The organism is Streptosporangium subroseum (genome assembly GCF_900188345.1).
GTDB classification, from domain to species: Bacteria; Actinomycetota; Actinomycetes; order Streptosporangiales; family Streptosporangiaceae; genus Streptosporangium; species Streptosporangium subroseum.
Genome location: NZ_FZOD01000024.1, coordinates 1 through 57671 on the forward strand (window position 1 = coordinate 1; position 57671 = coordinate 57671).

Below are 57671 nucleotides of genomic sequence, written 5' to 3' on the forward strand. Positions count from 1 at the left end.
CGCCCGGGTCGGGCCCTGATGGGTGGCGACCGCCGTGGAGGCCGGTCTGCGGACCTCGCCGCCCCCCTGCCGCCGGATGGTTGCCGGACTCATATCGGGTTGCCTTCCGGCAGCCACACCTTTTCGAATCTCCCATTTTAAATGAGTAAAGTTCGCGTCTCGCGAATGTGCGGTACGACTTCGAACAGCGGAAAGCGTCACGCCTTGGCGGCCGGACCGATGTCCGAGGATTTCCGTCTGGTTTATTGGCTGGAGCGGACCCTTCGGCGGTTAACCGCCAAACCCGCCTCCGTCCTTCACCGGCGCCTTGACTACGATCATGGCGACAGGACTCACGAGCCGAGTCCCGTTGTTATCGCGACCGCCTTTATCATTTTTCGCAGCGATTCTTGCAGCACTGGCCGATATCGGCCATCAAAACGATTCGGCGCCGGCGAGCGGCGAGGACGGACCGGCTTCCGACGGGCCGGACCAGTCGGGGCCCGTCATCACCCAGTCGCCGGGCCGTTCGATCGGGGTGATGCCGCACCGTTCGGCGACCTCGTCGAGGGGCACCTCCCCGGCCACGCTGCCGACCAGCAGCGTCTCCAGTCCGCGCAGCAGCGCGTATGCCGTGGACCGTGGCAGGCGTGCGGTGTCGGTCAGCAGATAGAGCTGGCAGGTGTTCGTGGCGGGACCGGTGGCGAAGAAGGCCGTCGCGTCCACCTTCGGCCACGCGCCGACGAAGAAGGTCCTGGTCTGTTCGGTGAGGGCGGCTATCGCGGCGGGGTCGCCCGCCGGTTCCACCCCGGGCAGGTCCGGCCAGTGACCGATGGTCCGCGTGTCGTTGAAGTAGGCCGACAGGTCGATGGCGCCACCGCGCTCGCGGCCGACCTCCTCGCGGAGTGCCATCATCCCCAACGGGTCGTACTGCGCGTGCCGGTAGGTGGTCAGCGCCTGCCCGTGTCCGGCACGGACGGCGTCGGCGAACGTCCCTTCGGGCAGATCGAGGACAAAGAGCCCGTCCTGCACGACGGCGCCCACCATGGCCTCGATCTGGGAGCCGTGCCGGTTGGCCACGATGAGCTGCATGGCCACCTCACGGTGTCCCGTCAGCGTGGCCAGCAGCACGGCGCTCGCGGTGGTCAGCACGCTGGCCGTACTGACCGACCAGCGTTCCGCCAGGACCTCGGCCGCGGCGGCGACCGCGGCCGACTCCATACCGACCCGGACGAACCGCTGCTCCTCCGGTGTCTCGCCGGGGAAGTCGAACAGGGACCTGGGCACCCTTCCCAACACCGCGCGCCAGTGGCGGAACGCCCGCTCCCCGCGTGCGGCGCCCGCGCCCTCCCGCTCGAAGGCGGCCTGGTCCAGCGGCTGCCAGGCCGGAACCGGCAGCTCGTCTCCGGCGAGCAGGCTCCTCCAGTCGGTCGCCAGGATGTTCAGCGACCACCCGTCCACCGCCAGGTGGGTCAGGGCGAAGGCCACCGCCCGCGGCCGTCCGTCGCGGGTCACGACGGCACATCGGAACGGCAGCTCGGTCGCGTAGTCGAACCCTTTGGCGGCCAGCTCGGCGGAGAGCTCCCTCGCCACGACGAGCGGTCTGGCCTCTCCCGCCTCGAACACCTCGACCGTGAACCGGCCCTCACGCGCCACGCGCTGGACCGGGCCGCCGGGAATCTCCTCGTAGGTCGTCCTGAGCGTCTCGTGCCGCTCGACGAGCCGGCGCAGGGCCAGCAGGACGGCGCCGAGGTCTCGCCTGCCGTAGACGGGCAGCGTCCAGGGAAGGTTGAAGTAGGGGTCGCCGTCGTCCAGCCACCGGGTCAGCCGCCAGAACGCCTGCTGGCCCCAGGTGAGCGAGGACTCGCCACCCCGCGTGCCGGTGAACTCCACCGGCTCCGCCCGCTGCCACGTGAGATCGCCCGTCATCGTGATCGGGCGATCTCGACGGCGACGACGCGGGAGGCGAGCATCGCGTCCACGTAGCCGACCAGCAGCGGGAAGCTGTCGAGATACGCCGCGCTGCCGCCCAGATCGAGGAGTACGTCGAACCTCTCCTCGACGGCGTCGATCAGCCGGAGCACCGCGAGCGAGGTGACGCCGAGCGCGGACAGGGAGCCGTCCGAACCGAGGATCTCCTCGGGGGCGAGCCGCCCCTCACACGCGGTGGAGATCATTCCCGCGATCCTGGTCGCCAGCGGCCCGGTCATGCCGGTGCCTGTCGCACGCCGAGCGGGCGCAGGTCCGTCCGCACCCGGTCGATGCGGGTGGGGCGGTCCTCCTTCGGCCCCTCGAAGCCCGCGGGCGGCTCCCCGCCCGCGGAGCAGAGCGAGTACCGCTCCTCGTTGTTGAGCACCACCGGGAAACTCATGTCCGGACCTCATCTTTCGTACGGTTCCTCGGGCGAACGCGGCTCCGCGGAGACTCGAACCCGGCCGGGTCGCCGGGGACGTCGACCGGGTACCACCCGGCTTCGGCCGGAGATCTTCGGCCTTGGAGTTCGAGGAGGACGTCACTGCACCTCCCTACCGGCGGGAGGGGAACCACATGCGTTCCGGGCGGTGGAGAACGGGATCACCCTCGCGGGCGCTTCCATGAAGGTCGGCCGAACCCGCCCGTCCGGAGGTCGGTCGACCCGGTGACGTGAGGGTCAGGACGTGTCCGCGGATCCTCCTCGTGGTGAGAAGCCGTGGACACGCCTTGGCGCGGCGCGGAATCTCTCCGGCCCAAGGTCGGGGAATACACCTGCAGGGCATGGGCGCCCGCCCGAGCACACCTCATGCTCTTGTGGAGTGCGGTGATATGGGAACGCTCCCACGCATGAGGCTAGAGATCACGCGCCAAATTCGTCAAGGTTTCGCGGCCGTTTTCGAGTACGGCAAACCGAAACAAACCCGCCGTTAGGGTCCCCGCGCAGATGGGACCCCTTATCCACGATTTCCCTGAACCCCGCCGTCCATCCGCCGGTCGACAGCCGCCCCCTCGACTTCACCTCCTTATTGGGAGCGCTCCCATATTGCCCTGATCCTTGAAGCCCCCCGGCGGCCCGAGCGTGTTCCCCGGTCGCCTCCTGCACCGCTCTCGAAGCGCCGGAGATCCCCGGCCGAGAGTCCTCAAGCGCCTGTCACTCGATTCCCCGGGCGGAAGGCAGGGGTGGGAGCATGGCCGGGTCATGACAAACCCAACGGAAGGCCATGATCGGTGAGGCGGCTACTCACGGTCCTGCTGCTCGCGTGTGCCGTGCTGTTCGGCGCGGTCGCGCCGGCGCAGGCCCACAACATACTGATCGGCAGCGACCCCAAGGACGGCGCGCAGCTCGCCACCGGCCCGGACAAGATCACACTCACCTTCGACCAGCCCGTACGGCAGGGCTTCGCGCAAATCAGCGTGACCGGCCCGGACGGAACCCGCTGGGAGAACGGCAAGACGACCGTCGACAACCACAAGGTCAGCGTCGGCGTCAACCCGCTGGGCCCGGCGGGCGAGTACATCGTGGGCTACCGGATCCTGTCCTCCGACGGCCACCCGGTCGCGAGCAAGACGGCCTTCACCCTGACCACCCCCGGCACGGGCACCGCGTCCCAGCCGGCCCCGGGCCTTTCGTCCGCCGGGCCGCAGGCGCAGGCCCAGGCACCCGGTCTGGGCGCCCAGGCCGCCGAGGCCGCGCAGAACGGCGGGGCGGGGATGGCCGTGCTCTGGATCGTCGGATCCATCCTTCTTCTGGGCTGCGCCACCGTCGTGGCGCTGCGCCGTACAAAAGAGCGGGAGAGCGCGTGATGACCGTGACCGTCGAGCGCGCCCCCCAGGCGGACACGGTCAGGAGGCTGCTGGCCGGCGGGTTCGTCTCGGCAGCCGTGCTGGCCGTGCTGGTCGCGTCGGCGTTCACCGCCCAGGAGGCGGTGCCGGGAATCGCGATACCCGGCCCGCTGGTGGAGTACGGCCTGCCGGTGCTGCGCGTGCTGCTGGACCTGGCCGCGGTGGCCGTGGTCGGGCTGAGCCTGCTGCCCAAACTGCTGGGGTTCGACGACCCCGAGCGGACCGAGCCGGTGATGCGCCGGGCACGGCCGATGGCGGTGGCGTTCGCGTGGGCGTGGGCGGTGCTGGCACTGGTCGTCATCGTCTTCCAGACCGCCGAGCTGAACCCCGGGTTGATCCCGACCCCCGGCATGATCGTCGAGTATGTCAACAGCGTCGGCGCGGGCCAGGGCATGCTCTTCAGCGCCGCCTGCGCGCTGTCCTACGCCGGAATCGGGCTGCTGGCCGTGCGGTTCGGCGAGAAGGTCCCGGCCGAGCTCCGGATCGTGATCGCCTTCTTCGGCCTGCTCCCGATCCCGGTCACCGGACACGCGGTGTCCTCGGTCTGGCACGACCCCATCATGATCTCGATGGAGCTGCACGTGATGGGCGCGGCGGCCTGGACCGGCGGCCTGGTCGTGATCACCCTGCTGGTCGCCCGCGATCGGGAGCTGCTGGCGCGGGTCCTGCCGGGATTCTCCAAGATGGCGACACTGGCCTTGATCGTGGTCGGCCTCTCCGGTGTGGTGAACGGCCTGGCCACGATGCTCCTCACCCCGGGCGTCGAGCTGCCCGGAGCGCTGCTGACCGGCGAGTACGGACCTCTCCTGGTCGCCAAGGCCGCATGCGTGGCGTTGCTCGTCCCGCTTGCCGCCCACATCCGGTTCCGCCTGCTGTCGCGGATCGCGGAACGGCAGGCGACGACGGTCATCGCGTGGGCGACGGCGGAGATCACCGTGATGGGTGTCGCCTACGGCGTGGCGGTGGCGCTGACCACGGCCTCCCTCTCCTGAGCCCGGAGCGTGTGACGACTGAAAGACCACTCGGCGGCCGCCCACAGGACCGCGAGCCCGGCCCAGCCGATCACCATGGTCATGGGCGTCACCAGCGGCGGCGCGATGAACGTCGCGTGCTGGAAGCGGAGCGCCTGGTCCAGGAGGACGGTGGCCGCGAGCGAGCCGACCAGCACCCGGAGCGCCGGAATTCTGATCAGGAACGACAGGTCGACGGCGAGGGCCCCGACGATCAGGAAGACCGGCACCGCCGAGTGCGGGAAGCCGGCGAGGGCCAGGAGGGGCCAGATCAGGGTGCGGAAGGCGACGTAGACGGCGACCACCGCGGTGGCGGAGAACATCCGGCCGATCATCGCGCGGGCGTAGACGGCCACCAGCACGGCGGCGATCACGGCGTAGAGCGGGTAGAGCTGATCGGGCACGGGCAGCGCGAAGTGGAGCGCCACGGCCCTGTCGTCCACCGGCAGGCCGATCTGGTCGGCGGCGAACTTGATCAGGATCGGCTCGGCCTCCGGCTGGCCACGGTCCCAGGCGGCGATGCTGTACACGCCGTACTCCTGGTGCTGGGCCGGGAACCAGACGTTCTCAAACAGGAACACAAAGAGCCCGCCGAGCACCATCGTCCGCATCCGTCCGGGACGTGCCCGGACGAACCAGCCGCGGATCACCCCGCAGATCATGAAAAATGTGCCGATGTAGAGCATCAGGTGAGAGGGGCTCCACGAGGTGATGTCGAGCCCGTTGATCCGGTGGTTGATCAAGTCCAGCGGCACCGCGACCAGGAAGACGCCCGTTCCCCAGGCGATGAGGCGCTGCGCCATCTTGTCCACGCCGTAACCGGTGTAGACGTGGATGATCGTGAGCGCGAGGGCGATGGCGGTGCCGACGCTGTTGAGCAGGTGCGGCGGGGCCAGGTCGTCGCGGAGCCACTTGAAGTGCCAGGAGACGTCCCAGGACGCTCCGAGCACCTTGAAGGAAAAGGCCACCAACCACCCGAGGTAAAGCAGACGGAACAGATCCTCGGGTGTCTCCCTGCCGGCCTTCCCTCGGGTCCAGTAGGGCATGGCCCATTCCAGGGCTGGGGTGGCTCTTCTTCTGAGGCTCTCAACTGGCTTCACGCGTCGAAATGATGCCCGCCCTTACCTTGCTCCGCAATCGGGGATATCCCTTAGACATACGTGGGTCTTGTCCCCTCCTGCCTGAATGATCGTCCCGGCCTGCTCACCGAGCCCCTCCTCGCCCCTCACCGGACCCCTCCTCACCCCTCACCGGACCTCTCCTCACCCCCTGCCGGACCTCTCTTCGCCCCCTGCCGCAGCCGGTCGTCACCGCCGGCGGCCGTGACAGCTGAGAGCCGTCTCAGCGGCTTCTCAGCCGAGATCAGTAGGCTCTCGGCATGAAGCTTGCGGGAAGGCCGACCACCTGGATAGCGGTGGCCGCCGTGCTTGTCATCGGTGTCGCGACCTGGCTGCTCTGGCCGTCCGCGCCACAGGTGCGGGCTCAGGATCAGATGATCCAGGTGCTCGACGGGCCTGGCGACGACCAGCGGGTGACGCTGGACGCGAGTTTCTTCCCGCCGGCCGGTGGCGGCAGGGCGCCGGTGGTGCTGCTCGCGCACGGCTTCGGCGGCAGCAAGCAGAGCGTCAGGGAGCCGGCCCTGCGGCTGGCGCAGGAGGGCTACGCCGTGCTGACCTGGTCGGCGCGGGGATTCGGCCGCTCCACCGGGCAGATCGCCCTGAACTCCCCCGACTACGAGGTCAAGGACGTCCGCCAGCTCGTCGACTGGGTCGCCAGGCGGCCCGAGGTCCAGCTCGACGCGAGCGGCGACCCGAGGGTGGGCATCGCGGGCGGCTCGTACGGCGGGGCCATCGCTCTGATGGCCGCCGCGCACGACAGCAGGATCGACGCGATCGTGCCGCAGATCACCTGGTACGACCTGGCCGACGCGCTGTTCCCCAACGCCACCGGACAGGGACCCCAGAGCGGGGTGTTCAAGCGCATGTGGGCGGGACTGTTCTTCAGCCGGGGCGGCCCGACCTCGGCCGGCCCGGCGATCGGCGCGGTGACCGGCACCGCCGCAGACCCGGGCTCCGGCCCGGCCTCTCCCGGCGACCGCGCCGCGCGGCCCGCGGTGCCGCTCACCGCGGAGGAGGTCCGCTGCGGCCGGTTCCTGCCGGAGATCTGTGACATGTACCAGCAGGTGGCGGAGACCGGCCAGGCGACCGCGAGCGCGGTGGAGACCCTGCGCAGGTCGAGTCCGATCTCCGTACCCGGAAAGATCAAGATTCCGACGCTGCTGCTCCAGGGGCAGCGGGACTCGCTGTTCCCCCTGGGCCAGGCGGACGCCAACGCCAAGGCCATCGCCGCCACCGGCGCCCCGGTCGACGTCGCCTGGTTCGACGGCGGTCACGACGGCGGCAACGGCGAGGTCGACTGGATCCACGAGGAGACCCTCGGCTGGTTCGACCACTACCTGAAGAAGAGCGCCGGAACCGGACAGGCGAACAGCGCGTTCACCGTCACCCGCGACGGCGGCCGGGACCCCGGCACCCGCCGCCCGGTCCAGCTGCACGCCACCGCCGCACGCTACGCAGGCCTGTCGGGCACCGGCCAGACCCCGGTGCCGATCAGCGGCCCCGAGCAGCAGGTGGCCAGCCCGCCGGGCGGGTCTCCCTCCTCGATCTCCGCGGTCCCCGGTTTCGGCGGCCTCGCGGGCGGCTCCGCCACCCTCAACCTCTCCGTGGACATGGCCGGGCAGAGCGCGGGCTTCGACTCCGCGCCGCTCACCGCCCCGCTCCAGGTCACCGGCAGCTCCACCGTGAAGGTGCGGGTGAGCGTGGAGCCCGGAGGATCCTCGCCCGCCGACACGACCGGCGCCGCCGGGGGCGGGAGCGAGACCACCACCGCCGCCGGGAGCGAGGACGCCGGAGGCGGGAGTGAGACCACCGCCGGCGGGAGCGGGGACGCCGGAGGCGGGAGTGACACCATCGCCGGCGGGAGCGGGGACGGCAAGGCCGGGCAGCGCGACGTGACGCTGTTCGCCAAGCTCTACGACGTGGCGGGCGACGCTCAGGCACCGATCCTGCCGGAGGGGCTCGTCGCCCCGGTCAAGATCACCGTCCCCGAGGGCGGCTCGGCCGAGGCGACGGTGACCCTGCCCGCCATCGACCACGGCTTCGACGTCGGGCACCGGCTGCGGGTCGCGTTCACCACCACCGACCTCGGCTACAGCACCCCCGCCGCCCCGGCCGTCTACAAGATCGGCCTGGCCTCCCCCGCGGTGACCGTTCCCACCTACGCCGCCCTGCGCACGCCCTCCACCGCACCCGCGTGGTGGACCTGGGTGCTGCCGCTGGTCTCCCTCGTCGCCGCGGCCGTCCTGCTGCTCGCCGGGCGCCGCCGCATGAGAGACGACCACGACCCCGCCCTGGACTCCGTACCCCTGCGGATCAACGGCCTGACCAAGGCCTACGGCAACGGCGAGCTGGCGGTGAACGACCTGTCGTTCACCGTAGAGCACGGCCAGGTGCTCGGTCTGCTCGGCCCCAACGGGGCGGGCAAGACCACCACCCTGCGGATGCTGATGGGTCTGATCCACCCCGACGCGGGAGAGGTCCGGATCTTCGGCCACCGGGTCGTCCCCGGCGCTCCGGTCCTGTCCAGGCTGGGCTCGTTCGTCGAGGGCCCCGGCTTCCTGCCGCACCTGAGCGGCCGGGACAACCTGGAGCTCTACTGGAAGGCGACCGGCCGTCCCACCGAGGACGCCCACTTCGCCGAGGCCCTGGAGATCGCCGGGCTCGGCAAGGCGCTGGAACGGGCCGTGCGGACCTACTCCCAGGGCATGCGCCAGCGCCTGGCCATCGCCCAGGCCATGCTCGGCCTGCCCGACCTGCTGGTCCTCGACGAACCCACCAACGGGCTCGACCCACCCCAGATCCGTGAGATGCGCGAGGTCCTGATCCGCTACGCCGCGCAGGGCCGTACCGTCATCGTCTCCAGCCACCTGCTGGCCGAGGTGGAGCAGACCTGCAGCCACGTGGTGGTCATGCACCGCGGGAGACTCATCACGGCCGGCACCGTGAGCGAGCTGCTCCGCAGCCGCACCCCGGTCAACGGCGCGGGCCCCCGCCTTGAGGACGTGTTCCTGGACCTGATCGGAGAGAACGCATGAGCGACGCCAACGGCTCGAGTACGGCCGTCGCCGGGGGCGGGCTCGCGGAGAGCGGCTCGGCACCCGGATACGCGCCGGGGCGCACGCTGCCGCTCGCCGTGGAGATCGTCCGCCAGTTCAAGCGGCGCCGCACGCTGGCGATGTTCGGCCTGCTGCTCGCGCTGCCGTGGATCCTGGTGATCGCCTTCAAGGTCGGCGCCGGATCGAGCCAGCCGACCAACACGCTGCGCATCTCCGACCTGGCCACCGAGGGCGCCCTGAACTTCGCCGCGTTCGCCCTGTCGGTGTCGGCGGGTTTCCTGCTGGTCGTCGCCGTGGCGCTGTTCTGCGGCGACACCGTGGCGAGCGAGGCCAACTGGTCCTCGCTGCGCTACCTGCTGGCCGCCCCGATCCCCCGCGACCGGCTGCTGCGGCAGAAGCTGGTCGTCGCGATGGGCTACTCGGCGGCGGCGGTGATCTGCCTGCCGTTGATGGCCCTGCTGGCCGGGACCCTGGCCTTCGGCTGGAACGACGTCCGGGTGCCCGGCACCGGCGAGACCATCGCCGCACTGGAGGTGCTGCCCAGGTTCGGCGTCGTGATCGGCTACGCGCTGGTCAGTCAGTTCGTGGTCGCGGCGCTGGCCTTCCTGCTCTCGGTGAGCACCGACTCCCCGCTCGGGGCGGTCGGCGGAGCGGTCGGCCTGGTGATCGTGAGCAACATCCTCCAGGCGGTCGAGGCGCTCGGCTCGCTCCGGGAGTTTCTTCCGACCTTCTGGAACACGGCCTGGCTGGACGCCCTGGCTCCGCAGCCCGAATACGGCGGCATGATCAAGGGCGTGGCCGTCTCGGTCACCTATTCGGCGATCCTGGTCGCGTTCGCCTTCCGCCGGTTCCGGCGCAAGGACATCGTCTCCTAGCCGAGCCCGGCCGAACCTGGCCGATATCGGCCACGTCTGGCCGGCATCGATCGGATCCGACCTGTCCCAGCCGATGCAGGTCGGGTCGGACCGGTCCCGGCCGGGGTCTGACCGGCGCCGATCGGGTCCGGCTCAGCCCCAGCCGATCCAGGTCGGATCCAACCGGGCCGGGCTCCAGCTGATCTCGACCGTTCCGGCCAGGGCTCCCGATGGGAGGCCCGGTGGGTGTCACCAGTGGGGCGGGCGATCCTCGATCAGCCGGGCGTCGTCGTCCGTCTCGCGCCACTCGCTCCACCCGAGGTCGGTGTCGTCACCGGTCTGATCGGGCAGGATCGGCAGACCGTCATCGGAGAGGTCGACAGGGCGCAGATCATCAGGTTCATGCGATGTCACCCGTCCATGCTAGCTACCCCGGCGAGGGAATCATCTCCGCCCCGGGGGAAAGCTCATCTCCTTTGAGGAGAACGCTCTTCGCCCTATGACCACGGCACAAAGAACAACGCAAAGGACAGCCGGAGGTACAGACGGTACGATGCAAAGGCAGATGTGATCTACCCCCTCTGTCAGCTACCCCCCGTGAGGCGGCCATGGCAACGCCATCAGGATGGCGGCGAGACGGCAATCTCCCCAACGAGCTAAACAGTTTCGTGGGACGCACCAAGTTACTGATCACGCTCCAGCAACGGCTTCGAAATCCTGAGACGCGGCTGGTCACCCTGACCGGTGTCGGAGGTGTCGGCAAGTCCCGTACGGCGCTGCGCATCGCGCACCTTGAGCAGAACCAGTTCAAGGACGGCGTATGGTTCGCCGACCTGGCCCGGCTGCAGGACGCGGGGATGGTCCGGCACACGATCGCCTCGGCGCTCGGGATCGCCGACCAGTCCTCACGCTCGGAGAGCGACACGCTCACCGACTGGGTAGGCGAGCGGCACATTCTGCTCATCATCGACACGTGCGAGCACCTGCTGGAGGCCTGCACCAGCCTGATCGACGTGCTGCTGGATCGCGCCCCCAACCTGCGCATCCTCGCAACCAGCCGACAGTCCATGCAACTGCCGTACGAGCAGGTCGTGAACGTGCCGCCGCTCGCGGTGCCCGGCGACGATCCCACCGAGAGCCTGTTCTCCAACGAGTCGATCCAGCTGTTCACCGCGCGGGCCAGGGCGGTCGTACCCGACTTCGTGCTCGACGAGCAGACCATCGGCTCGGTGGCCGAGCTGTGCCAGCGGCTCGACGGCATCCCGCTGGCCATCGAGCTCGCCGCGGTGCGGCTGCGGGCGCTGTCAGTGGTGCAGATCCTGACGTTGCTGGCCGACCGGTTCAGTCTGCTATCCGGCGCGAGCCGTACGGCGTTGCCGCGACACCAGACGCTGCGCGCCGCGATCGGCTGGAGCCATGAGCTGTGTGAGCCCGCCGAGCGGCTCCTCTGGGCGCGGCTGTCGGTCTTCGCCGGCGACTTCGAACTCGATGCCGCCCGTTACGTCTGCTCCGGGGACAACCTTCCCGCCGAAAACATTCTGGATCTCATCTCCAGCCTCGTGGAAAAGTCCATCCTGCTGAGTGACGGCACGCCCTCCGGCCACCGCTACCGGCTGATCGACACCCTGCGTAAATACGGCGAGGAGTGGCTGGAGAAGCTGGAAGACACCGATCGGATACAGAAGCGGCATCGGGATTACTACCTGCAGTTGGCCGAGCGCGGCGAGCAGGCCTGGTCGGGGCCGCGGCAGGTGTACTGGTTCATGCGCACGCGTCTGGAGCAGAACAACCTCCGCTCAGCCATCAACTACTGCTTATCCACACCGGGCGAGGCGAAGATCGCCCTCGACCTGCTGTCATCGCTCTGGTTCATGTGGGTGGCCTGCGGATTCTCCCGCGAGGGCAAGCTGTATCTGGAGCGGGCGCTGGCGGCGAACCCCAAGCCGAGCAAGGAGCGCTGCAAGGCGCTGTGGGTGATTTCGTATATATGCAGCCATCAGGACGACACGCACGGCGCGATACAACACGCCGAAAAGTGCAGTAGCGAGGCCCTGCAGGTAGGCGACTCCGCCGCCGTGATCCTGGCCACCAAGATGCTCGGCACCGCGGCCTCACTCCAGGGCGATCTGCGGAAGGCCACTGCGTTGCTGGGCGTCGCCATCGAGTTCCACCGCGGTGGGGGCGAGCTCAATCCGGGCCTGCTGCCGGCGATCGTCGAGTTGTCGTTCGTGCTCACCGCGCAGAACGAGACGGCCGAGGCCGAGCAACTCCTCCAGGACTGCCTCAACGTCTGCCTGCAACGAGGTGAGTTGTGGCTGCGCTCATACGTGTACTGGGCCATGTCGGAGGCGCAGCTGAAGTCCGGCCACATCACCGAGGCTGCCACCAACGCCCGTGAAGGACTGCGCATCAAGCTGCACTTCCATGATGTGATCGGCACCCTGATGTGCCTGGAGGCGATGGCGCGCATCGCCGTCGCCGAGGAGCAGGCCGTACACGCTGCCCGGTTGCACGGTGCCTCCGAGGGCAACTGGCGGTTGTTCGGGCTGCCTCTGTTCGGCTCTCCGTTCTTCGAGGAGGGCCACAAACAGGGCGTCAAGGAGTGCAAGCGGATGATCGGCGACAGTGCCTACCAGATCCACTTCCAGGAGGGCTTCCAGCTCTCATTGGAGGAGGCGACAACGCTCGCACTTGACGACGGCACGACGCCCGGGCCGTTCCGCAAGTAGCCCTAATATGACATCATTCGGGGGGATAATTACGCTTTGCCGGAATTGCCCCATTTGCCAGTCTTGCTACTATTTAACAATCATTTAATCCCATAATTCTCGTCCAAGGTGCTTGCCCTATCAGTAAATTTGGGGAAATGTGGAGCACATTATCTAGGATTAGGTTATGGGAAGGTCGCACACATGGAAGATGTCACTCTGCCGGTGTTGCGCATCCCATTCCCGTCCCGCATCAACCCCTTCGAGGCGGCGGCCGCAGCACACACCACCGAGTGGGCCCGGAAGTACGGCCTCATTACGGAGGAGGCCGAGGAGTCCCGCTTCGTGGGTGAGTCCTATGCCCGCCTGGTGGCTCGGCTCTATCCTGAGGCGTCCCTGCCCGACTTGGAGCTGGCCGCCGACCTGAACAGCTGGTTCCACGTTTACGACGATCAGTTCGAGCTGGCCGAGGTGGGCCGCGATCCCGTCCTGGCCCGCAGGCTCGCCGAGCGAACCGAGTCCCTGCTCCGGGGCGACCCACCCGGACCTACTGCGGGCCCCGTCCTGCGCGGCCTGGTGGTTCTCCGCGAGCGGATGCAGACCCGAGCCGGGGACGCGTGGTGGGAGAGGTTCTCCCGAAACCTGCGGCAGTGCTTCAACGCCGCGATGTGGGAAGTGGAAAACCGGGCAACCGGGAAGATCCCCGACCCGGTGTCCTACGTGGACCACAAGCTGGATATCGCCTATGTTCCGCCGTCGTTCGACCTCATCGAGCTGATCGAGCACTTCGAGATACCGGCCGCCATCCGCTTCTCTTCGGAGTACACCACGCTCCAGCACGAGGCAGGCCATGTGGTCGTGTGCACCAATGACGTCGTTGGGCTACGCCGCGAGCTCGCGCAGGGTGAGTTCCACAACCTCGTCGTCGTGCTCAAGAACGCGCAGGGTTGCACGCTCCAGGAGGCCGTCGACCAGGTCGAGCGGACGATCTCAGAACGGGTCGACAAGTACCTCGCCGCCAAGGAGGCGCTGGAGGTCAGGTTCGACATCCTGGGTGTGGACGAGGAAGTGCGGTGGGCGACTCGGCGTTGCGTCGCTGGGCTGGAGCACTGGATGCGCGGCTACCTGGACTGGGCGCTGGAGTCCCGGCGCTTCTCCGACCTCGTGCTCCCCGGCCAGGTCTCCAGCTTCCACCGGGAACTGATCGACTGAGGCGCGAGGCATTGACTCACGAACCGGCCGGCCCGCCAAACCAGCGGAGGAACTCCTCGTACCCGAACATCCGCGCCGTATCCGTCGCCGACGGAGCCCCCGCGTCCGGATCCGCGCCCGCGTCGAGGAGCGCCCGGATCACCTCCGGCTCCTTCTTGAAAACCGCGCCCGCGAGCGGCGTCTGTCCGCGATCATTGGCTCTGCCCGCGTCGGCTCCCAGTTCGGCGAGCACCCGGACGGTCTCCGCGTGCCCGTGGTAGGCGGCGAGCATCAACAGGGTGTCGCCCTTGTCGTTGCTCAGGTTGGCCGGAACCCCGGCCTCGACATATGCGCGGAGCTGATCGGTCTCCCCGGTCCTCGCCAGGTCGAACAGACGGGTCGCGAACTCCTCGAGCTCCGGGTCAGGCTGCATGGGATCCATTCTGCCCCGATAGGGTGCCCTGTGATCGGCACAGGTAGGCGGAATTCAACGGACGCCCCACGGGTTGATCTGAGAGACGACCGACGAAAGGCTGGAAAACGGTGTTCGACCCGACGGATCTCTACCGGCTCAGCGGAGACATCCCTGAGCTGACCGATCCGGTGCTGCTCTACCAATTCGATGGGTTCGTGGACGCGGGCGGTGCCGGACGGCTCGCCATCGGTCACCTGCTCGACGAGCTGGAGCACCGGGTCGTCGCGACGTTTGACGTGGATCGCCTGCTCGACTACCGGTCCCGGCGACCGATCATGACTTTCGACACCGACCGGTGGGTGGATGTGGACAGCCCCGGGCTCATCCTGCATCTCGCCCACGACACCACGGGCACACCGTTCCTGGTGCTCACCGGCCCCGAGCCGGACCGCGAGTGGGAGCTGTTCACCGCCGCCCTCGACACACTGGCCACCCGGCTGAACGTCAGCAAGCTGGTGACCGTTCACGGCATCCCGATGGCCGTCCCGCACACCCGCGCGCTGGGCATCACCGGTCACGCCAGCCGTCCCGAGCTCATCACCGGCCAGACCAGCTCCTTCGGCAAGGTGCAGGTGCCGGGCAGCGTGGCGGCGCTGATCGAGTTCAGGCTCGGCGCCAAGGGACACGACGTCATGGGCTACGCCGTGCACGTCCCGCACTACCTCGCCCAGGCCGAATACCCGTCGGCCGCGGTGACCGCCCTGGAGGCGGTCACGAAGGGCACCGGGCTGGTGTTCCCGCTGGAGAGCCTGCGGGAGGCCTCCGACAAGACCAACGTCGAGATCGCCGAGCAGATCCAGGCCTCCGAAGAGCTGTCCACCGCCATCACCGGCCTGGAGCAGCAGTACGACGCGTTCGCCACCGGCTCCGCGCGCGAGAGCCTGATGGCCGAGAGCTCGGAGATGCCCACCGGCGACGAGCTCGCCGCCCAGTTCGAGGCCTTTCTCGCCGAGCGTGACGAGCAGCGGGGTGACTGACCTCCGCGTCGGTCTCATCGGGTACGGCGTGGCGGGGGCGTTCTTCCACGCCCCGCTGATCGCCGCGACTCCGGGGCTGCGGCTGTCCGCCGTGGTGACCGGAAATCCCGAGCGGGCAGCCGAGGTGAGCGAGAAGTACGACGCGCGTGCGGTCGGCGACGCCTCCGACCTGTGGGACTCCAGCGACCTGGTCGTGGTCGCCTCCCCCAACCGCACCCACGTCCCGCTGGCGACGGCCGCCCTGAACGCGGGTCTGCCCGTCGTGGTCGACAAGCCGCTGGCGGCGACCGCGGAGGAGGCACGCGGCCTGATACGGCTGGCGCGCGATCGCGGCCTGATGCTGACCGTGTTCCAGAACCGGCGCTGGGACGGCGACTTCCTGACGATCAGGCGGCTGCTCTCCGCGGGAGAGCTCGGCACCGTGAACCGGCTGGAGTCCCGGTTCGACCGCTGGCGCCCCACGCCCAAGGGCGGCTGGCGTGAGGTCGGCGGCGCCGACGAGATCGGCGGCCTCCTCTACGACCTCGGCAGCCACCTGGTGGACCAGGCACTGCGACTGCTCGGCCCGGCCACCGAGGTCTACGCCGAGCTCGACATCCGCCGCCCCGGGGTCACCGCCGACGACGACGTGTTCATCGCGCTCACACACGCGAGCGGAGCCCGCTCCCACCTGTGGGCCGGCGCGGTCACCCCCCGGCTCGCCCCCCGCTTCCGGGTCCTGGGCTCGCGGGCGGGTTACGTGAAGTACGGCCTGGACGTTCAGGAAGAGCGCCTGCGCGCCGGTCTCGGCCCGGACTCCCCCGGCTTCGGCGACGAACCGCAGGATCGGTGGGGCACCGTCGGCATCGACGACGACAACCACCCCGTCCCCACGGAGCCGGGCGCCTATGCCGACTTCTACGGGGCCGTGGCGGCGAGCCTGCGCGAGGGCACTCCGCCTCCGGTCGACCCGGAAGAGGTGGTCGAGAGCCTCACCGTTCTGGAGGCCGCCCGCCGTTCGGCCACCGAGCGCCTGATCGTCTCCCTCTGAGACCTGCCGAGGATCTGAGACCTGCCAGGTCCCCGTCGGCGCCCCTCACTGAAACCTGCTGAGGTCCCCGACCGGAATCCCTCACCGAGACACGGCGCCTCCGGCCGGGTGCCCGCTGAGCTCCCGCTGGAACAACTCCGGCCCGGTTCTCCCCGAGGTCTCCAAGACTTCGGGGATCCGGGGGCCGCCGGTCCACCGGCGGCTCCCGGGTCGGTCAGTCGCGCAGACGGGAGCGGACGGCCTGGGAGTCGGCCTCGGTCCAGCCGTGTGCGGTGAGCCACGCCATGGGACCGCCGAAGCGGTCGTCGAGGACGCGCAGGAACTGCTCGATGTATTCGGGGCGCGGCCGGTGCTCGTCGGCCGGGCGGGTGTCGAGGTCGTCGCGGTAGGTGAGGCTGGAGCGCAGCCGGGCCAGGATGCCCTCCAGGCGGTCGCCCGTGGCGACGTAGTCGGCGACGATCGCCTCGCGGGTGACCCCGGCGATCTCCAGCGCGAGGGCGCTGACCACGCCGGTGCGGTCCTTGCCCGCCGCACAGTGGATGATCGCGGCGCCGTCGTCATTGGCCAGGGTGCGCAGGGCGGCCAGGACCGAGTCGGGGCGCTCACGGAGATAGCCGTAGTAGAAGCCGGTCACCCTCAGCTCGGCGAGATCCTCGTCGGCCCGCTCCTGCCAGGGCAGCACCTTGTCGGCCTCGATCGTGTCGGCCTCGACGTCGGTGTGCCTGCCGCCTTCGGCGAACAGGGTGAGATGGTGGATGCTCACCTCCGGCACGGTGGTGAGCGGACCGGGTCCCTCGAGGCTTACCTCGGGGGTGGATCGCAGGTCGATGACGTGGCGGAGTTTGAGCTCCCCGACGAGCAGTTCGACGTCACGCTCGGTCAGCCCCTGCAGATTGTCCGACCGATATATCCGGCCGAAACGCGTAGTCCCGCCGTCCACCGTCGCGAGCCCGCCGAGGTCGCGCACGTTGACGGCACCTTCAAGATCAATCCATCGCGTCAAGTCGTTCATCGCTCACCAGCTTATACGCGGAAATATGAGCAAGCAGTTAACGTTGGACGCCCGTTGCCAGAAATAGCGGTGCCCTCTCGGCAAGTCCGTAAATGTGCCACATTCATGGCAATGAGATGAGACTGACCGCCGCCCCGGCCGATTTAAGCCTCCCGCGCGGGAACTCCGGGGTGCGACCATCCCGGCCCGATCGATGCGCCACATTCATGCGATGAGAAAGGCCCGCGGGTCCTGACCATTCAGCCTCCCGCACGACGCAGGAGCTCCAGGGTGCGCCCCACCCCGGACTGATTGCCGAGGCTGCGGTAGATGTCCAGGGCCTGCCGGAGTACGGAGACCGCCGCCTGCCGGTCGCCCGCCTCCAGGTGCGTCTCCCCCAGGTAACGCAGCGACCTGGCCATCCACCAGCGGTCGCCCAGCTCCTCGAAGTCGCGCACGGCCTGCCGGAGTGACTCCTGCGCCTCCTGCGTACGGCCCAGCCGCCCGTGGGCGCGTCCGGCGGACAGCTCGGCCCTGGCCACGCCCCACGAGTCGCCGAGCGCGGTCAGCATCTCGGCGGCCCGGCGCACGTAGACGAGCTCGCGGAGCCCGTCGGCCGGGTTGCCGACCTCCCCGGCCGCGCGCAGGCACCTGGCCTCCTCCCAGAGCTCACCGCGGAGCCTGAACATCTCCGCGGCCCGGTCCAGGCTGAAGCCCGCCCTCGTGAAGGCCTCCGCGGCGCCGCCGTCACCGTCGGCGTGCAGCCCCCTGGCCGTCGCGGCGAGGACCTCGCCGTAGGCGCGCAGCGTCTGCGCCTCGGAGTAGCGGTTACGGTCGTATTTGAACACCTCCAGGGCCTCCTCCAGCAGTTCCCTGGCCTCCTTGGGCCTGCGCTGGGCGAGCCGGAGTTCGGCGAGGTTCCGCTGGGTCCTGGCCGCCCACCAGCGGTCCTCCTCACCCTTGAAGTCGGCGATGGCGCCGATCAGGTAGTTCTGCCCGCGGTCGAGGTTGCCGTCGCTGAACAGGGTCATGCCGACCGTGCGCATCGCCCGCGCCGCCCACCAGGACTCGCCGAGGTCGGTGAAGATCTCCAGTGCCCGCTCGGCGTCCGCCACGGCGGACCGGTGGTTGCCCTGCCCGCCCGTCACCGCCGCCCGGTCCAGCAACGCGATGCCCAGCGCCCGCTGGTCGCCCATGCGGAGCGCGGCCTCGCACAAGATGTCGGCGACCGTCCGCCAGTCGGACCAGTAGGCCCTCAGGGAGTGGCAGAGCGAGCAGAAGGCCCGGCCCAGGCCCCAGGCCAGCTCCCACATCTCCAGGCTTCTGGCCTGGCTGATCGCGGCGACCAGGGTCAGCCGTTCGGCGTTGAGCCAGTCGGCCGCCGAGCTCTGGATCTGCGCCGCGGACCTCGGGTCCACGGGCTTGGCCCTGCGCCCCCAATCCTGCGGCCAGCGGGCCACGGCCGCGGACTCGGCGCGGCGGCGGTAGCCGGAGAAGACCCGCTCGACGGCCGCCCGGCGGTGGCCGTCGTCATCGTCGGAGAGGGCCAGCTCACGGGCGAAGATCCGGACGAGGTCGTGCAGCCGGTAGCGCATCACCCCGGCGAAGTCGATGCCCGAGCACTCGGCGAGCTGGGCGTCGATGAGCACCTCCAGCTGGTCGGCGCCGTCCGGCTCGGAGGTGGCGAGCAGCTCTCCCGCCACCCAGCCGGGCACGTCGGGGGCGCTGATCAGACTGAGCAGGCGCAGCAGGCGGCGCTGGAGGCCGGTGCAGTCGTCGTAGCTCAGCTGGAGGGAGGCGCGCACGCTCTTGTCGAGCCTGGGGGCGAGCTGGAGGTGGTCGAGGCGGCGGCGCTCGTCCTTCAACCGGTCGGCGAGCTCGCGCAGGGTCCAGTTCTCCCGGGTGGCCAGGCGTCCGCCGCAGATGCTGAGGGCCAGCGGCAGGCGGTCGCACATCCTGACGATCTCCTGGGCCGACTCCAGGTCGGCGACGACCCGGTCGTCTCCGGCCAGCCGTGCCAGCAGCTCCACGCCCTGCGCCTCGCTGAACACCGACAGCTGCTTGTCGTAGGTGTTGAGCAGGAAGAGCGGCTGCCGCGAGGTCACCATGACCGCGCAGCCGGGCTCGGCCGGGATCAGATCCTTGACCTGGTCGCCGTCGCGGGCGTTGTCCAGGCAGATCAGGATGCGCTTGCCCTTGGTCCAGGTCAGCCAGAGCTTGCGCAGCTCGGCCGGACCGCCGGGATCGGTGGTGAGCCGTACGCCGAGCGCACGCAGGAAGCCGATCAGCACCTCCTCGGGGCTGATCGGGGCCTCCACCGCGCCGCGCAGGTCGGCGTAGAGGCGGCCGTCGGGAAAGTGCCCGGCGATCTCGTGCCCGAACCGGGCGATGAGCACGGACTTGCCAACCCCGCCCCTGCCGTACACCGAGACGACCAGCGGTGAGGCGCTCGCCGCGTGCCCCCGGGAGCGGCGCTCGGCGAAGACCTCGCGCAACTCGGCCAGCGACTCGGTGCGGCCGGTGAAGTGCGCGGACACCGGCGGCCACTGGTCCGGCGGACGCCATGACCTCTCGTCGCCGCCGACCTGCTCCCCGTCCCGCGTGCCGGCGGTCGCCCAGGTGAGCACGCCGACCAGGAGTCCGGCGACCGCGGTGATGCCGACCTTGGCCCCGACGGGCAGATCCCAGACATCCAGCGAGGTCGCCAGGATACTGGCCATCGCCGCGGCGATCCCGGCCGCGGCGGGCGCCGCCAGTGAGATTCGCCGCCTTGGTGGTCTGGGAACACGCTGATCAGGCACGTTTGACGGCCCGGCCATCCATCCACGCCCCTCGGAGAAGACCACGGCACGTCCGCGGCCCCCGCCCCAGCCGACGCGTTCTCTCAAGATTCATTGAACCAGATACCGGACCGGTGACCACAGATCTCGGGGGTGCCAACCGGTTGGTACGCACACTTTTCATGAACCGCACACTCCGCGTGGGGCGCCCGGATGCTCGCCGGCGTCGCCCCCGTCCGGCGGTGTCCGGCCGTCCGGTTCACGGGGACTCCCACGAGGCGGGGGTACGGCATGCATGCCGTACCCCCGCCGTCGTTCTTCCGCGGATCTCCCACAGGTCTTCCACAGCCGGGCCGTGCGCTGTGCCTCACGGACCGGCTCTGTCCTTCTGCGGGCTCCTACAGGTTTCTACGGGCCGCTACAGGTTTCTACGGGCCGCTACAGATTTCTACGGGCCGCTACAGGCCGATCGCGTGGCAGGTCGCCTTGGCCTTCTTGGACGGGTCGCTCTCCGAGGTGGCGGTCAGGGTGACCTTGCCGAGCAGACTGCCGCCCTTCGCGCGCTGGGCGTTGACGGCGACCTTCGTGTTCTTGCCCGAGTCCGCGGTCACGAGCTCGTTGGGCAGTGAGACGGTCCAGCCCTTGCCCTCGACGGTCGCCGACAGCCGGTAGACGTCGCCCTTGAGGTAGGCGCTCACGTCCTCCGGGTGCTGCCCCTGGGCCGGGGCGGCCTTGCCGGTGTTGAACAGCGGGAAGCTGCAGTTCGACAGACCCTTGGCGCCGGGGATGCCGACGGCCGGGAGCAGCTTCACGCCGCGCTTGTTCGGGCCGGCGCCGTCCAGGGAGCGGATGGCCACCGTGTAGGACAGGATGCCCTTGCGGTCGCGCTTGAGGTCGAGGACGTAGAAGTGGAGGCGGTTGGCCTCGTCCACGTACTCGAACTCCGATCCCGAGTTGGTGCCGGCGTGGAACAGCGCGTCCGACAGCTGGCGGTAGTCGCCGAGCGTGATGGGCACGGCGGTGCCGTCCGGCAGGACGTAGTCGGTCATGCCGATGTCCTGCGGGTTGGCGTCGATCACCCACTCGAACGGCGCCCGGTCCTGGTCCTTGGTCTTGGCCAGCAGCACTCCGGAGTCGGCGGTGAAGGAGTCGGCCCCCATCCTGTCGACGACCTCGACGGTGTAGTTGTTGTAGCCGCCGCCGTCGCAGAAGGGGTCGGTGTTCACGTTGCAGGCCGGGCTGCGGTCGCCGTCGCCGAAGGCGATGTTGACCCCGGACAGGCCCGTCGGTCCCGGCTGGTTCACCCGGGCGGTGACGTTGGCCACGACGAGACCCGACTCGGCCAGCGCCGCGCGGGACAGGCGCAGCACGTTGTTCTCGTCCACCATCTCAAGCTTGATCTTGTTGCGGAGCATGTGCTGGGCGCCCATGGAGCCACCGCCGGTGGGAGGGATCGTCCATCGGCTGTGCGGGCCACCGGGTCCGTTGAAGCTGCCCCGGCTGAGCATCTCCCACATGCCGGTGTAGTCCCGGCGAGCCGGCACCCCGAACGGGTTGTTGTAGTTGTCGCCGATGCCGAGGATGTGGCTGAACTCGTGGGCGTAGACGCCCTGCCCGGAGCTCTCCGCCTGGGTGGACGAGCCGCCCCCGGCGTTGGGCCAGATGGTGGAGGCCGAGGCCCAGGAGGTCCAGTCCACGTAGCGGGTCCTGGCCCAGTTGGTCAGGGCCGAGTCAGGCGGGCCGAATTCGTCGGTCACCGCCTCCTTGGTCGGGAACTTCATCGACCCGAACTCCTGCCAGGTGGCCGACTCGTCCTGGCCCGCGCTCAGGTAGAAGACGAAGTCGAACCCCGCGGGGACCTCCGGGCCGACCGCGCTGTCCCACGCGGCCCGCCCGTCGGTCCTGATGTTCCTGTTGCAGTTGTCCCCGGCCGGGCAGGCGGTGCCCTCCTGGAACTCCATGGCGTACTCGTGTGACTTTCCGGGCATCTGGTATGGACCGAAGGCGGTCAGATCCACGCCGTAACGACCGCCGGAGTCCTCCATCCAGTATTCGTGGATGGTGTGGCCCCGGTTGAGTTCGTTCGGGGTGTTCAGGAAGTTCTTGTAGAACGTGGCGACCTGGTCACGGGGGATGTCGTGGGCCTCGGCGCTGGGGTTCTTGAAGACGGTCGAACCCTTGGGCTGGGTGACCACGAAGGGCTGGTTGGGATAGTCGAGCAGGACGAGCGCGCCGCGGAAGGTGCGCTTGGATCCTGTGGCCTTGGGGTCGGCCCACTTCGTGCCCGGAGGCTTGGTGTAGTCGGACCACGTCATGTGGTCCGGGTTCTTCCAGTTCTGCGGGTCGATCGGGGCGGGACCGTCCGGCTGGGTGCGCAACCTGGCCTCGGGAGAGCCCTCGGCGGGGGCGTCCAACTGCCAGGGCTGCGTCTGGGGCCACTGGTCAAGACGCCAGGGCTGTTCGGGGTCGGGAGAGGGATCAGCGGACGCGGGGAGGGAAGCGAAGCCGATCGGAAGCAGCACCACGGCTGCGATCAGTGCTTTCAGCGACCAAGGGGGGCGAGTCACGATAAACGACGGTATAGATCAGTTTCGTAGAGATCAACACCATTTGTAAAGAAGCTGGGTCATCTGAGCGTTTTCTCCGTGGGGGCGTTTGAGATCGACAGGCTGATCAACGTAACCTGGGAAAGGGACGAAACCACAGGAGTGCCTATGCCGACGCGGGCCGACCAGACCATCGGCACGCGCGCGCGGGCACCCGTCTCCATCCACAGCGCACCGCTGGTCCTGCCGGTCTGCGCCCCACCGGTCGAGGACGGCTCCGTCCTCGTCAGGGGTGACCGCGTGCTCAAGGTCGGGCCTCGCACGAAGATCGAGGCCGCCTATCCCGATCTCACTCCGGTCCGCTGGCCGGGCATGATCGTGCCGGGCCTGGTCGACGCGCATCTCCGGCTCGACAGGACCGCCTTCCCGCCGGTGTTCGCCCACGGTGTCACCGCCGTCGGGGGCGTGGCCGCCGACCTGGACGCCGCGTCCACGCTCGGTGAGGCCGGACTCGGGGGCGTGACCTACCTTGAGACCCGTTGCGAGGACGAGGCCCGGTGGGAGGCCGACGGGCGTGATCGGCTGATCACCGCGATCGGCGAGGTGGACCACCCGGGGATCATCGGAATCGCCGCGCACTCCCCCGATCCCATGGTCATGGAGGACCTGGCCGTCCTGTCCCGGACCTTCGGCCTCCGGCTCCACGTCGACCTGGGCCGCCATCCGGTCGGGTTCCTGGACGAGGTGGGAGTCCTCGGCCCCGGCTGCCACGTGGCGATCTCCGGACCGCTCGACGAGGCCGACCGCAAGCTTCTCCGGATCCGCGGTACGGCGGTGGCGATCTCGTCGCCGTTCGCCGCCGACGGCCTGCTGGACGGCGAGAACGTGATCGCCTTCGGCACCCACCTCGGCGGCGACCCGCTGGCCGCCGCCCGCATGCTCGACCGGAATCCCGACCTCGACCGCGACCCCGGCCGCGCCCGGCTCCTGGTCGAGGCGGTGACGCTGGGCGGGGCGCGAGCGCTGGGCCTGGCCGAGGGCGCCGGTCGCCTGGGCTGCCTGGGACCGGGCAGCCGAGCCGACTTCGCCGTCTTCGCCGTGAAGGCCGACGAGCGGACCGCCTACACCGCCCTGCTCCACGAGGGACCGGGCCGGTGCGTAGCCACGATCATCGGCGGCCGGCCCCACTGGCGCCTCGACAAAACCCAGGACGTCGAGACCAGGCGTCTGGCCTGAGCCCGCGGCTAAGCGGTGGTGGTGCCGCGCAGGGGCGCCAGTGCGCCGGTCCAGCGCAGCAGCTCGTCCAGCATGAGGGTGGCGGTGTTCTCCATGGCCTCATCGGCCTGGATCTCGCCCTCGTCGTTGAGGAGCCGCATGGCGAAGGAGATGGGCAGCCCTTCGAGCAGGGGCACCATCTTCAACGAGGTGAGAATCGGCTTGATCCCCTGAACGGCGCGCAGGCCGCCGGAGACGCCGCCGTAGCTGACCAGCCCCACGGGCTTGTACGCCCACTCGTTGTTCAGGTAGTCGAGGGCGTTCTTCAGCGGCGCGGTGTATCCGTGGTTGTACTCGGGCATCACGATGACAAACGCGTCCGCGGCGTCGGCCGTGGCGCTCCAGTCCTTGGTGTGCTGGTGTTCGTAGCGGCGCAGCCGGGGGTGGTTGGGCTCGTCCATGAGCGGCAGGTTCAACTCGGCCAGGTCGACCACGTTGACCTCGAAGCCACCGTGTTTGACCGCCCAGTCGGTGAACCACCGGGCCACGGGCAGACCGATCCTGCCGGGACGGGTGCTGGCGATGATGACATGCAGCTTGGGCATAGGGGTGGACGCTCCTTGGCGCGTGATACTGGGGATCGGGTGACACGGGTCCAGGCGGGGAGCGGGCGAGCGCGTTCACCCACCGGCGGCCCGGCGGAGGCAACCCGGAGGAGGCTCCGCCAGACATGCCGTCCCTGACTTTCGATGTGTCAGTAACGCCGAGGAGCCGCGAAAACATACCCGTCCGAAACCACGAGCGTGTTCGGTGACGGCCCGTCACAGGGCGTGACGCCGGCCTCTTCGGGCATCGCCCGCCATGACGCGGGCCCTTCGTGGCGCCGTACGACATGGCGCGGCGACACCATAGGAGACCTGACGTGGATCACGCCGTGACACCGCACGGCATGGAGCGGATCCCTTCAGCCGGGTTGACGGTCCACGACGCTCAGCAGCTCTCTGAGCTGGTCCTGCTGCTCGGGAGTGAGCACGGAGAACAGCTCCTCGGCCGCTCGCCTGCGGGCCTCGCGCACCTGTTCGTATCTCGCGCGGCCCTCGGGGGTCGTCACCAGCAGGGTGGAACGGCGGCTCGCCGGATCGACCTCGCGGCGAACCAGGCCCGCCTCCTCCAGTGCGTCGACCACCGAGGTCACCGAACGCGGCACGATCTTCAGCCTCTCGGCGAGCTGCACCATCTTGAGCGGCGACTCGGAGTCGATGATCATCCTCAGCGCCCGGGCCTGGCCGGGGCTCATCCCGAGTGGGCCGAGCTGCTCGCCGTACCCCCGACGCAGTCGATGTCCGACTCCATGCACCAACTCGGCCAGTTCCGTCTCCACGGCCATGAACTTATCTCATTGTTTACGGGAATGACTATGAGCTAGCCTCTGTTTGAGTAAACCTCAGAGAGGAGTTTCATGGCCGTACGAACCCAGGGGGCCGTCCAGCACGAAGGAACGCACATGGACCGCGAACCCTTCGTGAATGACGAACCCCGCGCGCCCTTGCGGCGCATCGTCGCCCTGTTCCGCCCCTACCGCGGCCGGTTGGCCCTGGTCGGCGGGCTTATCGGGCTGTCCTCGCTCGTCTCGCTGGCCTCGCCGTTCATGCTGCGCGAGGTGCTGGACGACGCCATCCCCCACGGCAGGACCGGCCTGCTGACGCTGCTGGCACTGGGGATGATCGCGGTCGCCGTCACCACCAGCGTGCTCGACGTCGTCCAGACGCTGATCTCCACCGGAGTCGGTCAGCGCGTCATGCACGACCTGCGCACCGGTGTCTACGGCCACCTGCAGCGCATGTCCCTGGCCTTCTTCACCCGCACCCGCACCGGCGAGGTGCAGTCACGCATCGCCAACGACATCGGGGGCATGCAGTCGGTGGTCACCGCCACGGCCGCCTCGATCGTCTCGAACCTGACCACCGTGATCGCGACGATCATCGCGATGCTCGTGCTGGACTGGCGGCTGACCATAGTGTCGCTGCTGCTGCTCCCCGTCTTCGTCGGGATCAGCCGCAAGGTCGGCCGGGAGCGCAGGAAGATCACCTCCGAGCGGCAGCGGAAGCTGGCCGCCATGTCGTCGATGGTCCAGGAGTCTCTGTCGATCAGCGGCATCCTGCTGGGCCGGACGATGGGCCGTTCTCCCGAGCTCACCCGGCGTTTCTCCACGGCCTCCGACGAGCTGGCCGATCTGGAGGTGCGCTCAAGCATGGCCGGGCGCTGGCGGCAGTCCACCATCCAGATCATCATGGCGGCCATGCCCGCGATGATCTACTGGGCCACCGGGCTGACCTCGGTCGTCTCCATCGGCACCGTCGTCGCCTTCACCACGCTCCAGATGAACCTGTTCCGGCCCACCGTGTCACTGTTGCGCCTCGGCGTCGACGTGCAGAGCTCCCTGTCTCTGTTCGGCCGGATCTTCGAGTATCTCGATCTGCCCGTAGACATCCACCCCGGCACCCGGACGCTGACGAACGTGCGCGGGGAGATCCGCTTCGAGCACGTGGACTTCTCCTACGCCTCCCGCGACTCCTCCGGCGAGCACGGAGAACAGAACCCCTCCGGTGACGCCGGCGAGTCCGAGGGTGAGTACGGCGAGGACACGACGCTGTCGGACGTGAACCTCACCGTCCCCGCGGGCACGACCCTGGCCGTGGTCGGCGAGACCGGCTCGGGGAAGACCACGCTGAGCTACCTCCTCCCCCGTCTCTACGACGTGACCGGCGGCCGGGTCACCGTCGACGGCGTGGACGTACGCGATCTGACCTTCGAAACGCTGGCCGAGACGGTCGGCGTGGTCTCCCAGGAGACCTACCTGTTCCATTCCTCGATCGCTGACAATCTCCGCTTCGCCAAGCCGTCCGCGACGGACGAGGAGATGGTCGAGGCCGCGCGTGCGGCACGGATCCACGACCACATCATGTCGTTGCCCGACGGGTACGACACCATGGTCGGCGAGCGCGGCTACCGGTTCTCCGGTGGCGAGAAGCAGCGCCTGGCCATCGCCCGGACGCTGCTGCGCAACCCGCCCGTGCTGATCCTCGACGAGGCCACCAGCTCCCTGGACACCCAGACCGAGCGTGCCGTCCAGGAAGCGCTGGACACCCTGTCGCACGGCCGTACCACCATCACGATCGCCCACCGCCTGTCCACCATCATCGACGCCGACCAGATCGTGGTCCTGGCCCACGGCCGCATCGTCGAACGCGGAACCCACGCCGAGCTTCTCACCGCCGACGGCCCCTACTCCGCCCTCGTCAGCCGCGACCAGCCCCTGACCATCGCCGCCTGACCCCATCGAGCCCGCTTCCGCGATACGGCCGCTCGAATTCAACGTCGGTCCAGGCCGCCCCAGGATGCGTAGGTCCAGGCCGCCCCGAGGTTTCGATCAGAGGCTTTCAGCGGCGTCGCCCTCCCGGCCCGGCGTCTGCGGCAGATGGCGGAGGAACCACTCTCCGGCCAGGTGGGCCACCTGTTCCAGCGTCCCGGGCTCCTCGAAGAGGTGAGAGGCCCCGGGGACGATCTCCAGGCGTGTCTCGCCACGCAGCTCCCTCATCGCCTCACGATTGAGATTGAGGACGGCGGGATCGCGCTCTCCGACGATCAGCAGCGTGGGCTGGTGAACCGACTGGAGCGCCGTACCGGCGAGGTCCGGCCGCCCGCCGCGGGAGACGACCGTCTTCATGAGGGCGGGGCGGGCCGCGGCGGCGACGAGCGCGGCCGCCGCGCCCGTGCTGGCACCGAAGAGCCCGACGCGGAGATCGGCGGTGGGCCGGTGTTCCACCAGCCAGTCGGCCAGTGCCGCCAGCCGTATGGCGAGCCGGCCGATGTCGAAACGGAACTCGCCCGTCTGGATGTCGACCCGCTCCTCCGCCGGCGTGAGCAGGTCGGCGAGGATCGTGGCGAGGCCCGCCCTCTGGAGCTCACCCGCCACGTATCGATTGCGCGGGCTGTGGCGGCTGCTGCCGCTGCCGTGCGCGAAGAGCACCATTCCCTGTGCCTGCCGTGGCACCGCGACATCGGCCTCCAGCACGACGTCCACGGCCGGGATCTCCAGGCGCTCCAGGTTCATCCGGACGGCGTTCATGGCATTCCCCCTTCGGGCGGAAAGGACGGCTCTCTCCGGGGCCGGGAGGATCGAGCCGCCTCTCCTTCTCGAGTGCGTACGCGGCCTGACGGGTCATACACCGGTCGGGTAGGTCTCGGGGACTTCTCCCTCCTCCCAGCCGGCCGTTCGCTCCAGCGGCTCGACCGCCCTCGTCTCGTCGATGTGGATCACCGCGTCGAACTGGTCCGCCACGCGCGCGTGGAGGTAGTGGCTCTGCCGTTCGGTCCGCGGGCGGTAGACGACGCCGATCGCCCGTTCCAGCCGCGGCGGGCGCAGCGCTTCGGCCGCCTGGGGCGCGAGGCCGAATGAGAGCAGGAACTCCTTGTTGCCGGCCTCGTGGAGCAGCGCCTCGATCGACCCGGAGAGCGCCGGCCTCACCCGCACGCGCCCGGCCGGACCGCCCCAGTCCTCGGCCGCCGTCACGGCGCCGGCGTAGGTGGTGAACCCGATGAGGCGGCACTCGCCGGGGTACCGTTCGCGCGCCAGCCGGCCGAGGTTGACCTCGCCGCGAGCGGCGGCCTCCGTCACCCGGGCGTCACCGACGTGTGAGTTGTGCGCCCATACGACGATCCTCGGCGGCCTGCCCCGCCGGCGGGTGAGATGTTCGGCGAGGGCGTCCAGGGTGCCGGCCATGTGGCGGCCGCGCAGGTTCCAGGAGGAGACCTTCTCGCTGAACATCATGCGGTAGTACCCCTCGGCGGCTTTCACGGTCCGCGCGCTCTGCTCCGCGTGGAAGAGCTCGTCCTGGGTGAGGATCCCGTCCCGCCGGACGTACTCCAGCGCGTGACGCTGCAGGTCGGCCAGCTGATCGACCACCTGCCGCTCGCACGGCTCGCCGGCCCCGAACGCGGCGGCGAAGCCGTACGACCGGCCGTCGCCGCCCGCGTGGTGGTCGAAGCAGGCGTAGCGCTCCCGGGCGCGTGCCGCGGCCCGCGGGTCGACCCGTTCCAGGAAGGCGACGACCTCGTGGATGGACCGGTGCAGGCTGTAGAGGTCCAGTCCGTAGAAACCCGCCTTGGCCCGCTCCTCCCTGCCCGCCCGATCGTTGTGCTCACGCAGCCACGCGACGAAGTCCAGCACCACCGTGTTGCGCCACATCCACGTCGGGAAACGCTCGAAGCCGCGCAGCGCCTCCTCGGCGGTCGCGTCGTCGCCGCGTCCGTGGACATACCGGTTCACCCTGTAGGCGTCGGGCCAGTCGGCCTCCACCGCCACCGCGCAGAAGCCCTTCTCCTCGATGAGCCGCCGCGTCATGCGCGCACGGGCCTCGTAGAACTCATGGGTGCCGTGCGAGGCCTCCCCGATCAGTACGAAACGCGCGTCACCGACCAGTTCGAAGAGGTCCTCCTCGCGCGGCACGCCCTCCTCGGTGGGGAGAGCCTCCAGGCGGACGGCGGCCACCTCCGTGGAACCCCGCGACCCCGTTCCGGCCTGTCGTGATCTCGACGCGGTACGCAGCAGATCCTGCACTTCCTCGTCGGTCGTCTGGTCGAAGTCCCAGTAGGACCGTCCGACCGCCAGAAAAGGCGACGGTGTGGTGGCGCAGACCATTTCATCGGCCATGGCACCGATCTCGCGACAGGTGGACTCGGGCGCGGCGGGAACCGCGACGACGATCGCGGCCGGCCGGTGACGGCGGAGGGCCTCGACGGCGGCGCGCATGCTCGCGCCCGTCGCCAGCCCGTCGTCCGCCACGATGACGGTCCTGCCGGTGAAATCCGGCGGGGGACGTCCCTCCCGATAGGCCTTTTCTCTCCTGAGGAGTTCGCGGCCCTCCCGTTCGGCCGTCTCCTGGATGACCTCCGGTGGGATCTTCATCCCCTGGATGACGTCCTCGTTGAGCACGATGACCCCACCGCTGGCGATCGCCCCCATCGCCAGCTCCTCCCTGCCGGGGGCACCCAGCTTGCGCACCAGGAAGGTGTCGAGGGGAGCGTTGAGGGCCACCGCGATCTCGTATGCCACCGGCACGCCGCCTCGGGGTAGCCCCACGACGATGACATCCGGCGTGTCCCGATAGCGCTCCAGGCGTCCCACAAGAGCGCGACCGGCGTCCCGCCGATCCTGAAACAGGCGGTCTGACATAGCCGCCACCCCCTGATCGGTGTAGTCGGCCCTACCTCTCTGCACATGCCCAAACAGCGGCCACTGATTGGGGCGCCACGGATGAATTCCGAGTTTTACCTGGAGCGGCACCTGTCTTTACCGGTGCGAGCGAGAGCGCAACGCGATGTGGGGAATCGGCCCTCCACGGAGCCGAACGCGGCAGGTCAGATCTCGCCCTATGTCAGCTTTTCGGCACCCCCGGAGCCATAGCCGACCACCGGCCACGCCAACCCGGCCACCCGGCATCGGGTGGCCGGGCGTGGTCGATGACCTTGTAGATGCCGTCGGAGCTGTATGGGTGTGGATGTGATGTCACCCACGAGCCATCCGTGGCCCCCGTCCGGATCTCGCGACCCCCGCGCGCGCCTGTCGTTTGCTCGTCGGGGGCGGAGCGCGGCCAGGTCACGGGGCCGTACGGAATCCTCGGGAGTAATGTGAACCGAATGACCACGCCCTACCTTGAACCCACCGAGTGGTATGCCAGCCTGCCCAGTGTGTTCACCTCGGCCTGCATGCTGCTCACCGACACCAAGGACCAGGTCCTGCTGGTCAAGCCGAACTACCGGCCCGGCTGGGGCTTCCCCGGTGGGATCACCGAGGCGGGTGAGGCTCCCCACGACTGCGCCATGCGGGAGACCGCCGAGGAGCTCGGCGTCTCGGTCAAGGCGGACGAGCTCCTCGTGATCCACTGGTTGCCGCCATCGGGAGAACGCCCTCGCGCAATGATCAACTTCATGTTCGACGGCGGCGTCCTGAGCGACCCCGGCCGCATCCGACTGCAGGTCGAAGAGCTCGACGAGGCGTCGTTCTTCCCCTGGGACATCGCCGCCACCCTGCTTCCGGTGAACATCGCGGCGCGCCTCCCCGCGGCGCGTCACGCCCGGGAGAGCAGGCGTCCCGTTTATCTGCCCGGCGAACCCGGGATGGTCGGCGGCTGAGAAACCCCTCTCCCCGGCGCATCCGGCCCCGATCGGCCAGAGGTCCGAGACGCCGGACGCGCCGGGGAAATCGGGGAGGGGGCCGGATCCACCGGCGGGCGGCGGAGCCGTACGCTCTGGGCATGCAAAACACCCGATATGCGCGCTCCGGAATGGTTTGTACGGTCGATCACCTCGCTTCCGGCGCGGGTGTGGCCATGCTGGAGCGAGGTGGATCGGCGGCCGACGCGGCGGTGGCGGCGAACGCCGTACTGGCGGTGACCTCGCCGCACCTGTGCGGGCTGGGCGGGGACCTGTTCGCGCTGGTCCACGACGGGACCGGCGCGCCGGCGGCGCTCAACGCCTCCGGGCGCTCGGGATCGGGCGCCGACCCCGAGCGGCTCCGGGCCGAGGGGCACGACCGTATGCCGCACCACCACGACATCCGTTCGGTCCCGGTGCCCGGCTGCGCGGACGGCTGGCTGGCGTTGCACGGCCGGTACGGCAGGCTGCCTCTGACCCAGGTACTGGCCCCGGCGATCGGGCACGCCCGCGACGGGTTCCCCGCCTCTCCGCTGATGGTGCCGGGGCTGGCCACCGTCGGCCCGCTCTGTGAGGACTTCGCGACGGCCCGGAGCGCCGGTGACCTGATCCGGCGGCCCGGGGTGGCGCGGGCGCTGGAGGCCCTGGCCGACGGCCGGGACGGCTTCTACCTCGGCGAGTTCGGCAAGGGACTGCTCGCGATCGGCGGAGGCGAGTACACCGAGGACGACCTGGCCGCCGGCAACGCGGAGTGGGTGGATCCGCTGCGGGTGCGGGCCTTCGGACACGACGTGTGGACCATGCCGCCCAACTCGCAGGGGTATCTGCTGCTGCTCGCGCTCGGCATCGCCGAGGGACTCGACCTGCCCGCCGACCCGGCGGACCCGCTCTGGGCGCACCTGCTGGTGGAGGCGGCGCGGATGGCCGGGCACGACCGGCTGGACGTGCTGTTCGAGGGCGCCTCCGTCGACGCCGTACTGGACTCGGCCGACGCCCGCCGGGCCCTGATCGACCCGTCCGCGCGGGCCACGGTGCGCGACCTCGCCGCCGACGGTGACACCACCTATCTGTGCGCGGTGGACGGCGACGGCATGGGCGTCTCGCTGATCCAGTCCAACGCCTCCGGTTTCGGCAGCCTGATCTTCGAACCCAGCACCGGCATCAACCTGCACAACCGGGGCATCGGGTTCTCGCTGGTCCCGGGTCACCCCGCCGAGTACGGGCCCCGCCGCCGTCCTCCGCACACCCTCGTCCCCGCGCTGGTCACCCGCCCCGACGGGTCGCTGCGCTCGGTCGTGGGCACCATGGGCGGCGACGCCCAGCCGCAGGTCCTGCTCCAGGTTCTCACCCGCCTGCTCGTCCACAACCGGACGCCCGGCGAGGCCGTCGGTGCCCCCCGCTGGCGGCTGGCCGGCCAGGGCACGGGATTCGACACCTGGCGGGCCCCCGACCAGGTGGTGGTCGAGGTCGAGGAGGGGGGCCCGTGGAGCGAGGGTCTCCGCGAGCGAGGCCACCCCGTCGGCGCCATGCCGTACGGCTCCTCCTTCGGCCACGCCCACCTGATCGACGTGCTTCCCTCGGGTGTCCTGGCCGGAGCGGCCGACCCTCGTTCGATCATCGGAGCCGCGGCCGGTCTCTGACGGGACCGGTCTCCGACGAGGGCGGTTCGAAGCTTCCCGGCCTGATCAGGCCGGGAAGCTTCGAGCTGCCCGATCAGGCGGGCTCGACCCTCGGTGAGTACCGAGGGTCTAGGCTGGTGGTTTTCGGCGATAAGACGGGTAAGGCGAGGATATGACCGAAATACCCCAAGACCGTGGCGGCCTGGATGACGACCAGGCGGTTGAGGTCGAGGAATGGAACGACGACCTCGGCCTCAACCATGAGATCGTCGAACACGACGACGAGCACCAGGACACCCTCGACGAACGCCTCTGGCGCGAGGCCCCGGAGCGCGAGCGGGCTCCGCGCGAGGACATGCGCCTGGTAGCACCGGATGAGGGGACGGGCCCGGACGAGACATCCGAGGAGTACGCCTCCGACGTCGGCTCCGACGACGGCGACCTGTCCGCCGAAGAACGTGCCATCCACATCGAGCCCGACATCGAGTACCGCGACCTCTGAGAGCGCGCCCGCGCGCGACGGGAACGGGTGATGCCGCGTCGCGCCCGGGCCATGTCGGTGAGACCGATCTGGCCGATTGTTTGGGACACGGCAGAAACGCCTAGGACTGCGACGTTTTCATCGGGACGTAACGTGGCAGGCTCACCAACGTGGATGACATGTGGGATCTGGCGATCATCGGCGGTGGTCCCGCGGGCTCCGCGGCGGCCCTGCGCGCGAAGCAACTCCGGCCGGACGCGCGGGTGCTCCTGCTCGACAAGGCCGACTTTCCCCGTGACAAGGCCTGCGGCGACGGCATCGCCGCTCACTGCCGCGAGGAACTCGCCCTGCTCGGGCTCCCTGACCTCATCGCCGACTACCGGCCGGTGCAGCGCCTGACGGTGGTCTCCCCCGGCGGTGTGCGCGTCTCCGCCACCGTTGCCCGGCCCAACCACGTCGTGCCCCGCACGGTCTTCGACGCCCGCCTCGTCGACGCCGCCCGGGCCCGCGGCGTCGAGGTCCGCCGCCACCGTGTCCGCACGCTCGACGCCCACGACGATCACATCGTCATCGACGGCACCGTCGCCGCCCGCGCCGTCGTCGCCGCCGACGGCGCCAACTCCACCGTACGGCGCCTCATCGGCATCCCCGCGACCCCCGAGAAGCACACCGCGATCGCCGTCCGCGGTTATGCCGACCTACCCGCCGCCGACGACGACGATGCCCAGCTCATCGCCATGCAGGAGGACGGATGGCCCGCGTACGCGTGGTCGTTCCCCATCGGCGACGGCACCGCCAACGTCGGCTTCGGGATGCTTCTGCCCCGGCTGCACGCCACCGGCCTGCCCGGTCGCGAGGTGCTCCACGGCCGGCTCGCCGAGCTGCTGCCCCACCTGCCCGCCCGCGACCTGCGCGCCCACCACCTGCCCCTGTCTCCCGGCCGGCCCAGGCCCGGCGTCGGGCGGGTGATGCTCGTCGGCGACGCCGCCGGTCTCATCAACCCGCTCACCGGCGAGGGCATCTACTACGCGCTGGTCTCCGGTCGGCTCGCCGGGGAGGCCGCCGTCCAGACGGCCGGCGACCCCCTTCCCGCCTACCGGCGCGGACTGAGAAAGGCCCTTGGACGGCACCTGCGCACCACCGACGTGCTCGCGTGGGCCGCCCAGTCATCCGGCTTCATCGACGCCGCGATCGGCACCGCCGCCCAGCGCAAGGAGGTGTTCGATCTCCTTGTCGACGTGGGGCTCGGCGCGGGCACGGTGCCGCTGCCGCTCGCCTGGGCCGTGGCCCGCCGCTGGCTCCTGAACGGAAAGCGGTGACGCGTGGTGCCCGACACCGTGCTGACCACCGAGGGTGAGCTCCAAGCCGTCCTGCGGGATGCGGCCCCCGGCGCCGGCCGGTGATGGTCAGCGAGCGAGGACCGCGACCAGGGCGTGCAGGTCGTCGATGACGTGGTCGGCCTCGGCGGCCTCGGGGCGGGTGGCGTGCAGGTAGCCCCAGGGGCCCCGGCGGATCAGGGCGGTCCGCATGCCCGCCGTACGGGCGGGGAGGACGTCGTTGTCGAGCCGGTCGCCCACGTAGAGGATCTCGCCGGGCTCCCGCCCCGACACCGCGACGACCTTGGCGAAGAAACCGGGGTCGGGCTTGGACACGCCCCAGCCGTCCGAGGTGTGAACGGCGTCGACGGCAAGCTCCATCGCGGTCAGCGCGTCGTAGGCCTGCGGCGGCTGGTTGCCCGCGATGATCAGCTCGTACCCGAGGTCGCGCAGCGCGGCCAAGCCGGGCCGTACGTCCGGATAGAGGTCCTCGGCGTCGAAGTTCACCCGGAGCCCGTCAGGGTCCTCCCGTCGCCACGCCTCCTGCTCGGCCTCGAGATCGAAGCCGGGCTTGATGATCCGGAACGCCTCGTCGAAGGACTGGCCGAGCGCCGCCATGCCGCCCAGCACCCCGAGCATCGTGAACCGGGTGACACCGAGCCGGTCGGCCCAGCGCGACCAGATCCGCGTCTCGTCGATCAGCGTCTCCCCGACGTCGAACACCACTACCCGGACCACGGCTCCCCCTTCGATCAGCCCGCCGATCCTAATACCTTTCGCACCGGAGGGAACCCCATGGAACACTCAGGGTTCCCGTTCGGACACGAAGAGATATGGGTTGATGGTTATGACAGCCCCAAAACGATCCGATCAGCACGCCCCTGCCGAAGAGCAGCCCACTCCTCGTACGCCGAGAGAGTTCTTCGAATCCCTTCCCCCCACCTTCTCCCTTCGCGCCGAGATCATCGACGGAAACCTGAGGATGAGTCCTTCCGGGCCCCTCCAACACGCCCGTACCGCCAGACGCCTCAGCCGTGCCTTGATCCCCGTTGAAGACAAAAACGACTGGGAGAGTTTCTCCGGCGATGTCGACGTGTTCATCGAGGGTCCGCGCGACACCCTGGTCCCCGACTACTGCCTGGCGCCCGTGAACGCCCCGCTCTGGGGCGACCGTGAGCTGCTCTCCTCGGCGCTGATCATGGTCGCCGAGATCGTCTCGACCGGAAGCATGGAAACGGACCGCGCCACCAAGCCGAGGATCTACGCGGAAGGAGGGATTCCCATCATGTTGATCATCGATCCCATCGCCTCGCCCCCGACGATCACCGTTCTCAGCGACCCGGAAAAAGGCACCTACCGAGCCATGAGCCATACCCAGCTGGGCAAACCGGTCCGACTTCCCTCCCCCGTCGACTTCGACCTCGACCTCGACACCTCGACCTTCCTGTGACCCTCTCGACTTCCGCGCCACCGCGAAGGGACATGCGGGACCGCGCCGCGACGGCGGAAACCGAGCCTTCTCAACCGACCCATAACCACAGCGCATATTTCCCGCACCCAGGCAAGCCCCATGCGACACTTAGAGTGCCTGTTCGGATACGAAGGGGGATGGGTCGATGGCGATGACAACACGAGGGAGACCCCCCGGGCATACCTCCCCGGAAGACACGTCGCCCGCTCGCACGGCACGGGATCTCTTCGAAACGCTGCCCCCTACTCCCGGCTTCCGCGCCGAGGTCATCGACGGGAATCTGATCATGAGCCCCGTGGGCACCCCCGAGCACAGCTGGAGCGCGACGCTTCTCTCCTATGCGCTACAGCCGGTTGTCATGGAGCGAAAGTGGCGCGCCCACGTGGGTGGGGTGAACGTCTGCATCGACGGACCCCGAGACAGCCTCATCCCCGACTTCGTGCTCGCGCCCGCCGACTGCCCGCGCTGGGGCACTTTGGAGCTGCTCTCCTCAGGATTGATCTTGGTCACCGAGGTCGTCTCCCCGGGTAGTGCCCGGGTCGATCGCGATGACAAGCCTCGCATCTACGCAGCGGGCGGAGTGCCGATCATGCTGCTCGTCGACCCGATCGCCGCCTCCCCGGCAGTCACAGTCCTCAGCGACCCTCAGGACGGCGCTTACCAGATTGTCACGCGCGTTCAGATGGGAAAGCCGGTTCGGCTCCCCTCCCCCGTCGACTTCGACCTCGACACCTCGATCTTCCTGTAGTCCCAGGTGAACCGGGCGACGATCCGCGTCCTTCAGATGACGCCCTTCGACGGATGACGACCTTCGACCTCGCCGCCCGCGAGAGCGCCTACCCACGCCCCTGGAACACGTGACGGCGCCCGCCGTACGCGGCTCCGGCCCGCCGCCGGACCGGGTGAGATTCCGCTCTCAGAGCTGCTCCATGGCCTTGCGGATGCGCTTTTCTGAGATCGAGTACGGGGTGCCGAGGGTCTGGGCGAAGTAGCTGACCCTGAGCTCCTCGATCATCCAGCGGATCTGGCGGACATCGTCGCCTGCGCGGCGGGCCGGGGGAAGCTTCTCGACCAGCTCGTGATAGTCGTCCTCAAGATCGTGGACCTTGTGCATCCGCTCCTGGTCGCGGAAGGGGTCGTCGGGGAGCTTCTCCAGCCGCCGCTCGGCCGCCTTGAGGTAGCGGAGCAGGTCGGGCAGGCGTTTGTAGCCGGTGTCGGTGACGAAGCCCGGGTAGATCAGGCCGGCCACCTGGTCGCGGATGTCCTCGATCGAGGGGGTGGAGCGTGCCGCGGGCAGGAGGCCGGAGACCGTGTGCCAGATCTTGAGGATGGCCTCGACCTTGGTGACCACGTCGACGGTGGTGTCGTACAGCTCGGCGCGGACCTTGTCGTGCAGGACGGTGAAGGCGGACTGGTCCCACACCGGCCCGCCGTACTCGCTCATGAGCTTGTCGGCGGCGCAGGCGATGCAGTCGTCGAACAGGGCGATGGCGCCCGCGTGCGGGCTACGGCTGAGCGCGAGCTTGGCCTGGTTGCTCAGGCGGCCGAGCACTCCCTTGGCCGGGGACGGGGTGTTGAGCAGCAACAGCCTGCGGGTGCCCACCCACATGGCCTCCCGCTGCTCGGTCTCGGTCTCGAACATCCGCACGGCCACGGTGGCGCCTTCGTCGGCCAGCGCCGGGTAGGCCTTCATCCGGCGCTGCTCGAACGTCTTGGGCAGCGCCCCCATGTTCCAGGTGGTCAGGCCGGACTTCTCCAGCCCGCCGGAGGCCTTGGAGAGGGTCTGGCGGAGCTTGGGCGCGAGCCTCCGTTTGAGGTCGGCCAGGTCCTTGCTCTCCGCCAGCTTCTGCTTGCGCCCGTCGATCACCCGGAAGGTGATCTTCAGGTGGTCGGGGACCAGGTCGGGCTGCCAGGTCTCGCGTGGCACCTGGATGCCGGTCAGGTTCAGCAGCTCCCGCTCCAGCACCGCGAGCAGCGGCTCCTGGGTGGGCTTCGCCCGCTCCAGGACCTTCTTGGCGTAGTTGGGAGCGGGGACGAAGTTACGCCGGACGGGCTTGGGCAGGGCCCGGATGAGCGCGGTGAGCAACTCCTCGCGCAGACCGGGAATCTGCCAGTCGAAGCCGTCGGCGTTGACCTGGTTGAGCAGGGCGAGAGGGATGTGCGCGGTGACGCCGTCCGCGTCGGTGCCGGGCTCGAACTGGTAGGTCAGTGGGAAGCGCAGGTCGCCCTGGCGCCACACGTCGGGGTAGTCACGCTGGCTGACATCGCCCGCCGACTCGCTGATCAGCATCGACTTCTCGAAGCTGAGCAGGTCGGGCTGGTCGGCCTTGGTCTTCTTCCACCAGGAGTCGAAGTGGCGGCCGGAGACGACGTCTGCGGGGACGCGCTGGTCGTAGAAGTCGAACAGCGTCTCGTCGTCCACCAGGATGTCGCGACGCCGGGCCCGCTCCTCCAGCTCCTCGACCTCCTCCAGGAGCTTGCGGTTCTCGGCGAAGAAGGCGTGATGGGTCTCCCAGTCGCCCTCGACCAGGGCGTACCGGATGAACAGCTCCCGGCTCAGCTCGGGGTCGATGCGGCCGTAGTTGACCTTGCGCTGCACCACGAGCGGCACGCCGTACAGCGTGACCTTCTCGTAGGCCATCACCGAACCCTGTTTCTTCTCCCAGTGCGGCTCGGAGTAGGTGCGCTTGATCAGGTGCTGGGCGATCGGCTCGACCCACTCGGGCTCGATCTTGGCGTTGACCCGCGCCCAGAGCCTGGAGGTCTCCACCAGCTCGGCGGACATCACCCAGAGCGGTTGTTTCTTGGCCAGCGCGGAGCCGGGGAAGATGGCGAAGCGGGCGTTGCGGGCGCCGATGTATTCGGTGAACGGCCTGCGCGGCTCGGTCGCGGGACGGCGGGCGCCGTCGCCCGTGGCCTTCTTCTCGACGACGTCCTTGACCCCGATGTGGGACAGCAGGCCCGACAGCAGGGAGACGTGGATCTTCTGTTCGTCGCCGGGGGTGCTGTTGGGCGTGAGGCCGAGGGACTTCGCCATCTGGCGGAGCTGGCCGTAGACGTCCTGCCACTCGCGCACCCGCAGGTAGTTGAGGAACTCGGCCTTGCATAGGCGCCGGAACGCGCTGGACGACAGCTCCTTCTGCTGCTCCTGGAGGTAGTTCCACAGGTTCAGGTAGGAGACGAAGTCCGACTCCTTGTCGGCGAAGCGGCGGTGCTTCTCGTCGGCGACCTGCTGCTTTTCTGCCGGGCGCTCGCGCGGGTCCTGGATGGACAGCGCGGAGGCGATCACCATGACCTCGCTGACGCAGCCGTTGCCGTCGGCCTCCAGCACCATGCGGGCCAGGCGCGGGTCGACGGGAAGGCCGGCCAGCTTGCGGCCGAGCGGGGTCATCTGCCTGGCCTGGTCGAACGCGCCCAGCTCCAGCAGCAGGTCGTAGCCGTCCTTCACCTGGCGCTGGTCCGGCGGCTCGACGAACGGGAAGGCCCCGATGTCGCCCAGGCCGATCGAGGTCATCTGCAGGATGACCGAGGCGAGATTGGTGCGCAGGATCTCCGGGTCGGTGAACTCCGCCCTGGTGAGGAAGTCGTCCTCCTCGTACAGCCGGATGCAGATGCCCTCGGAGACACGTCCGCAGCGTCCCTTGCGCTGGTTGGCCGAGGCCTGGGAGATCGCCTCGATGGGCAGCCGCTGGACCTTGGTGCGATGGCTGTATCGGGAGATGCGGGCGAATCCCGGATCGACCACGTATTTGATGCCCGGCACGGTCAGCGAGGTCTCGGCGACGTTGGTGGCCAGCACGACCCGGCGGTTGCTGTGCCGCTGGAAGACCCTGTGCTGTTCGGCGGCCGACAGGCGGGCGTACAGCGGGAGGATCTCGGCGTCCTTGCGCTTGGAGAGCGCTTCGGCGGTGTCGCGGATCTCCCGCTCGCCGCTGAGGAAGACCAGGATGTCACCGGGGCCCTGAGCGCAGAGCTCGTCGACGGCCTTGCCGATCGCCTGGATCTGGTCGTCGTCCTCGGCGATCGGCCGGTAGCGCACCTCGACGGGGTAGGTCCGCCCGGAGACCTCCACGATCGGCGCGTCGCCGAAGTGCTTGGAGAAGCGCTCGGGGTCGATCGTCGCCGAGGTGATGATGATCTTCAGGTCGGGCCTGCGAGGGAGGAGCTGCTTGAGGTAGCCCAGGATGAAGTCGATGTTGAGGCTGCGCTCGTGCGCCTCGTCGATGATCAACGTGTCGTACTGGAGGAGCTCGCGGTCGGTCTGCAACTCGGCCAGCAGGATGCCGTCCGTCATGACCTTGACGAGCGTGCCGGCGCCCACCTGGTCGGTGAAGCGCACCTTGTACCCCACGGCGTCGCCGAGCTGGGTGTCCAGCTCCTCGGCCACGCGCTCGGCCACGGTCCTGGCGGCGATCCGGCGGGGCTGGGTGTGCCCGATCAGGCCCCTGACGCCTCTGCCCAGCTCCAGGCAGATCTTCGGCAGCTGGGTGGTCTTGCCCGAACCGGTCTCCCCGGCCACGATCACGACCTGATGGTCGCGGATCACCTCCAGGATGTCGTCCTTGCGCTGGCTGACCGGCAGCGCCTCCGGATAGGTCACCGTGGGCACGCCGGCGCGGCGTGTGGCGACCCGGCGCTCGGCCTTCTCGATGTCGGAGGTGATTTCCGCGGCGATCTTCTGTTGAGCGGCGCGGTTTCTGATCCTGCGCGCCCCGTCGAGCCGTCGGCGGAGCCGCCCCTGGTCACGTAGCGTGAGCTCGGGCAGCCGCGCGTGCAGGTCGGCGAGCGGAGATGTCAAAGGAGGTGTTCCCATACTGAGCCCAGGATACTTTCGGCCCGCACAACAGGAGCCAACAGTCCATGGTGCCCGAGCGTGCGCGCCGCCGCATCCCAATATTCACCCGTATGGCACGCGGCCCCGCGCACGCCGTACGCGGCATGCGCGGGCCCCGGAAAAGGCCGCCCGAGCTCATGCGGCGTGCTCACCTCGAAGACCGGCTCGTGGCAACCATACGGGCCTGCCCGGGTGATGCCTCGGCACGCTCTCAGGCTCATGCGGCGTGCTCGCCTCGAAGGCCCGCTCGTGGCCGGCCGCATGAGCCCGCTCGGGATGGCATCTCGGCACGCATCGGCCCTCGAACGCACAGGAAAAGGCCTTGCCGCCCCCTCGGGGAACGGCAAGGCCCTGGTCGTCCTTCACGGGATCCCGGGTGGCCCCCGCCGGAGCGGGGGCCGGGGGTCAGCGGGTCATGAGAGGGGCGGGTAGGCGTTCTGGAGCAGCTGGCGGAACTGAGCGGAGAACCAGGCGCCGGAGAGCGGGGAGTTCGGCAGGGCGCCGGTCGCGCTGTTGCCGTTGCGCTCGTTGCCCAGGTAGGTCGGGTCGCACATCCGGTCGAAGCCCTTGCCCTCGTCGTTGGGGATGAGGGAGCTGGCGCCGTCGGACTCACCCGGAGGCTTGATCCAGACGTAGGCGTCCAGACCGGTGGCGGGGCTGGCCTGCGGGCGCTCGCCGAGGCCGGCGCCGCTCTGGTTGCACCAGTTGCCGGCGTGAATGCGACGGTCCACCCGCGACTGGTTGACGAAGTCGTTCACGTTGGTGGAGGTGCTGGGAGCGGTCGGGCGGGCCGTGCCGCCCCAGCCGTTGCGGGAGGTGTCGATCAGCATGCCGAGCCCCGACTGGAAGCCCTTCTGGATGAGCAGGGTCCGGAACGCCTGGGCGTACGACAGCTCGTCGACGTAGAAGTTCCAGTCGACCCAGGTGGACTGGCGGACCGAGGTGCCGTTGACGGAGCTGTTGATGGTGAAGTGCGGCTCCCGCAGGGCCGAGTAGTTGGCGGTGTTGGTGATGAAGCCGTCGACGCTGGCGAAACCGGCCGTGGTGCCGGAGACGGTGCTCGCGAACAGGTCGGCCGAGGGACCGAAGTTCGTGTCCCAGCCCAGCCAGCCGTGGTGCCCGGCGTCGATGTAGGTGTAGACGTTGTTGATCGCGTGCAGCTTGTTCAGGGCGTAGCGGACGCCGTCGACGTAGGCGCCGGAGCTCTGGGCCTCCTGGCACTTCGCCACGTTGAGGTTCGTGATCAGGTTCGGCAGCGAGTCGATCTCGATGATCGTCGAGATGCGGAGCGCGGCGTACTTCGACTCGGCCATGATCGCGGCGATCGGGTCGATGTACTCGGTCTTGTAGCGGCTCAGGCCGTTGTTGGCGATGAGCAGCTCACCGTTGGAGGCGAGCGCCGAGCAGTCACGGTTCGGCAGGTTGTAGATGACGAACTGGATCGTCAGCGGGGTGCTGCCGTTGGCCGCGTCCTGCACGAGGGCCTCATCCAGGTGGGCGCGGAGGCCCATGGCCGAGGAGGTGCCCGCGATGGCGGCGATGCGGTCCAGCCACACGCCGGTCGAGATGTTGGCCACCGCGGCGCCGCCCGGCTCGGCCGCCGCCTTGGACGACCAGTTGGGGTTCACGTAGCCGGTCGCCCCGGCGTAGGGGTTCGCGACGTGCTCGCCGGTCGGCGGCGGGGTGCCGTCGTCATCGGCCTCCGTCGCGGTGACGGAGACTCCGGTGTGCCCGGTGGCCGCGGCCGCGATGGTGGCGGTGCCGTTGGTCTGGTCGGTGTCCTGGGCGGCCGAGACCGTCACGTTCTGCGCCGTGTTCCAGTTGGCGGTGGTGAAGGTGAGCGTCGAGGGCGCGATGGTGATGTTCGTGTCGCCGGTCTTGGTCAGGTTGACCGTGACGTTGCCGGTGGGCGCGGCGCTGAGCCTGAACCCGACGGTCCTGCTGGCGCCCTCGGGAACGCTGACCGAGGTCGCGGAGGCGATGATCGACGGGGTGGTGGTCCCGCCGCCCACGGTGAAGGGAACCGCGGCGGTCTGCGTCGTCAGGGCCGGGCTGGCGTTGTCGTAGGCCCTGGCGCTGGCGGTGTGCGAGCCCGCGGCCAGCCCCGTGGCGGAGAAGGCGTAGGGGGCGGTGGTGTCGCTGTTGACCAGCGTGCCGTCGACGTAGAACTCGACCTTGCTGACCGAGCCGTCGTCACTGGCCGTCGCCGCGAGCGGCACGGCGGCGCCCGTCGCGAAGTTGGCGCCGGAGGACGGGCCGGTCAGGCTGACCGTGGGCGCCTGGTTGACGGGAGTGGTCCCGCCGCAGGTGGTGCCGTTGACCGTGAAGGCGGTGGGCTTGGGGTTGCTCCCGGTCGACGATCCGTTGAAGCCGATGCTGGTGGAGGCTCCGGTGGCGAGCGCGCCGTTCCAGCTCAGGTTCTTGGCGGTGACGGCGGTGCCGCTCTGTGCCCAGGTGGCCGACCAGCCCTGCTGGAGCTGCTGTCCCGCGGAGAAATTGAACCCGAGGGTCCAGTTGGTCAGGGGATCGCCGAGGTTCTTGAGGGTGACGTTGGCGGTGAATCCACCCTGCCAGTCATTGGTGGAGTAGGCGACGTCGCAGGCGACTGCGGCGTGCGCCGTGGCGGCTTGCCCGGTGGCAAGGCCGGCGGCGGCCACCAGCAATGCCACCGTTGTCGCCGCCCGGTTACGCCAGGCGTGGCGGCGCGGATTTACTGTCATTCGTGATCATCTCCAGGACGTGTGTGGGAGCGCTCCCATAGTCCGGATGTTTCACGGATGTGTACAGCATGTTGCACTTTGTCCACCCACCGCCAGGGCCCTTCTCGCCCCTGACCTCACCGAACGGCTTTTGTGCCCGATGAAAGTTTCAGGCCCCTCTCCGTGTCCGGGATCGGACGGTGCGCAGCGCCCGCCGGCGGTCTGCCTGGCGCGTCATCACCTCCCCGGCCGCCCGCCGTCCCCCCGTGTCTGCGGCAGTGGAGGGACGGCGGTGACGTACGGGGTCCTACGATTTCGCGGCGGCCATGGCCGCGCCCACGATGCCGGCCTCGTTCTGCAGGGTCGCGACGACGACCGGGGTGTCCAGCTTCACCCGGGGCAGAAACTTCTCGGACTTCTTGCTGACGCCGCCACCGATGACAAACAGTGACGGGGAGAACAGCGCCTCAAGGTGCTTCATATACTCCTCCACCTTGTCCGCCCATTCGTCCCAGCTTAGGTCGTGAGCCTCCCGCGCGTGGTCCGAGGCGCGCTTCTCCGCCTCCTTGCCCCTGATCTCCAGGTGGCCGAGCTCGGTGTTGGGCACCAGCTGGCCGTCGATCAGCAGGGCGCTGCCTATCCCGGTGCCGAAGGTCAGCATTATCACCACCCCGGACTTGCCCCGGGCCGCGCCCGCCGCCACCTCCGCCAGTCCGGCGGCGTCGGCGTCGTTGAGCACCGTCACCGAGAGGCCCGTCGCCTCGGCGAACAGTCCTCGCGCGTCCGTGCCGATCCACTCCTTGTCCACGTTGGCCGCCGACTTCGTGACCCCGTCGACGACAACGCCGGGGTAGGTCACCCCGACCAGTCCCTTCCAGGCGAAGTGCTTGGCGATCTGCCCGACCACCTCGGCGACCGCTCCGGGTGTGGAAGGCACGGGCGTGGGGATGCGCAACCGCTCCTGCGTCAACTCGGCCTTGGCGACATCCACCGGAGCACCCTTGATCCCCGAGCCACCGATATCGATTCCCAGCACTTCCATGACAGCTACCTCCTGTTCGACCTTCTTCCCCCTGAAAGGCGGCTGATACTCGTTTGCAGCGAGCGGTCAACCCAGGTGAAAGCGGCCCACAACACACTGCGGACACAACAGTATGAAAGGAACCGCTCCAATGACGATCACTCGAACCCTCGCCGGCCTCGCCCTAGCCACCGTGCTCGTCTCGATCACTCCGGCGGTGGCGCACGCCGCGACCGGTCTCCCGGGACAGGCCACCACGGACGCGGCGGCCACCGCGTCGTGGGGCGCCTACTACGCCCCCGGCCGCGGGGCCAAGGCACTCGGCTCCCTGAGGGTCACCGGTGAGGACCACGAGGACATCCCCGCCGCCGCGACCGCCAGGATCTCCGGCAAGGTGTACGACCTGACCCGCAAGTCCTCGACCTGCGGCTTGGCGGTCTTCCGCATCACCTACCGCACCTCAGGCGGGAACCTGCCGTTCAAACACCACACCGTCCGCGACTGCTCGTACGGCACGCCGAAGAGCTTCGCGTTCTCCTACCGCAACGTCTACGAGGTCGAGCTGAAGGTCTGCTCGGAGAGTGGGAAGAGCTCCAAGCCGTCGAACACCTGCCTCTACGCGGGCGCCTGGAAGGTCATCTACCTGTCCAAATAGAACATCGGGGTCCTCCGCCGAAGGGCCCTAGCGCTTCACGGGTCCCGTCGAGGCCCTGACCACGAGCTCCGGCTCGAAGAGCAGCTCGTCGGCCGGGACCAGGGCCTTGTCGATCTGGGCGGCGAGGAGATCGACGACCGCGCGGCCCATCGCGTCGATCGGCTGGCGCAGCGTCGTGAGCGGCGGGTCCGTGCAGTTCATCAGGGCCGAGTCGTCGTAGCCGATCACCGAGATGTCGCCGGGCACGGAGAGCCCCGCCCTGCGGGCCGCTCTTATCGCGCCCAGGGCCATCAGGTCGCTGGCGCAGATGATGGCCGTCACGCCTCGCCGGATCAGCCGGGAGGCCGCCGCGTGCCCTCCCTCCAGGGAGAACATGGTGTGCTCGACGAACTCCTCGTCCAGCCTCGCCGCCGCCAGCTTGCGCTGGGAGGGCACGTGGTCGGGCGGCCCCAGCACCATGCCGATCTGCTCGTGCCCGAGCGAGCGCAGATGTCCGAGCGCCATCTCGGCCGCCGCCACGTCGTCACAGGAGACCTGGGGGAAGGCGAGATGCTCCACCGCGGCGTTCACCAGCACGGTCGGCAACCGGCGCTCCAGCAGCAGCTCGTAGTGCTCGTGCGAGGCGTCGGCCTGGGCGAACAGTCCTCCGGCGAACACCACGCCGGACACCTGCTGCTGCAGGAGCAGGGCGACGTACTCCGCCTCGGAGACCCCGCCCAGCGTCCTGGTGCACAGCACGGAGGTGAATCCCTGCTGGGCCAGCGCGCCCCCGACCACCTCGGCGAACGCCGGGAAGATCGGGTTCTGCAGCTCGGGGAGCACGAGCCCCACCAGCCGCGCCCTGTCGCCCCGCAACTGGGTCGGCCGCTCGTAACCGAGCACGTCGAGCGCTGTGAGCACGGCCTCGCGGGTGGCCTCGGACACCCCGGGTTTCCCGTTGAGCACGCGACTCACCGTCGCCTCGCTCATCCCGACCTTCTTGGCCACCTCTGCAAGCCGTCGCGTCATGGCGAAACTATAAGGCAAGGGAAGTAATTATTTGCGGCTGCTTGCGAAAGTTACCTCAACGTTCTGGAGGGTTTACATCTACGGAGACGACCCAGGGACTCGCCGACGGTCCGATGACCGGTCCGGCGTCCGCCGTGACCCGTCGCGACCTGGGACGATGCGATTGTCCGGGGGCCCTCCCCGTGTCCTCGCGCTCCCCTGCGGCCTTCCCGCCGGCTCCCGGATCGTCTCCGACCGGCTCAGCTCTCCGTGATCCGGCCGCCGTCGACGTGGATGTGCCTGGTGGTGTGCACGGCGTCCAGCATTCGCCGGTCGTGGGTGACCAGCAGGAGCGTACCGGGATAGGAGGCGAGCGCCGACTCCAGCTGCTCGATCGCGACCAGGTCCAGATGGTTGGTCGGCTCGTCGAGGACCAGCAGGTTCACCCCCCGGGCCTGGAGCAGCGCCAGCGCGGCCCGCGTCCGCTCCCCGGGCGACAGGGTGGCGGCCGGGCGCGGCACGTGCGCCGCGCGCAACCCGAACTTGGCGAGCAGCGTGCGCAGGTCGGCGGGGGTCATGTCCGGTACGGCGGCGCCGAACGCGTCCACCAGCGGCTCGTCGCCGAGGAACAGCTCCCGGGCCTGGTCCACCTCGCCGACGACCACGCCGGGACCGAGCGAGGCGTTCCCCTCCTCCAGCGGGATCCGGCCGAGGAGCGCGGCGAGCAGCGTGGACTTGCCCGAACCGTTGGCCCCGGTGACCGCCACCCGCTCGGCCCAGCCGATCTGCAGGTCCACCGGGCCGAGGGTGAACGCGCCGCGGCGAGCCACGGCGCCGCGCAGGGTCGCGACGATCGCCCCGGCCCTAGGGGCCACCGCGATCTCCATCCGGAGCTCCCACTCCTTGCGGGGCTCCTCGACCTCATCGAGCCGCTCGATCATCCGCTCGGTCTGGCGGGCCTTCGCGGCCTGCTTCTCCGTCGCCTCGGTACGGAAGTTCCGGCCGACCTTGTCGTTGTCGGGGGCCTTGCGCCGCGCGTTCTTGACGCCCTTCTCCATCCAGGCCCGCTGCATGCCCGCCCGCTGCTTGAGCGAGCTGACCGTGTCGGCATACTCCTCGTACTCGTCGCGGGCGTGCTGGCGGGCGACCTCCCGCTCGGTGAGGTAGGCCTCGTAGCCGCCGCCGTAGGCACGGATCAGTTGCTGGGCGAGGTCGATCTCGACGACCCGGTTCACGGTCCTGACCAGGAACTCGCGGTCATGGCTGACAAGAACGGTCCCGGCGCGCAGCCCGGTGACGAAGCGTTCGAGCCGTTCCAGTCCCTCCAGGTCGAGGTCATTGGTGGGCTCGTCCAGCAGGAAGACGTCGTAGCGGCTGAGCAGCAGGGAGGCCATTCCCGCCCGCGCGGCCTGGCCGCCGGAGAGCGCCGTCATGGGCCGGTCCAGCTCCACCGCCAGGCCGAGCTCCGCGACGACCCCCTCGGCCCTGTCCTCCAGGTCCGCACCTCCCAGAGCCAGCCACCGCTCCAGGCTGACGGCATAGTCGTCGTCGGCGCCGGGACGGCCCTCGACCAGCCCCTCGGTCGCGACGTCGAGCGCGCGTTGCGCGGCGGCCACCCCGGTCCTCCTGGCCAGGAAGTCCGCGATCGTCTCTCCCACTCGGCGCTCCCTCTCCTGCGGCAGGTACCCGACCACCGCCGAGGGTGGGCTGAGCCGTACGGTGCCCTGCTCCGGGGGCGTCAGCCCGGCGAGGATCCGCATCAGGGTGGACTTTCCGGCCCCGTTCACGCCGACCAGACCGATCACGTCGCCGGGGGCGACGACCAGGTTCAGTCCGGAGAACAGCGCACGGTCGCCGTGTCCGGCGGCGAGATCCTTGGCGACGATGGTGGCACTCATGGGGGAACGCTATCCGCCAACCGGCGTCGCGGCCTCATCGCCGGTGATTGTCAGTGATCGTCGGTGCCCCGGCCTTCCTCGTCTCCCCCGGGCCCCGGCTCTCCTCGGCCCCCGGCCGGGACACCGGCACGGGGCGCCGGAGATCACCCCATCCCTATTCCCGACAAATCGGACACATTTTACTAGGATGTCCAAAAAAATTACACCGAGAAGACCTGCGGTTGACCTGGGGGATTGCGATAGAACGTGGTCTTGCAACAGCTTTAATCGCTCTTTTTTAAAACTTAAGGCAACACTTGCCTCTCCAATACCGTCTTATATAGGTGGAGGCGATCGCTCCTGATCGCTTACATCTACGGGGATAGGAAGAGGAAAGCGTCTTGATGAAACGAATCGCCGTCGGTCTGCTGTCCGCGGTCGTGAGCGGCTCGATGCTCATGACCGCCGGTACGGCTTCCGCCGAGCGCGTCGCTCTCAGCGTGCGTATCGACAACGTCAACCCGAACCCGGTTGTGGTGAGGGACGGCCATGACACGAGGGTCACGGTCGAGGTTCGTACCACCGAGGCGACCCGCGTCGAGCTCCGCCTCAAGCCGGTCACCGACCAGCTCCGCACGCAGAGTGCGGAGGAGCCCAAGCTCATCCACGAGGGTGACCTGTGGCGCTTCACCACCAGCTTCGACGAGGACGACTTCGAGGGTCGCTGGCTCGCGACCGCCGATGCGTACGACAAGGACGGCAAGAAGGTGACCGACGAGGTCAACTTCTCCGTCAAGCACGCGGAGGTCAGGAAGGCGGACACCCGTGTGTACGGGTTCTCCGCCAGCCCGAGCTCCGTCCGCAAGGGCCGCTCGGTCTACTTCACCGGCCGCCTGCAGGTCGACGACCACCGCTGGAAGGGCGTGAAGAACGAGAAGGTCGAGATCTACTTCCGCACCCGCGGCTCCAGCGCCTGGAAGTACGTGACCTCTGACCGCACCGACTGGAACGGCAAGTTCCAGGCCAAGGGTCGCGCCTCCAAGAGCGGCGAGTACCGCGCGCGCTTCGACGGTGACCGCAGGCTCGGCGACAGCTCCAGCCGGTCCGACTACGTGCGGGTCTACACCCACCGCTAGGTCGGGTCCCGTGCGAGCGATCGCATGAACCGCACCAACTGAATGACACGGAAGCCCGGGGCGACCCGGGCTTCCGCCGTTTCCGGGCGGCGACGAGGGCCCGGACGGGCCCGTGGACGGGCGGGCCAGTGGACGAACGAGCCCGTGGACGGGTGGGTCCGTAGACGGGTGCGGAGCCTTTGGCCGCGGGTCCGACGGCGGGTTAACACAGGGTAGCCGTCAATGATCTTCTTCTGAAAATAACGCCTATCCCGACAGAAAGGGCATTACGCTCTGACTGAAAGATCTTCACCGGGTCAGGATCCGAGGGGAGAAGCGTGACGGACGATGACTGGACGCAACGAGGCATAGACGTCAGCACTCCAAGCGTCGCCCGGCTCTACGACTACTATCTGGGCGGGAAGGACAACTTCGCCGCAGATCGCGCCGCGGCCGAGGAGATCCTCACGGTGGCCCCCGAGGTCCGCCTGGCGGCCAGGGAGAACCGGGCCTGCCTCTTCAGGACCGTCGGCTTCCTCGCAGACGCCGGGATCACCCAGTTCCTGGACATCGGCGCCGGCCTGCCCACGCAAGGAAACGTCCACCAGGTGGTGCGGAAGGTCACACCGGGGGCACGGGTGGCCTACGTCGACAACGATCCGATCGTCCTCGTACATGCCAGGGCACTCTTGGGCGGAGCGGGAGACGAGGTCATCGTCGCCCCGGGTGATCTGCGACAGCCCGAGGAGATCCTCAAGAACCCGGCGATCCAGGAACATCTCGACTTCTCCAGGCCCGTGGGCCTGCTCCTGATGGCGATCATGCATTTCATCACCGAGGCCGACGACCCGCGGCGGATCGTGGCCACGCTGCGCGACGCCCTGCCGTCCGGTAGCTACCTGGTCCTCTCCCACGGCACGCGAGACTCCCGGGCCGCGGCCGTGGACAAGGGCACGCAGGTCTACCGGCGGGCCACCTCACCGCTCGTCCTCCGCTCACGTCCGGAGATCCAGGAGCTGTTCGACGGGTTCGAGATGGTGGATCCGGGACTGGTCTGGCTGCCCGAGTGGCGGCCGGAGAGGGGCTCCGTCACGCACGGGGCCCCCTCGCGATCCCTGCTTCTGTGCGGAGTGGGAAAGAAGGCATGACCATGCCGGCACCCGTTCGCCTCGGTCTGGCGCTGCCGCAGTTCGGCCGGTTCGCCGGCGCGTGGGCGCTCGTCACCGTCGCCAGGGAGGCGGAGGCCGAGGGCTTCGACAGCCTGTGGGTCGGCGACCGGCTGATGACACCGCTCGCCCCCAAAGACCGCTATCCCGGGGGAGACGGCACGATTCCTCCGGCGCACCGCACGTTCCTGGACCCCTTCGCGGTCATGGCCACCGCGGCCGCCGTCACCACGCGGATCCGGCTCGGAAGCAGCGCGCTCAACGCGAACTGGTACGCCCCGGCGCTGCTGGCACGCTCGCTCGCCACGATCGACCAGCTGAGCGGGGGCCGCCTGGATGTGGGACTGGGGCTCGGCTGGTCGTCGGAGGAGTATGCGGCGGTGGGCGCGTCCTGGCAGGGCCGGGCCGCACGGCTGGACGCCACGCTCGACGCCCTTGAGACCATCTGGCATGACGACCCCGTCGCCCTCACCGGCGAGCGGTGGACCATCCCGCCGAGCCATATCTTCCCCAAACCGGCACAGCTCCCCCGACCACCCGTCTATCTCGCGGGTTTCGCGCCCCCGGCCCTGGACCGCATCGGCCGCCGCGCCGACGGCTGGCTCGCGGCGTCCATGCCGATCTCCGTACTGACCGGCATGTGGAAGATCGTCAAAGAGGCCGCCGAACGGAAGGGACGCGACCCGGACGCCCTGCGCATCGTCATGCGGGCCAATCCGATCATCGTTGACTCTCCCGCCGATGCCGCCCTCCCGCGAAGCGGGACCGTACGGCAGATCGCCGACCACCTGAGCGCCGCCGCGGAGAGCGGTGTGCACGAGATCTTCCTCGACCTCCAGCACACCGCGCAGGGCCCCCGCCACCTGCTCGACCTCGCCGGGGAGCTGCGCCAGGCCTCCGGCCTGTAAAAAGGCTCACCGGTTGGCCCGTGGGCGGATGAGCGGGCGCACCGACCCGAGAAGAGCTGCGGCGATGACGGCGGGTGAGGTAGTGGTGATCCCTGCCGTCAGGGTCGTTCAGTGATCACGGCGGGTGGCGAGGCGTGCGAGCGCGCCGAGCTCGACGATCGATCGCGACGCCGGACCGGCCAGACGCAGGCGCTGTAGCGCCCGCGCGAGCAGCTCATCGGCCTGAGCCTGGCTCCAGGAACGCCCGCCCGCGGCTTCGACGAGCTCGGCAGCCTGGACCAGGTCGGCATCGGACAGGGGCTGCTCCCGGTGGTAGAGGCCGGCCAGCTCTCGTCCGGCCGGGGTGCCCGAGGTCAGTGCGGCGACAACCGGGAGAGACTTCTTACGGCTCCGCAGATCTGAATAGACCGGTTTGCCGGTTACAACGGGATCCCCCCAGATGCCCAGGAGATCGTCGACGAGCTGGAACGCCAGCCCCAGGTCCTTGCCGAAGGCACGCAGGTGCTCGACCTGCTCGGGACTGCCACCGCCGAACAGGGCGCCGAGGCCGCAGGCACACCCCAGCAGAGCACCGGTCTTGCCCACCGCCATGGCCAGGCATTCGGCCAGCACGACATCCCGGCGGCCCTCGAAGGCCACGTCGGCGCTCTGGCCCTCCAGAAGCTCCTGGATCGAGGCGCCGAAGGCCCGGGTCGCCTCCGCGGCGATCGGGTGCTCGCCCGCGGCGAGCACCTCGAAGGCCAGCGTCAGCAGCGCGTCACCGGCCAGGATCGCCGGGCTGACGCCGAAGACGGCCCAGGCCGTGGGACGGTGGCGGCGGACCCGGTCACCGTCCATCACGTCATCGTGGATGAGGGAGAAGTCATGCGCCAGCTCGACGGCGACCGCCGGACGCAGCGCCGCGTCGGCGCTGCCTCCGACGGCCTCGGCCGACAGCAGGACCAGCGCGGGACGGATCGCCTTGCCACCGCTGGTCGCGACGGGGCGGCCGTGCTCGTCCCACCAGCCGAAGTGATATCCGGCGATGTGACGCATCGACGCGGGCAGCGTGTCGGCGGCCGGTCGGAGGGCCGCCTCGACCATCTCCCGGCTCCAGGCCAGCACCTCACGCGCGGACCGTCCTTCGGCCGTCACCTCAACCGTGGTCATGTTCTTCCCTCTTCCTTCCCATCGCCCGGCGGCCGGGTCCGATCAGTGACCGAGCTCGACGTCTTCGAGGATGCCGAGCGCGTCCGGGACCAGGACCGCGGCGGAGTAGTAGGCGCTGACCAAGTAGGAGAGGATCGCCTTCTCGCTGATGCCCATGAACCGGACCGACAGGCTGGGCTCGTACTCGTCCGGGATGCCGGTCTGGTGCAGGCCGATGACCCCCTGGTTGTCCTCACCGACCCGCATCGCGAGGATGGACGTGGTGCGAGTGTCGGTGATGGGAATCTTGCTGCAGGAGAAGATGGGGACGCCTCGCCAGGCGGGCACCCCGGCGCCGCCGACGTCGACGCCCTGGGGATAGAGGCCGCGGCTGCTGCACTCCCGGCCGAAGGCCGCGATGGCCTGGGGGTGGGCCAGGAAGAAGCTCGTGCTTCTCCGGCGGCTGAGCAGCTCGTCGAGGTCGTCCGGGGTGGGCGGCCCGGTGCGCGTGTGGATCCGCTGCTTCAGGTCGGCGTTGTGCAGCAGTCCGAAGTCGCGGTTGTTGATGAGCTCGTGCTCCTGCCGCTCACGTAGCACCTCGATCGTCAGTTTGAGCTGCTGCTCGGTCTGGTTCATCGGGTCGTTGTAGAGGTCGGCCACCCGGCTGTGCATCCGCAGCACCGTCTGCGCGACGCTCAGCTGATACTCGCGGGGCGCGACCTCGTAGTCGACGAACGTCCCCGGCAGGGTGGCCTCCCCGGCATGCCCGGCGGCCACCTCGACGGCGGCCTCGCCGTACTTGTTCTGCGGTCCTCTCGAACCGTTCAGCTGCGCGGCCTGAAGATGGTCCCGCAGCTCCTCGGACCGCTCGACCAGCTCCGTGAACGCCCGACGGGAAAGGATCATCGCCGTGCCGCTGGTCACCGCCTTGACGGTGAAATCCCACTCGGTGTCCGGGCCGATCAGCGTGTCGTCCCCGAAGTGGGAACCCCCCGCCAGCACTCCCAGCGTCTGGCTGTCACCGTACGGGCCGGTCCTGACCTTCTGGACCTTGCCGTACGCGATGAGCACGACCTCGTCGGCCGAGCTTCCCGCCTCCAGTAGCACGTCTCCGGGCTGGAAGTCGCGCTGGACGAACTGTCCCGCCATGGCCTCCAGGGTCTCCAGATCCCCGAAGCCCCGGAGCAGGGGCAGCTCGCACAGCTCCGCCGGCACCACCGACACCTGCGACCCCACGGTGGTGAAACTCACCTGCCCGTCGCCGATCATGTAGCTCAGCCGCCGGTTGACGCGGTAGGTGCCGCCCGACACCTGCACCCACGGCAGCATTCGCAGCAGCCACCGCGAGGTGATCTCCTGCATCTGGGGCGTCGACTTGGTCGTCGTCGCCAGGTTTCGTGCGGCAGCCGTACCCAGGCTCAACTGCGACTGGGCACCATTCAGCTGCGACTGGACAACATCGAGCTCTGTCACAACACACACCACCGATCCGTACTCGTACCGACAGGGAGAAACCGAAGGCGTGAATCAGAAAATGAGGGGTCACCGATTACGGGAGACATAATTGACAAGCTTGTCCGCCTCCGGCGCGAAGACCCGGACACAGCTCGTCATCGCCGACGAGCCAATCTTGGGACGCGCTTAAATGGCTTGTCAAGCATTGAATATGATCCCGCCAAGGACGGATTCGATATTATGGCTAATGTCACAATAAGTTTAAATGTCTTATTTGGACATGCAACTGAGTTCATAGGATCAGTTTCGTGAATTGCGAGGACCTGTCATCGGCAGGTGGGCCGGAGCGGGCCGGCGACCGGCTGGAGCGGGCTGCCGGGATGGGCTGGAGACGGGCTGAGGCAGGGCCGAAACCTCGGCCTGCGAATCCGCCGCGGTGAGAGCGCGTCGCCGCGAGGGCCGCCGTGGTGAGAGCACGTCATGGCGGGAGCCCGTTTCCGGATCGGACCTCCTCCATCGGATCGCAATCCCGAATAAGGATGGAAAGCACGTTCACGCGTCATACGAAGGCGGTCACACCGGGCTTTTAGCGTGCTTTGCGAGGTGAGAAAAGAGATATGAATCGGCGGTTACCTGCTCCTACGCCGGAATGAGTGGCTCTGGGGCGCGTTTCACGCACTCACCGCCTGATGGAAACGCGACATTCGCCCCTTGGTCTCCGCTGAATCCGTCTCAGCTCATTGGCGCATGACTCCGGCCGAGCAGTTCGGCGAACAGGTTCTCCCAGAGCGGCATGATCGTTTCGGGGGCGTAGTGACGGGCGGTGACAACGGCGGAGGCCCCCATCCGGTGCCGTAGCTCCCGGTCCTCGATGAGCCGGATCATCGCCCCGGCCAGCGCGTCGACGTCCTGGGAGGGGACGAGCAGACCGTCGATCTCGTCGGTGAGCACGTCGCGCGGACCGGTCGGGCAGTCGAAGGCGACAACCGGCAACGCGTGGGCCATCGCCTCGATCATCACCATCGGCAGCCCCTCGAACCGCGAGCTGAGCACGTGGAAGGAGGCCTTGGCCAACTCGTCGCCGAGCCGGCCGGTGCGTCCCATCAGCGTGACGTTGTCACGCAGTCTGTGCTTCTTGAGGAGTTCGCGCAGCGCGCCCTTCTGGGGGCCCGAGCCGTAGATCCGCAGCCGCCAGTCCGGGTGCCGGCGCACAACCTGCTCGAACGCCGGAATCAGCAGGTCGAAACCCTTCTGCGGGACCAGCCGTCCGGCCGCGACCACGAGCCTGTCCTCCTGCCACGGAAGCGTCTGGTCGACGGCCTGCACGGCGTTGGGGATGCACACGATCGGAGTGTCCGGCAGGAAGCTCTGATAGTCCTTCCTGTCGGCTTCGGTGAGCACGGCGACCGTGTCCAGCCGGCCGTAGTGGCGGGCGATCGCCGACCGGACGCCGGCCGGGTGAGTGGCCAGGTTCAGGTGCTCCTGGGCGACCCGCACGACGCCCACCGGCGTACGGCGGGCGGAGATGAGATTCAGCGCGGGCCGGGTGGTGACCAGGACGCCGTCGTCCAGGGTGGAGACGTAGTCGATGACGGCCCTCTCCACCCGTTCGGTGAAGCTGGACCCCGCGGACTCCCCCGCGGGCACGATCTTGCCCCGGAACCTCCGCCAGATCCGGCGTCCCACCGAGTCCGCGCGCCTGCCCTCTCGCTGGTCCGCCAGCGCATGGAGACGGACGCGTTCGTCGATGGGGAACTGCGGCCTGTCTCGCCGTCGCACCACGCTGACGATCTCGACGTCGTGCCCCGCGGCCGCCATGGCGTTCGCCTGACTGATCACCGTCCGAATCGTGCCGCCCATGCCGTAGGCATGCAGAAGCATGTAGCGAATCTTCATTACATCCGGCCGCGCGGTCATCACGTGCACCGCGTTTCATCCTGCGGATAACTCCAGCTCACGCGCGTCGACTTTAGCCAGTCGGATACCTTCTCGCCCTCGAAAGCTCACACTCCGCCTGGACACTCCCGAACGCCTCCGTGGATTTTCGGGGCGGGGAGAGAACCAAATTTAACCTCAATCGTGAAATACGCGGTTCACGCGATTCACAAGATTCATATGGTTAATTCGGGATATGTGGGACATGTGATTCACGCGAGATGTGTGGAACATGCGGGATGTGTGAGACATACGGCACGAAAATCATTGAGCACCGCCCGCATGAGCCCCTCGCGGGCGGCGACGGCGGCCCCAGCGTGGAGGGGATGCCCTCAGCACGGGAGTCCCGCGCGGGCGGCGGCACAGACAGCGGTGGTCCCGGCCCACGATCGCGGGCCGGGACCACCGGCGAAGCGGGTAGACGTCTCCCGGACTTCTCGCGGACATGGCATCCGGCGGTCGGTCCGGATCGGCTATCGAACGCCTCGCCTGCCGTACATGCCGGTAATCGCGATGACGCCGGCGGCCGCCAGGACGATCTGGATGATCAGCTCGATCCAGTCGATCCCCCCGGTGCTGGCGACTCCCAGCGCGGAGGCGATCGCGGTGCCGATGAGAGCGGCGACGATACCGATCACGATGGTCAGCCAGATCGGGATGTTCTGCTTGCCCGGTACGACCAGACGGCCCAGGGCCCCGATGATGATTCCAATGACGATGGCGGAGATAATGCCAGTGATATCCATGGTTCACGCTCCCACTTGCTTGGCTGCCAGCCGTATGCCCGAGAAAAGACGGGTAACACATAAAAAGGGACGCAATATTTCCGGCGCTTTCAGAAGCCCTCGCCCCTGACCGCAGCACGTCCTCCCGGGGGGCACCCCGCTGATTCACCGCCATCGGCCGGGGTAGGGACAGGTTCCACCGCTCAAGCAACCAAGCAGCTCAGGGCGCCGAACGGGCGACGACGACCGGGCTCGGACGACGACGGGACGCGACAGGACGGGGTCCGGTCGCCCGGCGCGCGATCGACGAGACCACTTCGCCGTCCCAGACGCGTCGGCGCTTTTGGCGAGGAGACGAAGTGATTAATGAGGAAAAGCCGGAAAGGCGCCCATCTTCCGGTATCCGCCTATCTTCCGGTTCCACCGCTCCTGGCGCCGATCCCGTTGGCATGAATCCCTCTCCCACCGATTCTGCCGGCATCGGCCCCGTCACCGAGCCCACCTCCGCCGATCCCGTCGGCGCGAGAACCGCCGCCGAACCCGTCGGCGTTGATCCCCATCCCGCCGACCCCACCGGCGTCGGTCCCGCCGCCACCGGTCCTGCCGGCGCGAATCCCGCCGTCGATCCCGCCGACATCGACGACACGACCGTGGAGGCGCTGGGCAAGCTCTCCGAGGCTCTGGAGACGACCGAGAGGGCCAGGGGGCACCTCTACTCCTTTCACCAGCTCACCGGTCATGCCGACCTCCAACTCGACCAGGTCGTGGAGTTGCTGCGCGCCTCCGGCCACCCGGAGTACGCCGACATCGTGGTCAACGAGCTGATCGGCCGCAACGTCCTGCCCGGCCGGTGGACCTTCCAGGTCGTAGAGGAGTACGAAGACGGCTACTACCGCTTCTTCGCCGACCTCGAAAAGCGGATCAGGGATGAGCTCGCCGGAGGGCGCCGCCATCTTCACGAGGCACGGATGAAAGAACAACGCCAGACATGAGCCGTGATCGGGTCTCGTGAGCTTCGGACCCTTCAAGCCATCCTGTCTGCTCGAACGTGTTCAGCCCTCCGAGCAGGCGGAGATCGCCGGTCGTGCTCGCCTTCCCGGGCCTGCGGTGCCCGCCGGATCTCCCGGGCTTCGCGGGTAGCCCGCCTCCCTGGACACGAACCCTCGGAGGTCCCCGTACAGTGGCGTCATGGGGATGGTCGAAACCGTAGGACTGGTCCTGCATCCGCAGCGCGATTCGAAGGTGGCCATTGACACGATCGTAGAGTGGGCCCGCGCCCGGAACCGCACGGTGCTCGGGCTGGCCGACGAGGTCGGAC

45 protein-coding genes (1 of these 45 running past the window's edge) are annotated in these 57671 nt (G+C 69.0%); 22 read left to right on the plus strand and 23 right to left on the minus strand.

Translation table 11 applies throughout. The annotated features are described in order from the left end of the window. Positions 1–414: 414 nt before the first annotated feature. Genes CHC08_RS23375 through CHC08_RS48450 form a run of 3 tightly spaced genes read right to left on the minus strand, consistent with a single transcriptional unit; the run spans position 415 to position 2350 of the window. Positions 415–1908 (minus strand): condensation domain-containing protein, encoded by a 1494-nt coding sequence (locus CHC08_RS23375; protein ID WP_089209503.1) that lies wholly within the window; start codon positions 1906–1908, stop codon positions 415–417. Next, a complete protein-coding gene (locus tag CHC08_RS23380; protein WP_089209504.1) occupies positions 1905–2189 on the minus strand; it encodes an acyl carrier protein in 285 nt (94 codons plus the stop codon). Before CHC08_RS23380 ends, CHC08_RS23375 begins: the two co-directional genes overlap by 4 nt. Then, positions 2186–2350: an MbtH family protein gene (locus CHC08_RS48450; protein ID WP_143653324.1), complete on the minus strand. Its 165-nt coding sequence runs from the start codon at positions 2348–2350 to the stop codon at positions 2186–2188. Before CHC08_RS48450 ends, CHC08_RS23380 begins: the two co-directional genes overlap by 4 nt. Before the next feature lie 830 nt (positions 2351–3180). Between CHC08_RS48450 and CHC08_RS23385 the strand changes: the two genes are divergently transcribed. Both CHC08_RS23385 and CHC08_RS23390 read left to right on the plus strand, forming a co-directional pair. Beyond that, positions 3181–3756, plus strand: coding sequence for a copper resistance CopC family protein (locus CHC08_RS23385; protein ID WP_089209505.1), 576 nt, complete (start codon positions 3181–3183; stop codon positions 3754–3756). After that, a complete protein-coding gene (locus CHC08_RS23390; RefSeq protein ID WP_089209506.1) occupies positions 3756–4787 on the plus strand; it encodes a copper resistance D family protein in 1032 nt (343 codons plus the stop codon). Before CHC08_RS23385 ends, CHC08_RS23390 begins: the two co-directional genes overlap by 1 nt. On the opposite strand, the gene CHC08_RS23395 is transcribed toward CHC08_RS23390, so the two are convergent. Next, positions 4745–5905, minus strand: coding sequence for a hypothetical protein (locus CHC08_RS23395; protein WP_089209507.1), 1161 nt, complete (start codon positions 5903–5905; stop codon positions 4745–4747). The genes CHC08_RS23390 and CHC08_RS23395 overlap by 43 nt on opposite strands. 278 nt (positions 5906–6183) lie before the next feature. On the opposite strand from CHC08_RS23395, the gene CHC08_RS23400 reads away from it, so the two are divergent. Continuing rightward, on the plus strand, positions 6184–8958 hold the full coding sequence (locus tag CHC08_RS23400; protein ID WP_089209508.1) for an alpha/beta fold hydrolase: 2775 nt from the start codon (positions 6184–6186) through the stop codon (positions 8956–8958). Beyond that, a complete protein-coding gene (locus tag CHC08_RS23405) occupies positions 8955–9854 on the plus strand; it encodes an ABC transporter permease (RefSeq protein ID WP_089209509.1) in 900 nt (299 codons plus the stop codon). The genes CHC08_RS23400 and CHC08_RS23405 overlap by 4 nt, the downstream gene beginning before the upstream one ends. 228 nt (positions 9855–10082) lie before the next feature. On the opposite strand, the gene CHC08_RS49695 is transcribed toward CHC08_RS23405, so the two are convergent. Beyond that, complete coding sequence (locus CHC08_RS49695; RefSeq protein ID WP_179282171.1) at positions 10083–10247, minus strand: hypothetical protein; 165 nt, start codon at positions 10245–10247, stop codon at positions 10083–10085. Between the two features lie 254 nt (positions 10248–10501). Between CHC08_RS49695 and CHC08_RS23410 the strand changes: the two genes are divergently transcribed. Both CHC08_RS23410 and CHC08_RS23415 read left to right on the plus strand, forming a co-directional pair. Next, complete coding sequence (locus CHC08_RS23410) at positions 10502–12562, plus strand: ATP-binding protein (protein ID WP_245878499.1); 2061 nt, start codon at positions 10502–10504, stop codon at positions 12560–12562. Between the two features lie 183 nt (positions 12563–12745). Next, the gene (locus tag CHC08_RS23415; RefSeq protein ID WP_089209511.1) at positions 12746–13753 is read left to right on the plus strand and encodes a terpene synthase family protein; all 1008 of its coding nucleotides are present in this window, start codon (positions 12746–12748) and stop codon (positions 13751–13753) included. Positions 13754–13769: 16 nt separating this feature from the next. On the opposite strand, the gene CHC08_RS23420 is transcribed toward CHC08_RS23415, so the two are convergent. Continuing rightward, the gene (locus CHC08_RS23420; RefSeq protein ID WP_089209512.1) at positions 13770–14174 is read right to left on the minus strand and encodes an ankyrin repeat domain-containing protein; all 405 of its coding nucleotides are present in this window, start codon (positions 14172–14174) and stop codon (positions 13770–13772) included. 101 nt (positions 14175–14275) lie between these two features. Here CHC08_RS23420 and CHC08_RS23425 point away from each other — a divergent pair, with 101 nt between their 5' ends. Continuing rightward, the gene (locus tag CHC08_RS23425; protein ID WP_089209513.1) at positions 14276–15184 is read left to right on the plus strand and encodes a proteasome assembly chaperone family protein; all 909 of its coding nucleotides are present in this window, start codon (positions 14276–14278) and stop codon (positions 15182–15184) included. Beyond that, positions 15177–16214, plus strand: coding sequence for a Gfo/Idh/MocA family protein (locus CHC08_RS23430; RefSeq protein WP_089209514.1), 1038 nt, complete (start codon positions 15177–15179; stop codon positions 16212–16214). Before CHC08_RS23425 ends, CHC08_RS23430 begins: the two co-directional genes overlap by 8 nt. A 214-nt stretch (positions 16215–16428) precedes the next feature. On the opposite strand, the gene CHC08_RS23435 is transcribed toward CHC08_RS23430, so the two are convergent. From CHC08_RS23435 to CHC08_RS23445, 3 genes are all read right to left on the minus strand, one after another. After that, positions 16429–17226 carry a tyrosine-protein phosphatase gene (locus CHC08_RS23435; protein WP_089209515.1) on the minus strand — a complete coding sequence of 266 codons (798 nt, stop codon included), beginning with the start codon at positions 17224–17226 and terminating at the stop codon, positions 16429–16431. Between the two features lie 239 nt (positions 17227–17465). Next, positions 17466–19925 (minus strand): tetratricopeptide repeat protein, encoded by a 2460-nt coding sequence (locus CHC08_RS23440; protein ID WP_179282172.1) that lies wholly within the window; start codon positions 19923–19925, stop codon positions 17466–17468. A gap of 518 nt (positions 19926–20443) precedes the next feature. Beyond that, complete coding sequence (locus CHC08_RS23445; protein ID WP_245878500.1) at positions 20444–22552, minus strand: M6 family metalloprotease domain-containing protein; 2109 nt, start codon at positions 22550–22552, stop codon at positions 20444–20446. 147 nt (positions 22553–22699) lie between these two features. Here CHC08_RS23445 and CHC08_RS23450 point away from each other — a divergent pair, with 147 nt between their 5' ends. After that, a complete protein-coding gene (locus tag CHC08_RS23450; RefSeq protein ID WP_089209517.1) occupies positions 22700–23767 on the plus strand; it encodes an amidohydrolase family protein in 1068 nt (355 codons plus the stop codon). Between the two features lie 8 nt (positions 23768–23775). Here the strand turns inward: CHC08_RS23450 and CHC08_RS23455 are convergent, their stop codons facing one another. Beyond that, positions 23776–24351 (minus strand): NADPH-dependent FMN reductase, encoded by a 576-nt coding sequence (locus CHC08_RS23455; protein ID WP_089209518.1) that lies wholly within the window; start codon positions 24349–24351, stop codon positions 23776–23778. Between the two features lie 359 nt (positions 24352–24710). Further along, positions 24711–25133 (minus strand): MarR family winged helix-turn-helix transcriptional regulator, encoded by a 423-nt coding sequence (locus tag CHC08_RS23460; protein ID WP_245878501.1) that lies wholly within the window; start codon positions 25131–25133, stop codon positions 24711–24713. A 117-nt stretch (positions 25134–25250) separates the two neighbouring features. Here CHC08_RS23460 and CHC08_RS23465 point away from each other — a divergent pair, with 117 nt between their 5' ends. Next, a complete protein-coding gene (locus CHC08_RS23465) occupies positions 25251–27080 on the plus strand; it encodes an ABC transporter ATP-binding protein (protein WP_089209519.1) in 1830 nt (609 codons plus the stop codon). A gap of 96 nt (positions 27081–27176) precedes the next feature. Here the strand turns inward: CHC08_RS23465 and CHC08_RS23470 are convergent, their stop codons facing one another. After that, positions 27177–27875: a dienelactone hydrolase family protein gene (locus CHC08_RS23470; RefSeq protein WP_089209520.1), complete on the minus strand. Its 699-nt coding sequence runs from the start codon at positions 27873–27875 to the stop codon at positions 27177–27179. Between the two features lie 93 nt (positions 27876–27968). Then, entirely contained in the window at positions 27969–29981 is a 2013-nt protein-coding gene (locus CHC08_RS23475) for an erythromycin esterase family protein (RefSeq protein ID WP_089209521.1), read from the minus strand. Between the two features lie 464 nt (positions 29982–30445). Here CHC08_RS23475 and CHC08_RS23480 point away from each other — a divergent pair, with 464 nt between their 5' ends. The 4 genes from CHC08_RS23480 (at position 30446) to CHC08_RS23495 (ending at position 34380) form a co-directional block, all read left to right on the plus strand. Then, positions 30446–30940, plus strand: a complete 495-nt coding sequence (locus CHC08_RS23480) for an NUDIX domain-containing protein (protein ID WP_179282173.1) — start codon at positions 30446–30448, stop codon at positions 30938–30940. A 197-nt stretch (positions 30941–31137) separates the two neighbouring features. After that, on the plus strand, positions 31138–32601 hold the full coding sequence (locus CHC08_RS23485) for a gamma-glutamyltransferase family protein (RefSeq protein ID WP_245878502.1): 1464 nt from the start codon (positions 31138–31140) through the stop codon (positions 32599–32601). A gap of 151 nt (positions 32602–32752) precedes the next feature. Further along, positions 32753–33082: a DUF5709 domain-containing protein gene (locus CHC08_RS23490; RefSeq protein ID WP_089209524.1), complete on the plus strand. Its 330-nt coding sequence runs from the start codon at positions 32753–32755 to the stop codon at positions 33080–33082. Between the two features lie 158 nt (positions 33083–33240). Continuing rightward, positions 33241–34380 carry an NAD(P)/FAD-dependent oxidoreductase gene (locus CHC08_RS23495; RefSeq protein WP_089209525.1) on the plus strand — a complete coding sequence of 380 codons (1140 nt, stop codon included), beginning with the start codon at positions 33241–33243 and terminating at the stop codon, positions 34378–34380. 87 nt (positions 34381–34467) lie between these two features. On the opposite strand, the gene CHC08_RS23500 is transcribed toward CHC08_RS23495, so the two are convergent. Beyond that, complete coding sequence (locus CHC08_RS23500; protein WP_089209526.1) at positions 34468–35115, minus strand: HAD family hydrolase; 648 nt, start codon at positions 35113–35115, stop codon at positions 34468–34470. Positions 35116–35224: 109 nt separating this feature from the next. Here CHC08_RS23500 and CHC08_RS23505 point away from each other — a divergent pair, with 109 nt between their 5' ends. Together CHC08_RS23505 and CHC08_RS23510 are read left to right on the plus strand one after the other, a co-directional pair. Continuing rightward, a complete protein-coding gene (locus CHC08_RS23505; RefSeq protein ID WP_275937198.1) occupies positions 35225–35827 on the plus strand; it encodes a Uma2 family endonuclease in 603 nt (200 codons plus the stop codon). Between the two features lie 172 nt (positions 35828–35999). Next, positions 36000–36596: a Uma2 family endonuclease gene (locus CHC08_RS23510; protein WP_275937200.1), complete on the plus strand. Its 597-nt coding sequence runs from the start codon at positions 36000–36002 to the stop codon at positions 36594–36596. A gap of 168 nt (positions 36597–36764) precedes the next feature. On the opposite strand, the gene hrpA is transcribed toward CHC08_RS23510, so the two are convergent. The 3 genes from hrpA to ppgK form a co-directional block, all read right to left on the minus strand. Next, positions 36765–40661 (minus strand): ATP-dependent RNA helicase HrpA, encoded by a 3897-nt coding sequence (gene hrpA, locus CHC08_RS23515; protein ID WP_089209529.1) that lies wholly within the window; start codon positions 40659–40661, stop codon positions 36765–36767. Between the two features lie 434 nt (positions 40662–41095). Beyond that, positions 41096–43402: a glycoside hydrolase family 6 protein gene (locus CHC08_RS52790; RefSeq protein WP_089209530.1), complete on the minus strand. Its 2307-nt coding sequence runs from the start codon at positions 43400–43402 to the stop codon at positions 41096–41098. A gap of 286 nt (positions 43403–43688) precedes the next feature. Next, a complete protein-coding gene (gene ppgK, locus CHC08_RS23525; RefSeq protein WP_089209531.1) occupies positions 43689–44423 on the minus strand; it encodes a polyphosphate--glucose phosphotransferase in 735 nt (244 codons plus the stop codon). 130 nt (positions 44424–44553) lie between these two features. Between ppgK and CHC08_RS23530 the strand changes: the two genes are divergently transcribed. Beyond that, positions 44554–45057, plus strand: coding sequence for a hypothetical protein (locus CHC08_RS23530; RefSeq protein ID WP_089209532.1), 504 nt, complete (start codon positions 44554–44556; stop codon positions 45055–45057). Positions 45058–45084: 27 nt separating this feature from the next. On the opposite strand, the gene CHC08_RS23535 is transcribed toward CHC08_RS23530, so the two are convergent. Further along, positions 45085–46065, minus strand: a complete 981-nt coding sequence (locus tag CHC08_RS23535) for a LacI family DNA-binding transcriptional regulator (protein ID WP_089209533.1) — start codon at positions 46063–46065, stop codon at positions 45085–45087. A gap of 239 nt (positions 46066–46304) precedes the next feature. Beyond that, positions 46305–47942 (minus strand): ABC-F family ATP-binding cassette domain-containing protein, encoded by a 1638-nt coding sequence (locus CHC08_RS23540; protein WP_089209534.1) that lies wholly within the window; start codon positions 47940–47942, stop codon positions 46305–46307. A gap of 383 nt (positions 47943–48325) precedes the next feature. Here CHC08_RS23540 and CHC08_RS23545 point away from each other — a divergent pair, with 383 nt between their 5' ends. The 3 genes from CHC08_RS23545 (at position 48326) to CHC08_RS23555 (ending at position 51110) form a co-directional block, all read left to right on the plus strand. Then, positions 48326–49057, plus strand: a complete 732-nt coding sequence (locus CHC08_RS23545) for a hypothetical protein (protein WP_089209535.1) — start codon at positions 48326–48328, stop codon at positions 49055–49057. A gap of 317 nt (positions 49058–49374) precedes the next feature. Then, positions 49375–50184, plus strand: coding sequence for an SAM-dependent methyltransferase (locus tag CHC08_RS23550; RefSeq protein ID WP_089209536.1), 810 nt, complete (start codon positions 49375–49377; stop codon positions 50182–50184). A 2-nt stretch (positions 50185–50186) separates the two neighbouring features. Next, a complete protein-coding gene (locus CHC08_RS23555; RefSeq protein ID WP_218825434.1) occupies positions 50187–51110 on the plus strand; it encodes a TIGR03619 family F420-dependent LLM class oxidoreductase in 924 nt (307 codons plus the stop codon). Positions 51111–51218: 108 nt separating this feature from the next. Here the strand turns inward: CHC08_RS23555 and CHC08_RS23560 are convergent, their stop codons facing one another. The 4 genes from CHC08_RS23560 to CHC08_RS23575 all read right to left on the minus strand — a co-directional run bounded on the left by CHC08_RS23560 (position 51219) and on the right by CHC08_RS23575 (position 56374). Further along, complete coding sequence (locus CHC08_RS23560) at positions 51219–52259, minus strand: family 2 encapsulin nanocompartment cargo protein polyprenyl transferase (protein ID WP_089209538.1); 1041 nt, start codon at positions 52257–52259, stop codon at positions 51219–51221. 42 nt (positions 52260–52301) lie between these two features. Beyond that, complete coding sequence (locus CHC08_RS23565; RefSeq protein WP_245878505.1) at positions 52302–53711, minus strand: family 2B encapsulin nanocompartment shell protein; 1410 nt, start codon at positions 53709–53711, stop codon at positions 52302–52304. A gap of 714 nt (positions 53712–54425) precedes the next feature. Beyond that, positions 54426–55574: a glycosyltransferase family 4 protein gene (locus tag CHC08_RS23570; RefSeq protein WP_245878506.1), complete on the minus strand. Its 1149-nt coding sequence runs from the start codon at positions 55572–55574 to the stop codon at positions 54426–54428. A 527-nt stretch (positions 55575–56101) separates the two neighbouring features. Continuing rightward, positions 56102–56374: a GlsB/YeaQ/YmgE family stress response membrane protein gene (locus tag CHC08_RS23575; RefSeq protein ID WP_089209539.1), complete on the minus strand. Its 273-nt coding sequence runs from the start codon at positions 56372–56374 to the stop codon at positions 56102–56104. 428 nt (positions 56375–56802) lie between these two features. Between CHC08_RS23575 and CHC08_RS23580 the strand changes: the two genes are divergently transcribed. Continuing rightward, the gene (locus CHC08_RS23580; RefSeq protein WP_245878507.1) at positions 56803–57345 is read left to right on the plus strand and encodes a hypothetical protein; all 543 of its coding nucleotides are present in this window, start codon (positions 56803–56805) and stop codon (positions 57343–57345) included. Between the two features lie 196 nt (positions 57346–57541). After that, positions 57542–57671: the beginning of an NAD(+)/NADH kinase gene (locus CHC08_RS23585; protein ID WP_179282174.1), read on the plus strand. It continues 734 nt past the right edge of the window; only the first 130 of its 864 coding nucleotides appear in the window; its start codon is at positions 57542–57544; the stop codon falls past the right edge of the window.

What these genes read in the sequence shown, in the direction of transcription:
- CHC08_RS23545 (WP_089209535.1), top strand. Translation starts at nt 48,326, where the DNA reads ATGAAACGAATCGCCGTCGGTCTGCTGTCCGCGGTCGTGAGCGGCTCG.
- CHC08_RS23440 (WP_179282172.1), bottom strand. Translation starts at nt 19,925, where the DNA reads ATGGCCAGTATCCTGGCGACCTCGCTGGATGTCTGGGATCTGCCCGTC.
- CHC08_RS23380 (WP_089209504.1), bottom strand. Translation starts at nt 2,189, where the DNA reads ATGACCGGGCCGCTGGCGACCAGGATCGCGGGAATGATCTCCACCGCG.
- CHC08_RS23535 (WP_089209533.1), bottom strand. Translation starts at nt 46,065, where the DNA reads ATGACGCGACGGCTTGCAGAGGTGGCCAAGAAGGTCGGGATGAGCGAG.
- CHC08_RS23375 (WP_089209503.1), bottom strand. Translation starts at nt 1,908, where the DNA reads ATGACGGGCGATCTCACGTGGCAGCGGGCGGAGCCGGTGGAGTTCACC.
- CHC08_RS23420 (WP_089209512.1), bottom strand. Translation starts at nt 14,174, where the DNA reads ATGGATCCCATGCAGCCTGACCCGGAGCTCGAGGAGTTCGCGACCCGT.
- CHC08_RS23510 (WP_275937200.1), top strand. Translation starts at nt 36,000, where the DNA reads ATGACAACACGAGGGAGACCCCCCGGGCATACCTCCCCGGAAGACACG.
- CHC08_RS23480 (WP_179282173.1), top strand. Translation starts at nt 30,446, where the DNA reads ATGACCACGCCCTACCTTGAACCCACCGAGTGGTATGCCAGCCTGCCC.
- CHC08_RS23580 (WP_245878507.1), top strand. Translation starts at nt 56,803, where the DNA reads ATGAATCCCTCTCCCACCGATTCTGCCGGCATCGGCCCCGTCACCGAG.
- CHC08_RS23415 (WP_089209511.1), top strand. Translation starts at nt 12,746, where the DNA reads ATGGAAGATGTCACTCTGCCGGTGTTGCGCATCCCATTCCCGTCCCGC.
- CHC08_RS23460 (WP_245878501.1), bottom strand. Translation starts at nt 25,133, where the DNA reads ATGGCCGTGGAGACGGAACTGGCCGAGTTGGTGCATGGAGTCGGACAT.
- CHC08_RS23490 (WP_089209524.1), top strand. Translation starts at nt 32,753, where the DNA reads ATGACCGAAATACCCCAAGACCGTGGCGGCCTGGATGACGACCAGGCG.
- CHC08_RS23570 (WP_245878506.1), bottom strand. Translation starts at nt 55,574, where the DNA reads ATGCTTCTGCATGCCTACGGCATGGGCGGCACGATTCGGACGGTGATC.
- CHC08_RS23530 (WP_089209532.1), top strand. Translation starts at nt 44,554, where the DNA reads ATGACGATCACTCGAACCCTCGCCGGCCTCGCCCTAGCCACCGTGCTC.
- CHC08_RS48450 (WP_143653324.1), bottom strand. Translation starts at nt 2,350, where the DNA reads ATGAGTTTCCCGGTGGTGCTCAACAACGAGGAGCGGTACTCGCTCTGC.
- CHC08_RS23560 (WP_089209538.1), bottom strand. Translation starts at nt 52,259, where the DNA reads ATGACCACGGTTGAGGTGACGGCCGAAGGACGGTCCGCGCGTGAGGTG.
- ppgK (WP_089209531.1), bottom strand. Translation starts at nt 44,423, where the DNA reads ATGGAAGTGCTGGGAATCGATATCGGTGGCTCGGGGATCAAGGGTGCT.
- CHC08_RS23540 (WP_089209534.1), bottom strand. Translation starts at nt 47,942, where the DNA reads ATGAGTGCCACCATCGTCGCCAAGGATCTCGCCGCCGGACACGGCGAC.
- CHC08_RS23505 (WP_275937198.1), top strand. Translation starts at nt 35,225, where the DNA reads ATGACAGCCCCAAAACGATCCGATCAGCACGCCCCTGCCGAAGAGCAG.
- CHC08_RS23400 (WP_089209508.1), top strand. Translation starts at nt 6,184, where the DNA reads ATGAAGCTTGCGGGAAGGCCGACCACCTGGATAGCGGTGGCCGCCGTG.
- CHC08_RS23455 (WP_089209518.1), bottom strand. Translation starts at nt 24,351, where the DNA reads ATGCCCAAGCTGCATGTCATCATCGCCAGCACCCGTCCCGGCAGGATC.
- CHC08_RS23435 (WP_089209515.1), bottom strand. Translation starts at nt 17,226, where the DNA reads ATGAACGACTTGACGCGATGGATTGATCTTGAAGGTGCCGTCAACGTG.
- CHC08_RS23485 (WP_245878502.1), top strand. Translation starts at nt 31,138, where the DNA reads ATGCTGGAGCGAGGTGGATCGGCGGCCGACGCGGCGGTGGCGGCGAAC.
- CHC08_RS23405 (WP_089209509.1), top strand. Translation starts at nt 8,955, where the DNA reads ATGAGCGACGCCAACGGCTCGAGTACGGCCGTCGCCGGGGGCGGGCTC.
- CHC08_RS23450 (WP_089209517.1), top strand. Translation starts at nt 22,700, where the DNA reads ATGCCGACGCGGGCCGACCAGACCATCGGCACGCGCGCGCGGGCACCC.
- CHC08_RS23390 (WP_089209506.1), top strand. Translation starts at nt 3,756, where the DNA reads ATGACCGTGACCGTCGAGCGCGCCCCCCAGGCGGACACGGTCAGGAGG.
- CHC08_RS23465 (WP_089209519.1), top strand. Translation starts at nt 25,251, where the DNA reads ATGGACCGCGAACCCTTCGTGAATGACGAACCCCGCGCGCCCTTGCGG.
- hrpA (WP_089209529.1), bottom strand. Translation starts at nt 40,661, where the DNA reads ATGGGAACACCTCCTTTGACATCTCCGCTCGCCGACCTGCACGCGCGG.
- CHC08_RS23470 (WP_089209520.1), bottom strand. Translation starts at nt 27,875, where the DNA reads ATGAACGCCGTCCGGATGAACCTGGAGCGCCTGGAGATCCCGGCCGTG.
- CHC08_RS23475 (WP_089209521.1), bottom strand. Translation starts at nt 29,981, where the DNA reads ATGTCAGACCGCCTGTTTCAGGATCGGCGGGACGCCGGTCGCGCTCTT.
- CHC08_RS23555 (WP_218825434.1), top strand. Translation starts at nt 50,187, where the DNA reads ATGCCGGCACCCGTTCGCCTCGGTCTGGCGCTGCCGCAGTTCGGCCGG.
- CHC08_RS23575 (WP_089209539.1), bottom strand. Translation starts at nt 56,374, where the DNA reads ATGGATATCACTGGCATTATCTCCGCCATCGTCATTGGAATCATCATC.
- CHC08_RS52790 (WP_089209530.1), bottom strand. Translation starts at nt 43,402, where the DNA reads ATGACAGTAAATCCGCGCCGCCACGCCTGGCGTAACCGGGCGGCGACA.
- CHC08_RS23495 (WP_089209525.1), top strand. Translation starts at nt 33,241, where the DNA reads ATGTGGGATCTGGCGATCATCGGCGGTGGTCCCGCGGGCTCCGCGGCG.